The sequence below is a fragment of the Bifidobacterium pullorum DSM 20433 genome (genome assembly GCF_000771405.1).
GTDB classification, from domain to species: Bacteria; Actinomycetota; Actinomycetes; order Actinomycetales; family Bifidobacteriaceae; genus Bifidobacterium; species Bifidobacterium pullorum.
In genome coordinates, this window is record NZ_JDUI01000011.1 from 1 (window position 1) to 57,671 (window position 57,671).

Sequence of the window (57,671 nt, forward strand, 5' to 3'; positions counted from 1 at the left end):
ACCAACCCGGAACCACTTCGGAGTAACTTCGGACCTTTTCGGAGTAATTCGGACTCGCATCCAATACAAAGCATCCACTCCCTGCACTCCCGTTCGATTCACGAACATATGCCACGGAGCAGAGTGAGGACGCTGGTAACAGCTTGGTAACAGAATCCGAGAAAACACAAGAACAACGTGACTCAGCAGAGCGGCGCAACCAGGCAAAATCAACGTTTCCGCAACGCCGTGATTGAGTAAAACGACGTTCATAGAGTTCAAGTCCCCCCACTCGCACCAGCGAAAAGGGCTGGAACCCAAGGGTTCTGGCCCTTTTGCTTTCTCGGAACGCGGTGCCGACATGGCATATTCCGCACAACCGGCAGCGACCGCTGTTGCGCAGAATCATGAACCACGGGTACGGCAGCGACAACCCGCCCATGGTCTACAACCCCCGATGTTCGGACAGGTTGGGCAGGCGGTCGATGTCGTGCAGCCGGTCGGCGGTCACGCCGTCCTCGTGCATGGTGTCGCTGTATATGACCACCGGCCCCTCGGGCGGGTCCGCGACGAACCGGCGGACGCATGCCCACTGGCGGCGGCTGATCCCACGGAACGCGAGCGGGTTGACCAGCAGCATGGGGCCCGCGCCCTCGTGCCCGTGCAGCATCAACGCGTTCGCGACCGAAGCCTCCTCGTCGTCGACCCACACAATCGGACGAGGCCTCCCGTCCGCGTCCGCGACGCGCAGCTGGCGGATCACCTCGTCCACGACCGCGTGCAGCTTGCCACCCATACGACCCCTGCCGGTGAGCGGATCGTACCAGTGCGTGTTATGCACCACGTCCGGATCCCAGCCCAGCAGACCGTCCAGGATATGCACATACGGCTGCCACGTGCTCAGCCAGCGCAGGTCGATGACACCGGACTCGGCCAGCCCGTACAGGTTCGCGGCCAGCTCGCGAGACCAATGCAGATGCCAGGTGCCGCCCCTGCGGCCCAGCCGCACGGTCTCCACACCATCCAAACGGAACGCCCGCTCCGGACCGAACTCGTCGGTCATGCGCCCCCGGCACTCGACCACGGGCGCCACGCCCACGTCCTCATACCTGACGCCGATCGCATCCGGGAACGCGTTAAGCACCCCATCAAAATCCAACAACACAATCGGCGCCGACGAACCATCCACCATCGGATCCTCCTTCAACCATGCAATCGAACAACACACAAGTACCCCCGACGGGACTTGAACCCGTGACCAACGACTTATAAGATCGCCGCTCTAACCCACTGAGCTACAGGGGCGCGGAAAAAAGTTTTTCAAGAACGGAAACGAGCAACCAGCCCGCTTCGGCACGATGCGACGACGATTTCAGCTATCGTATTCGACCGTTCGGCCGCCACGCCCACGACAAAGGCGCATGGTGGACGGACACGACGGAAAACGGCATCCGGGCACGCGAGCGCACGGCGCTGACCGTCATCACGCGAACATAGAAAGGTCACCATGATTCTGCAGGATACGGAACATCGCGACACCGCTCTCGTCAGCGCCTTGGTCGCGGTGTGGGAGCGGTCGGTTCGCGCGACGCATACGTTTCTGACCGATGCTGAAATCAACCGCATCAAGCAATACGTGCCGCAAGCCATCGCCGAAGTACCGGAATTGGCCGTCATGCGCCCCGACAGCGACAGCTCGGAGCAGACGCCCCTTGCGTTCATGGGAGTCGCCGACGGACGGCTCGAAATGCTGTTCGTTGACCCCGATCATCGTGGACACGGCGTCGGCAAGCAGCTGCTCGAACACGGTATCGCCCATCACAACGTCAGCGAACTTACTGTGAATGAGCAGAACCCGCAGGCGATCGGGTTCTACCAGCACATGGGATTCGTCACCTACCAGCGCACCGAGCAGGATGAGGAGGGTGGCCCCTACCCGCTGCTGTACATGCGACTTCAGCGGTAAATTAGCTCCTCAGAAAATCGATTTCCGCGAATCCTTTCAAACATTCCCTGAGTACGCGATTCTGGCACGCGCCACGACCAGCAGCACCGTCCACAGTCACGTAGTATCGCTTCCCCAAAGCGGCCAGAATTCGACTTTGTGCGCAAAACAGGCTATCTAGAATACAACTTTGTGCAGAATTGAGCCGAATCAGAATTCGACTTTGTGCAGAAACAAGCTAAAATGAAATGTATCTTTTTGCAGCATGAAGGGTGGGACACATGAAACGAAAAGCATACGATGAGTTACTCGCCTGGAAATCAGGCAAGACGAGGCAGGCACTTCTTGTGACCGGAGCCCGTCAGGTAGGCAAGACGTATATTGTCCGCGAGTTCGGACGAACGGAATACGAACAGCTTATTGAATTCAATCTGGCGCTCGATGACGCGACGAGAGAATCGTTCCTATCCGCGCGGAACCCCGAAGACCTTCTGCTCCGCATCTCCATCGCCGCGCACGGTCCCCTGATTCCGGGGAAGACATTGATCTTCATTGACGAAATCCAGCACTGTCCGAACATCATCACCTTCATCAAAGCACTGGTGGACCAAGGCACGTATGACTATGTGCTTTCCGGCTCCCTGCTTGGTGTTGAATTGGAGAACATACGTTCATACCCGGTTGGCTACATGACCGAACTACTCATGTTCCCCATGGATTTCGAGGAGTTCTGTTGGAGTATGGGTCTCACGGAACAAGCGTTCGATGTACTGCGCGACTCCCTTCAGGAAGAGCAACCCGTCCCCGACTACTTGCACGAGCGCATGTCCGGGCTATTCCATAGATACCTACTCACCGGAGGCATGCCGGATGCGGTCAGCGCCTTCATCCGAGACAGGACCATCGACAATGTACGTCGCATACAATCCGACATCCGACGTTTTTACAATCGGGATATCACGCAGTACGCACCTAAAGATCGCAGACTCGTCATTCAGGAGATTTATCAACTGATTCCCAGCGAGCTCAACAACTCGACTAGACGATTCAAAATCGGAGATATTTCTGATGTAAAACGCTTCAGCCAGATCGAAGACGAATTCCTCTGGTTGTCACGGGCAAACGTTGCTCTGCCCGTATACAACGTCGAAGAGCCGCGAAGCCCGCTGCTTGCTTCCAAAAGACGCAAGCTGCTCAAATTGTTCTATTCCGACGTAGGTCTACTGACAAGTACATACGACAAACAGTCAACCCTCGGTATACTCGACGGTCTTGGCGCAGAAGGACGCATGAATTATGGCGGAGTCTATGAGAATGTAATCGCACAGGAGCTGACCGCCCATGGGTTCACGCCATACTATTTCACCAGCAAGTCTATGGGGGAGCTGGATTTCCTCATTGAAGACGCGGCAGGCAAAGTGCTGGTATTGGAAATCAAATCCGGCAGCAGGTTCCATTCTCATGCAGCCTTGGACAAGGCTCTCAATACTCCCGGATACGCCATCGACAGCGCATACGTTCTCGCGGAAACCAACGTGGAGCGTGATGGCAAGATCCTGTATCTGCCTGTGTATATGGCCAGTCTGCTGCAACGGCCACGGCTGGTATAAAGGGCGGGTTCGCACTACCTCGAAGTTCTGAATCCACTGCCTTGATTTCTGACCTTTCCGTTCCCGAACCCCGAAGTAGTGCGAACCGCCCGACAGCACCACACCCGAAAACCTACGCCGCAGGCTCACGCCAGCGCTTCAAAGTCGGCAGCACCGCGCCCAGCAGCGAGGCGCTCTCATCCACGCTCCACCCCATGTACTCGGCCATGCGCGGGGCGCAATCCTCGATCATCTCATCCATTGTGGTTTCGTAGGTGTACGCGCCATCGTCATAGCACCAACGGCAGTATTCCGCCGTCTCGGCACCATCGGCCTCGTGTCCGCGCTGGTCCGGCCCGGTGAACATCATGCCGCAGCTCTGACAATATTGTTCGGGCATCTCCAGCAGTTCCACGATCGGCACATCCAGCTCACGGGCAATCAGCTTGGTCATATCGATGCCCGGACTCGTCTCGCCGCGCTCCCAACGACTCACCGCCTGACGGGTGATGTACAGGCGCTTGGCCAGCTCCTCCTGGGTCAGCCCACGCTCCCGACGCAGGCGTGGCAGCACATCCTTGATGGCCATGACCGGTTCCTTTCCTCACAAGCTTCGTTTCAGTTCCATCGTAAGGAAAACGCATCATCCCACACGCCACTGGCAACAGACTGTTGCACCGAAGCATTGCTGCGATTAGTCAACATCCGTCTTCACCAAATCTATCGATATTCGGTAGTTATCTATCGAATATCGATATATACTGAGGGCAGACGGACATCACCACCATCTTCGAAAGGAACAGCCATGACATCGACGCCCCAGACGCACCCGACCGCCATCCGGACGCTCAAAGCGCTGATGGCGCTGCTGCTGGCCATCGCAGCGGCCATCCAGATCTGGCTTCTGCCCGCCATATCGGCGGACTTTGCGGCGAATGCACCGGAATTCGCCTATCTGCGGATACCGTATCTCATCGTCTGCGAGCTGCTGATGATCGGATTCGACATCGCCCTCATCGCGATCTGGCGACTGTTGTCGCTGGCGGCGTCATCTTCGGTGTTTTCCGATGCGGCGTTCCGCTGGGTCGGACTCATCATCGGATGCATCGGCTTCGACACCGCGCTGGCCATCGGTCTGCTGGTTCATAATCTCATCGCCTCCCTCAGCCCACCCATCCTGGTGATCGCGTTGACCATACTCGCCATCGTCGGCATGGCGCTGACCCTGCTGATGATCGTGATGCGCGGACTGCTCGCCGCCGCCACGGCGCAACGCGAGGAACTGGAGGCGGTGATCTGATGGCAATCCGCGTGAACATCGATCTTCTACTCGCCCAGCGGAAAATGAGTGTCGGCGACTTCGCCCAAGCCGTCGGCATCACGCCGGCCAACGTGGCCGTGCTCAAGAACGGCCGCGCCAAAGCCATCCGTTTCTCCACCCTCGATGCGATCTGCCGCACGCTCGACTGCCAGCCCGGCGACATCCTCGAATGGGTGGATGATTGATGCCCCAAAACAGGGTTCGCACCACCTCGGGGATTCGCATTCGCAGGCCCGGTTTTCCAACCCTCCCGATTACGTAACGCGAGGTAGTGCGAACCGCCCTTTATGCCATCGACCGATAGAACGCGTCCAGCTGACGCTGGTTGCGGATGATCACGGTCCTGTCCGGCCACCGGTCGCGAATGGCCCGCAGCGCCTCACGGTGGGAGCGGCTCCGCCCCTCATGCAGCACCCACCAGATGAATTCAAGGTCGATCTTCTCATCGCACCCCTCGGCCATCGATTCGCGAGCCCGGCCATGATATCGGAGATACCGCGCCAGCACACGGCGCAGACACGTCCAGCGTCCGAACGCCAGAATCACGATCCGATCGCTCTCCTCCAGCCGTCGCTCCTGCAGCAACGCCGCATAGTTGCCGTCAATCACCCAACCGCCATCACCATGGCCGTCCAGGAACCGCTGCACATCCGCAACCTTCGCGTCCAACGGCCGTTCCACCCATCCGGGCGCGAACTGCACCCGGTCCAGGTGCAGCACCGGCACCCCGTATCGCCGCCTCAACGCACCGGCCAGCGTGGATTTGCCACTGCCGCTGAATCCCAGCACGCTGATCTTCATTCCTCTCCCATCCATCGCCGAACACCGGACATAACGTCGCCTTCATCAATCCTACGGAATCATACCCGCATGGCCGCGCCGCCGTGTGACCTCGCTCACAACCGGTTTTACGCACAGCGAACAACCCCGCCCTGCCCGCCGGGGATTCCCAGCATTCCCAATACTTCGCGACGCCGTTCGGTCATCGGCGCCCCAGCCCCAGCCGTCGCGGCGATTCATGTTTACTTGACGGAGGTATGACAGATCGTGGAGGTGATGCCGATGGACACCCGAACCGCACCGCGGGGTACGGCGATGCCCACGCCCCGACGCACCCTCATCGGCATGCTCGGCCCGGCGTTCGTGGCGGCCGTCGCGTATGTGGATCCGGGCAACGTGGCGGCGAACATCACGGCGGGAGCCCGGTACGGTTATCTGCTGGTGTGGGTGCTGGCGCTGGCGAACATGATGTCGGTCCTCATCCAATACCAGTCCGCCAAACTCGGCATCGTCACCGGCAAATCGCTGCCGCAGCTGCTCGGCGAGCGGATGGGCGACGCGGGGCGGTTCCTGTTCTTCGCCCAGGCCGAGGTCATCGCCATCGCCACAGATCTGGCCGAGCTGATCGGCGGGGCGATCGCGCTGCATCTGCTGTTCGGACTGCCGCTGTTCATCGGAGGTTGCATCATCGGCGCGGTCTCCACGCTGCTGTTGCGATTCCAGGGCGGGCGCACGCATCGGCTGTTCGAACGGATCGTCATCGGCCTGCTGCTGGTTATCACGCTCGGTTTCGTGGCCGGCCTGCTAGTCGACCCGCCGAATCCGACCGCGGTCGCGCAGGGACTGGTGCCACGGTTCACAACCACCGATTCGGTGCTCACTGCCACGTCGATGTTGGGCGCGACGGTGATGCCGCACGCGATCTATCTGCACTCGACGCTGGTCAACGACCATTACGCCGACGGACGTATCAGACCCGATACACGCACGCTGCTGCACGGTTCGAAGATCGACGTGCTGTGGGCGCTGCTGTTGGCCGACACCGTGAATCTCAGCCTGCTGGTGCTGGCCGCGCATTCGTTGCACGGCATGGCCGGAACCGATTCGATCGAAGGCGCGCAACAAGCGATCACGGCCGCGCTCGGCCCGGCGGTCGGCATGATCTTCTCGATCGGACTCCTGGCATCCTCGTTGAGCTCCACGTCGGTGGGCACCTACGCCGGGGCCGAGATCATGCGCGGACTGCTGCATCTCACCCCGCCGATGTGGGCGTGCCGGATCGTCACCCTGGTGCCGGGCCTGGCCGTGCTGTGGTTCGCACCGAATCCCACGCAGGCGCTGGTGGTCGGTCAGGTGATTCTGTCGATCGGCATCCCGTTCGCGATCATCCCGCTGCTGCGTTACACCCACGATCGCACGCTGATGGGCGAATACGCCGATGGTCCGGTCAAGCACGCGGCATTCATCGCCGTCACGGGACTGATCATCGCGCTGAACGCGGCGCTGATCTTCCTCACGCTGTAGGACGGCTCACACGTTCAGACATCACCGCTGGGTGAGCCGCCGGCACCGCGCTAGGCGAACCAACTCACCGAGGCAAACCCGGGCCGATTCCTCCGGCTACCAAGTCCGACCCAGGCTACCGCACCAGGAGCACCATGGCCAGAATCATCGCGAAACCGACCAGATCGACCGGAGTGAACACGGCGCCGGTCAACGCCACGGCGGAGATGGTGGCCAGCACGGGCTCGCTAGTGCCGAGCATCGTGGCGCGCATCGCACCGATTCGCATCACGCCGGACATATACAGCCAGTAGGCGCCGAAGGTGCCGCCGACCACGGTGAACACCATCAGCGCAATGCCCAGCGCATCCAGCTGCGGCGCATGCGCCCACGGCCGCACGACCGCGCACAGGATCACCCCCGAGATCAGGAACATCAAGCCGTTGACGGTGAAGTTGCCGTACCGGCCCATCACCTTGACCGGCAGAATCGACATCGTGGCCGTGGCCAGCGCATCGCCCAGACCCCACATCAGGCCGGCGAGCGGCAGGGTCAGCGTGGTCAGGTCGCCGCCGGTGGCGATCAGCACGGTGCCCATGAAAGCGAGCGCCACGCCCAACGTCTCACGTTTGCCGGGCAGCCGCCGCCCGCGCAGGCACACCCAGGCGAGCACGAACAGCAGATTCAGGGTCTGCAATACGGTGGCGGTGCCGGAATTGGTCCATTTGATGGCGTTCAGGTAGGTGACCTGCGTGGCCATCACGCAGATGAGCGCGCCGAGCAGATAGACGGGGTAGGAGCTCACGTCGCGCACGGCTCCGGTCAACAGCTTCGGCTTGGTCGCGCCCGCCGCGGCCAGGAACAGCACGCCGGCGCAAAGCTGGCGGATGCTGGCGATCCACAGCGGGTCGGCGCCGTAGTCGGACATGAGGATTTTGGATACGGTGGCGTTGACGCCCCACAGCGCGCCGCCCAGCAGGGTTACGCCGATGCCGATGAGCAGCGATTTCGGGGTTCGTTCGAACGTCGCACGACGCATCGCAGGTTTCCTTCTTCTCACAGTCCGTAAAACTCCGCGTGCGATTCTACCGCCGTCCGCGTCACGCCGCGCCCAACGGCGTTATGCGATACGGGAACGTCCGTCGTCGCGGTTCCGTTGCGATCCGGTACCACGGCGACGGTATGGCAACCGACTGTCAGTCCTCCGGCTTCTGCGCGAGCGTGGCCCAGAAGCTGGGGATGCCGAGCTCGTGCAGGCGGCCGTAACCGTTCGTGTCCTCATACAGGTCGACGATGCGCAGCCCCGCCTGGATCTGGCCGCGGATCTGCTCGTCGAGTGTGTGCGAGAACTGGACGCCGTCGTCGGCCTCGGCCAGCTGGTCGCGCTGGTCGGCGTTCTTCAGCGGGTTGAACGGCAGATGGTTGACGATGCGTTCCTCGTCGTCATCGGTGATGAAGTTGACGCCGTTGTCGAGTCCGGCCATCAGCAGGCCGCCGGGGCGCAGGATGCGTGCGCATTCGCGCCATACCGGCAGCACCTCCTCGATGTAGCAGTTGGACACCGGGTGCACGATCAGGTCGAATGAGGCGTCGGCGAACGGCAGCGGTTTGGACATGTCGGCGCGGACGAGGTCGATGTCATAGCCTTCGCGTTCGGCGACCGTCCGGTCGGCGTCGAGCTGGGCCGGCGTGTAGTCGAGCACCGTGCAGCGCGCGCCGCGGGCGGTGAGGATCGGCATCTGCTGGCCACCGCCGGAAGCCAGGCCGAGCACGCGCAGGCCGCGCAGGTCTTCCGGGAACCATTCGTGCGGCACCGGGCGGGTTGGCGTCAGCACCAAATCCCACTCGCCGGCGAGCGCCTTGGCGTAGGTCTCGTGGTCGATCGGCCTGCCCCATTCCCAGCCGTCCTCGATCCACCGGGTGATGGTCGCCGCGTTGATGTCCTGATAATCCACTGTCTCTCCTTTGCCGAGCGCGTGTTGCCGTATTACCGCTCGTTATCGCAATCCCCCATCGTACGGTACCAGTGGCACGTTCCAGACCGGACCGGCGCGACCGAGTCCGCTTGACCGAAGCCACCCACGTAATCCAAGTCCCCGTAACCAAACCGACCCGATGCGTCCAAGGTCAGGTGGGATTATCCGATCTCACCGCCCACATACGCGTGATGCGCACCCGGAATCCCGGATGCGCATCACATAAACGCTACGTATGGAACGGTCAGGTTCAGGCCTGGGCGCCGTTCGTGCGCTTGAGTTCGTCGCGGATCTCCTGCAGCACCGCCAGCGTCTGCTCCTCGGTGGTCGGGCCGGCGGCGGCCTCCTCCTCGGCCTCCTCCTCGGCCAGGGCGGCGGCCGACAGGTCACGCAGCTTGTTGATCGGCAGGATCACACAGAAGTACACGGCCACGCCGATGAGCAGGAAGTTGATGATGGCGTTGAGAATAGCGCCGAAGGAGATGGTGGAGTTGTTGAAGGTGATGGTCAGCACGCCGGACATATCCGGCACGCCGCCGATCATGCCGATCAGCGGGCTGATCAGGTTGTCCACGATGGAGTTGACCACGGTGGTGACGGCGGAGCCCATGACCACACCGACGGCCATGTCGATCATCGAGCCGCGGGAGATGAACTTCTTGAAGCCGCCGAGCGGGCCCTTGTCGGTCAGGGCCACGACGTTCTTGGCCATACCACCGGTTACATTGAGCGCGGCCTTGGCCGCATCATTCACGCTGGGCATGAACGCCCTCCTTACAATCTTCTGGTTTCGTACAAAACGCCGTCATCCATTATCACGGTTCTTCGCCGACAACCCGCAGCGCCCCACCCCCGAATACCCCATAGGGGCAAGATGTGCGGAAGTCGGCATGGCGCAAGAGGGACATCGATACAATGACTGCGTCCGAACGCCCCGCACCCACCCGAAGAAGGGTTTCAGCATGACCGCAGCTGCGCCGAACTACGACCGCACCGTCGTCGCCTGCTTCAACGGCTACATCACGCAGGCCGTGATCAACAACTTCATGCCGCTGCTGTTCGTCACGTTCTCGGCCTCCTTCGGCATCGACATGGCGCAGCTGTCCACGCTGATCTCGGTGAACTTCGTCACCCAGCTCGTCGTCGACGTGCTGGCCGGCAGGTATGTGGACCGCATCGGCTACCGACCCTGCATCATCGCCGCGCATGTGGCCGCCGCGGCGGGGCTGCTCACGCTCGGGCTGCTGCCCACGCGCGTGGCCGACCCGTATCCGGCGCTGATGGCCGCCATCGTGCTGTACGCGATCGGCGGCGGCCTGATCGAGGTCATGGTCTCCCCGATTGTGAACGCCTGCCCGTCCGAGCATAAGGACAAGGCGATGAGTCTGCTGCATTCGTTCTACTGCTGGGGGCAGGTGGGCACCGTGGCGGTCTCCACGCTGTTCTTCGCGCTGGCCGGACGCGACGCGTGGCCGGTGATGGCCTGCCTGTGGGCCATCGTGCCGATTGCGGGCATTGCGCTGTTCGCCACGTCGCCGATGCCCGACATCCTGCCCGAAGGCACCTCGTCGATGAAGCTCGGGGAGCTGGTGCGCAATCCGCTGTTCGCGGTGTTCTTTGTCATGATGCTGTGCGCGGGGGCGTCCGAGCTGGGTATGAGCCAGTGGGCCAGCACGTTCGCCGAAACCGGACTGGGCGTCTCGAAGACGATCGGCGATCTGGGATGCACGGCCGGGCCCGCCATCGTCGGCACGGTGGCGGCGGCCAACGGCGACAGTCTGCAGGCCGGCCTGCTGGTCGGCGCATTGTTCCCCGTCATTCTGCTCGTTGGCGTCATCGCGCTGCGTCAGATCCTGTACACCACGCGCCGCGCCGGCTAGGCGACCGCGCCCTCATCGCCGCCCAGAACATCCATGGACCCGTCGAGGAACGCGAAGATGCGGCCGTAATAGTCCTCGAGCACGGCGTTCGGCATCGAGAAGATCTCGTGGACCGAGTCGGGGAACCGTTCGAACCGCACCTGCCCGCCGCCATCGCGCACACGGCGCACGAACAGGTTCTCCGGTTCGTTGAGCACCCACACGTCACGCCCGGCCTGGAACAGCTGGATCGGCGTCTCGATGCGGGCGCAGGCCTGCGGGTCCAGGATGGCCTTGGACAGGCGCAACGCCTCGCGCACCCACTGGTAGCTGGCCGCGTTCGTCCGGTATTCCGGGGTTTCGCAGCGCTGTCTGTGGTACCAGCGCACGCGGGCCTCGCTGGCGCCCCGATACGCGGTCATATCCAACTGGTCGGAGAAACGCTTCTGACCGACCACCCGGCTTCTCCCGAATCCCATGCCGCAGACCGCCTCGGCCGCGGCCGCGGCCACCGTGTTGGGGATGCCGGCGGTCACCGGGGCGATCATCGGGCAGGAGAGCACCGCCTTGTCGAACAACGTCGGATGGTTCTCCAGCAGGGCCGCGCCGATGCCGCCGCCCATCGAATGCCCGTACAGCACCATCGGTCGCTCACCCGCGTACTGGGAGGCCACGGTTTCGGCGAACTTGGCCAGGTCGGCCACGTACCGCCGCCAGTCGTCGATCCACACCACGCTGGGATCGTCCACGTCGCGCGCGGAGAACCCGTGCCCGCGGTGCTCGAGCACGCAGACCGAGTATCCGTCGAGCAGGAGGTACCAGATGAGCTCCGAGTATTTGCGCGCGTTCTCGGTGAACCCGTAGGAGATGACGGCGACCCCGCGGAATGTGGCGGTGGCGCCGTCCTCGCGCAGGTCGTCGAACCTGGCGGCGTCATAGCACAGGTAGTGCAGCCGTCCGGGAACGTCGAGATCGGGCAGTCCGGCCGCCTTGGCCGGCGTCATCCACCCCTCCTCGCAGCAGGCCGCGAGCGCGGGCAGCACAGTCGCGCGCATCTGCTCGTCGTATCGGGTTTCGTCGATCAGCCTCATGGTTATGACTGTAGCGGCCTGCCCGCCTGTGCGCGGCCCGCCCGCAAGACACGCCGAGGGTGGTGGCAAAGCACCCCGGAAAGTTTGCCGGGTTCCCCGGAATATCAAGGAACTCGGCAAACTTCGGGTATAGGTTTGCCACCACCCTCGGCGTGTTGCGTTGCGTGCCGGCCGAGGCCGGACGTATGCGGGCCGGCCGGGGCCGGACCGTCGACTCAGCGCATGCCCAGCGCGTCGTAGAGGAAGTCGCGCTGCAGGATGAGCAGGTTCTCGGCCACCGTTTCGTCGTTGGTCATGTGGGTGATGCCCGTCAACGGCAGGAAGGTGTGCGGGCGGCCCGCCGCCATCAGCGCCTGGCTCAACCGCAGCGAGTGGGCGATGGTGACGTTGTCGTCGGCGAAGCCGTGGATGAGCATGAGCGGACGGTTCAGCTTGGGGGCGTCCTCCACGATGCCGTTGCGGCGGTAGACCTCCGGGTCGAGGCCCAGGTAGCGCTCGGTGTAGTGGGTGTCGTAGAGCGTCCAGTCGGTCGGGGGCGCGCCGGCGCAGGCGGCGTGGATGACGTCCGGGGCGTCGAGCACCGCGAGCGCGGACAGGAAGCCGCCGTACGACCAGCCGATCATCGCGACCTTGTCGAGGTCGGGACGCGGGCAGTCGAGCGGGCCGTCATGCCGGGCGATGTCGAGCGTCGCCGACGGGTCGCCGTCCCGCGGCGTCCAGCGCACCGACGGCACGGCGCCGTCCGCCGCCCACAGCGCGGGCAGTGCGCGCACGGCTTCGACCTGATCGGCCAGGGTCACGTCTTTCATGGTTTCGTAGATGGCGCGATCCCACTTGGGGCCGCGGCCGGGGGTGCCGCGTCCGTCGACGGTGACGACCAGGAAGCCCTGGTCGGCCCACCACTGGGATTCCCAGTAGTAGGCCTGGCTGAACAGCACCTGCTGGGCGCCCGGACCGCCGTACGGTTTGAGCAGGACCGGCAGGGTTTCGGCCTGCGCGTAGGGGCTGGTCTCGCTCGGCGCGGTGATGGCGGCGAGCAGCCGGTGTTCGGACGGCAGGGTGACGAACATGGTGTTCGGCGTGAAGCCGGGTTCGGCCGCGTGGTTGTCGAGCACGGCGATCGCCGAGGCTTCCGGATCCGCAGTTTCCGGCAGCCGCAGGCTGTGGGTCATCACCGCGTGCGGCGAGCGCATGTCGCGTCCGGAGACGACCATGCCGCTGCCGCTGCGGGATGCGGTCCACACGCCGGGATGCGGGGTCAGCGGGGTTGCGGCGCCCTGATAGTCGAAGCTGACGATGTCGAGGCTGCGGGCGTCGTGCAGGTCGAGGTCGTCGCCCCACGTTCCGGTATCGGTGTCGGAGGCCAGCCCCGGGGTGCGGGAGACGACGGCGAGCACGTCGGTGTCGGTCACGTCGAGCACCTCGCGCACCTGCCAGCCGGCCGGGGTGAACGGCGCGCCGTCCACGGTCAGACGGTTCGTGTCGTGCTCCATATCATTGCATGCGCAGATCAGGCGGCCGTCCGGCGTGAAGGCGGGGGTGCCGTGGATCAGGTCGAGCCACTGGGGGTTCTCGTGCTCCTCGAGCACGCGGGTGGCCACCGGTTCGCCGATGACGGCCTCGGTGTCCACACCGGCGTGGAATCCGGCGGCCTTGAGCTGCACCTCAAGCACCTGGTCGTGGTGCTGCAGACGGTCCTGCACGAGGATGAGCGGTTCGTGGCCCTTGCTCCAGTTCACGGCGGCCAGGTATTCGTAGGTTTCGTGGTCCCAGTCGATGTCGGCCACGTTGCACACCTGCACGCGCGGTTCGACGTACTCGTCGCATTCGCCGGCGTCGGCGGGCATCGGCGCCGGGGCGTCGGCGTCGCGGACGGTGAAGTCCACGTAGGCCAGGGAGACGATCGCGTTGTTCGTCAGGGCGCGGGCGTAGCGGCGTGCGACGGCCGGCTTGGACGGGTCGGCGGGGTCGCTGATGTACCACATCGGTTCCGGTTCCTCGTCGGTCGACTGCACGAGCAGCGCGCGCGAATCCGGCGACCACCAGAAGCCCTCGTACCGGTCCATCTCCTCGCCGGCCACGAATTCGGCCAGGCCCACGGACTGGTCCGGATACGTGCATTCGTCCTCGTCGATGCCGATGACGGCCCAATCCTCGTCCTGGGAGGCGTCGGCGCCGAGCGCGATCACGCGGACCTCGCTGCCGGTGGTGTAGGCGATCAGCTGGCCGTCCGGGGAGATGCGCGGCATGATGACCGACAGTTGCGGGTCGGCGAGCGCCACTTCGCGTGTCACGCCGCCGGTGGCGTCCCCGTTGATCTCGGTCAAGAACAGCTGGCCGTTGATGGTGAAGACCACGCGGCGGCCGGCGGCGTCGACCGAGTAGGAGACGATGCCCTGGCCGCCTTCGCGGGCGCGTTCGCGGCGGGCCTTCTCCTCTTCGGAGACCTCCTCGTTATCGGCGTCGGCCAGCAGCTGGCGCGGATCGGCGAGGAGCACCTCGCGTCGGTCGCCGTCCGGCGACAGGACGCTCAGCCACAGCGCCGTGACCAGGTCTTCGGGACCGTCCGAGCGCAGGAACAGCGCCCGGGTGCCGTCGCCGATCGCTTGCGCGGAGCGCGGGGCGCCGGAGGTGAAACGCAGGGAACGGGCCTTGCGGCGGGGGAATTCGGCAATCGCCTGTGATGCAGTCAATTCGTTCATACGCCCCAACCTACCCGCCGCCCCGCCCATCCGGTGTCCGGCCCGCCCCATGGGCGAATTTTGCAAGTATTGACGCCGATATATAGGGACGTTCGCGCCTTTGCGTAGGATAGGGGAGGAATAGAAAGGTGTGACTATGAGCGTTCTCGACCGTTTTGAGAAAAGCGTGGAAAGCGCGGTCAACGGAGTGTTCTCCAAGTTCGGGTCCAAGGACCTGCAGCCCGTCGACCTCTCCAGCGCCCTTGAGCGCGAGATCGACGCCGAGGCCATGCCGGTCGGCCGCGACCGCACCGTGGCGCCGAACGAGTACCGGTTCAAGCTGAGCACCCCGGACTTCGACCGCATCGAACAGTGGGGCTCCGAGGCCCTGGCCAACGAGCTGGCCGACAACCTCACGCAGTATGCCAAGAGCCAGCACTACGCCTTCGTCGGGCCTGTGGTGGTGATCTTCGAGGAGGATCTCGAACTCAACAAGGGCAGCTTCAACCTGAGCTCCGAGTCCGTGCGGGGCAACGCCGTGCCCGTGACCACCGACACCCAGACCGAGGACAGCCCCGTGCTCGAGGTCAACGGCAACCAGTATCTGCTGACCAAGCCGCAGACCGTCATCGGCCGTGGCTCGGGCTGCGACATCGTCATCGACGATCCGGGCATCTCGCGCAAGCATCTGGAGATCGACATCACCGACAACGGTGTGATCGCCCGTGACCTGGGATCGACCAACGGCACGTACGTGGAAGGCCATCAGGTGCCGGCGGCCACGCTGCTGGACGGCAACACCATCACCATCGGCCGCACCCGCATCCTGTATTGGGCCTCCTCTCAGGAAACGGAGTAGGCCGCCGCCCAGGAGCCACAATCTGCCTATGCTCACCGAACTGACATTCGCGATCCTCAAGTACGGGTTCCTCGTCCTGCTTTGGGTGTTCGTCTGGTTGACGGTGCGCTCGCTGCATAAGGACATCGAGACGCTCAGTCCGCGCAAGTCGCGCGCGCATCGCCGTAAGACACGTCTGGCCCGCAAGGCGGCGGAGTCGCCCACGCCCGTTTCGGTCGTGCCCGCGCCTGCGACCAACGAGATGCCCGCCGCGGCCGATACGCCGACGCTGCTGGTCATCATCGACGGCCCGTTGGCCGGCACCTCGGTGCCGTTGAGCAACGGCGCCATCACGTTGGGCCGTGCCGCGTCGAATTCCGTGGTGCTCGACGATGAATTCGTGTCCTCCCACCATGCCCGCGTCTATTTCGACGCCATGTCCGGGCAGTGGGCGATCGAGGATCTCGGCAGCACGAACGGCACCGTGGTCAACCAGCAGCGCATCGCCTCGCCGACAGCCCTCGCGCCGCGCGTTCCCGTGCGCATCGGCGCCACCACCTTCGAATTGAGGTGACCACTGTGCCTTCCGACACCCCGCAGTCGCTGTTCCTGTATTCCACGACGGTTTCCGACGTCGGCACCGTCCGCAGCAACAACCAGGATTCGTCGTTCGCCGGCGAGCATCTCGCCGCGATCTGCGACGGCATGGGCGGCCATGCCGGCGGCGACACGGCTTCCACGATTGCGATCCGGTCCCTGGCCCACATCGAGCGCGACGACGCCTCGCTCGGCGTGCAGGAATGCGCCACGATGATGGAGACCTCGGTGCTGGCCGCGCATGACGCCATCGTCGGCAAGGCCAAGCGCGAGCGCAAGCTCGCCGGCATGGGTACGACCGTCACCGCCATCGCCCTGGTCGAAGGCTATTGGGTGCTCGCGCATATCGGAGATTCCCGCGCCTATCTGCTACGTGACGGGCATCTGGTTCGGATGACGCAGGACCACAGCTACGTGCAGCACCTCATCGACACCGGCCGCATCACCGAGGCGGAGGCGCGCAACCATCCGCAGCGCAATGTGGTGATGCGCGTGCTGGGTGATTTCGACATCGACCCCAGGCCGGACATCGCGGTGCGGCAGGCCCACGCGGCCGACCGCTGGCTGCTGTGTTCGGACGGCCTGTGCGGCGTGCTGGAGGATTCCACGATCGAGGAGACGCTCGCGACGGTCTCCGATCAGGGCGAGTGCGCCCAGCAGCTGGTGTCGATGGCGTTGCGCGCGGGCAGCACCGACAACGTCACCGCCGTGATCGCCGACGCCACGCTCGCCTTGGATGTGGACGCGTTCGACCTGCCGCACCAGACACCGTTGGTCGGAGGCGCGGCCAGCGCCAGCCTCGAACCGATCGCCGACATCATCAACGAGCCGGTGTCCACCGCGCCGGCGTTGCGCAGCGGCAAGGCGTCGCCGGCGCAGCGTGCCGCGGCGCTGGCTCAGGAGACCCGTACCGATCCGGTGTCGTACACCGCGCAGCCGTCCACGGTGCGCGAGGAGACCGGCGACCTGCAGGAGCCGGACACCGGCGAGATCCCCGTGGTGCAGAAGCGCGACGGGCGGCTTACCGCTGATCCCAACGACCCCGACGTGGCCAAGGCGATCCACCACGAGCACGACAAGCAGGAGCAGCTGTCGCACGCCAAGGTGATCCGTTCGCGGATCCTGATCGTCGTGGGCGTCGTCGCGTTGTTGGCGGCGCTGGCGGGGACCGCGGCCGTCGGCTACCTGTGGAGCCAGACCCGTTACTATCTGGGTATCGACGACGGCCAGGTGGCCATCTATCAGGGCGTGCCCACGAATCTGTTCGGTTTCGAGCTGTCGCATCCGGTCGAGGACACCGGCATCAGCGTCGCCGACCTGCCGCAGAACTGGCACACCCAGCTTGACCAGGGCATCATGGTCGATGACATCGACGCGGCCAGGGACCACGCCGATCTGATCGAACGGGAGAGCCGGCATCTCGAGCAGCAGCGCAACGACCGCGCCGACGGCGAGAAGACCGACGCCGCGGACGACAACGACTCCTCCGACAACAACGACTCCTCCGACAATGCCGACACCTCCAACGATGCCGACGCGGATCAGGAAGGACGGTGAGCGGTGGTCGCCATTCGATTCCGTCAGATCTCCCTGCTGCTGATGGCCATGCTGGTCAGTTTTTTGGCGTTCTTCCAGATGTTCGAGCGTACCGTGGGCAGCCTTCCCGGCGACCTGATGCTCCGCTTGGGCGTCGGCGCGGTGCTGTTCCTGGTGCTGTGGGGGCTGATGCTCAGATTCCAGCCGTACGCCAGCCAGACGGTCATGCCCTGTGTGCTGCTGCTCACCGCCATCGGCACGATGATGATAGCCCGCATCGATCAGCAGATAAAGGACTCCGACGTGGCCCAGCGCCAGCTGCTGTGGATGTGTCTGGCGCTCGTGCTGTGCGGCCTGCTGGTGGTTTTCATGCAGGACTATCGTATTCTGAGGCGGTTCTCCTACGTCAGCATGGTGATCGGCCTGGTGCTGCTGCTGTCCCCGATGATTCCGGGACTGGGCGTGGAGATCCAGGGAGCCCGGATCTGGATTAACATCTTCGGGTTGGGCACCATCCAGCCGGGCGAGTTCGCCAAGCTGTTCCTGGCGTTCTTCTTCGCCGCCTACCTGTTCGACCACCGCGACCAGCTCGCTGTGGGCGGCAGGAAACTGTTCGGTCTGCAGCTGCCGCGCATCAAGGACATGGGCCCGATCATCATCGTGTGGGTGGTGTCGATGGGCGTGCTGGTGCTGCAGCATGACCTGGGCACGTCGCTGCTGTTCTTCGCGATGTTCGTCTCGATGCTGTATGTGGCCACCGGGCGCAAGAGCTGGATCGTCATCGGCCTGCTGGCGTTCGCGGCCGGCGCCGTGCTCGCCGCGCACATCTTCGCCCACGTGGGCTACCGTGTGGACGCGTGGCTGCGTCCGTTCGACCAGGAGATTTACGAGCGGTATCCCGGTGGTTCCGCCCAGATCGTCAGCGGCCTGTTCGGCCTGGCGTCGGGAGGCCTGACCGGCACCGGCCTGGGTCAGGGGCATCCGGAGCTCACGCCGCTGGCGAACTCCGACTTCATCTACGCCTCGGTCGGCGAGGAGCTGGGGCTGACCGGCCTGCTCGCCGTGCTCATGCTCTACCTGCTGATCATCGCCTCCGGCCTGATCACCGCCATGCGCATCAAGGACGGCTTCGGCAAGCTGCTGGCCTCCGGACTGGTGTTCACGATGGCCTTCCAGGTGTTCACCGTGGTCGGCGGCATCACGCTGGTCATCCCCCTGACCGGCCTGACCATGCCCTATATGGCGGCCGGCGGTTCGTCGCTGATCGCCAACTACCTGCTGGCGGCGCTGCTCATCATCATCTCCAACGCGGCGAACAAGCCCGAACCGGAGCTGAGCTCCGACACCTTCCAGTATGAGGCGCTGGCCGTGCTGCGCGAACACGAGCTGAAGGAGCGCGAGGCCCAGACTCAGGCCATCCCCCGCCCCCGCACGGCGATGGGAGGTGAGGCATGAACAAGTCCCTGCGTCAGCTGTTCACCGCCGTGGTGGCGCTGTTCGTCGTCCTCGGCCTGTCCTCCACCATCATCACCGCCATCAAGGTCCCCGAGCTGAACGGCGACGCGCGCAACACCCGCGCGCTCTACCGCACGCTGGGTGCGCCGCGCGGTGCCATCCTGGCATCGGACGGCACCGTCATGGCCCAGTCCGATCCCGTGAACGATTCGTTCTCCTACCAGCGCGTCTACAGCAACGGACCACTCTACGCGCCGGTCACCGGCTTCTTCTCCATCACGCATACGGCCGACCGCGGCATCGAATCGTCGCGCAACGAGCAGCTCAACGGCCAGGCCAGCTCCCTGTTCTGGCAGCAGGTCAAGTCGATCTTCTCCGGCTCGGAATCGCAGGGCGCCTCCATCGAGACGTCGATCGACCCCACGCTCCAATCCCTGGCATACCAGCTGCTGGACGGCAAGGAGGGGGCCATCATCGCCAGCGACCCCAAGACCGGCCGCATCCTGGCGATGGTGAGCACGCCCAGCTATGATCCGAACGCGTTAGCCTCGCATGACGGCGAGCAGGCCAACGCCGCCTACAGCGACCTGGTGTCCCAGCAGTCGAACCCGATGCTCAACCGGGCCACGTCGCAGCTGTTCCCGCCCGGATCCACGTTCAAGGTCATCGTCGCGGCGGCGGCGCTCGAATCCGGCGACTATGACACCGATTCCGAGATTCCCGCGGGTGCCAGCTACACCCTGCCGGGCACCGAGACCCAGCTGACGAACGCCACATCCGCCGGAAACGGTTCGGACGGCAAGATCACCCTGAAGGATGCGCTGGCGCAGTCGTCGAACACCGCGTTCGCCCAGCTCGGGGTCGAGCTGGGGGCCGATGCGATCCGCGAACAGGCCGAGAAACTCGGTTACGACGAACAGATCCATCTGGACGGCACCACCTCCACCGGCTCACCCTCATACGCGGCCGCGTCGAAATTCCCCGAGGACCCGACCGACGACCGGCTGGCGCTGGCCAGCATCGGACAGGGGGACACGCTGTCCACGCCGCTGCAGAACCTGCTGGTCGCGATGGCCGTGGCCAACGACGGCACGGTGATGGAGCCGACGATCGTGGACCGTGTCCGCGCCAGCGACCTGTCGGTCATCTCGCAGACCTACCCGCGCGTGCGCTCGAAGGCGTTCAGCGCCGATACCGCGAACAAGCTCACCGAGATGATGGAGCAGGTCATCCCCGCGGAGAACCCCGCCCTGGCGATCAACGGCATCAGCATCGCCGCCAAGACCGGCACCGCGCAGATCGGCGAGAGCAACCACGCCAACGACGCGTGGATCATCGGTTTCGCCCCCGCCGACGACCCACAGATCGCCGTCTCCGTGGTCGTGCACAACGTCGACGACTACGGCGCGTACGCCGCGGGCCCGCTGATGCGCGAGATGATTCAGGAGGCACTGCAGTGATGAAACTGATCGAAGGACAGCTCATCCACCGCCGGTACCGGCTCGACAGCCGACTGGCCCAGGGAGGCATGGGCGAGGTCTGGAAGGGCTACGACATCCAGCTCGGCCGTCCGGTGGCCATCAAGGCGCTGCGGCGCGACACCTCCGACACGGAGGCCAAACTGCGCCGCCTGCGTGCGGAGGCGCACAACTCCGCCAACCTGGCGCATCCAAACATCGCGGCGCTGTTCGAATACTACGAGCATGACGGCATCGGCTTCCTCATCATGGAGTACGTGCCCAGCAAATCGCTGGCGGACCTCTACCACGAGAAGGGCGCCATGGATCCGATCGAGCTGCTGCCGATCCTGGCGCAGACCGCGCGCGGACTGTTCATCGCGCACTCCCACGGCGTCATCCACCGCGACGTCAAACCGGCGAACATCATGGTCTCCGACACCGGCGAGGTCAAGATCACCGATTTCGGCGTCTCCTATTCCACCAACCAGGAGCAGATCACCCAGGACGGCATGGTGGTCGGCACCGCGCAGTACATCTCCCCGGAGCAGGCGCAGGGCAGGCAGGCCACCCCGCAGTCGGACATCTACTCGCTGGGCGTGGTGGCCTACGAGGGGCTGTGCGGGCACAGGCCGTTCACCGGCGCGACCCCGGTCGACATCGCCGCCGCGCATGTGAACAACCCGGTGCCGCCGCTGCCCGACTCCATAGACCTGCAACTGCGGCAGTTCGTCATGTCGATGCTGGAGAAGGACCCGCTCGACCGTCCCGAGAACGCGCTGGTGGTCTCGCGCACGCTCTCCCGCATCGAACGTCGCCTGTTGGACCAGCAGACTGCCGCTGCGGAGACCGTGACGCTGCCGCCGAGCAGCCGTGCGCCGCGCAGGGTGTTCAGCGCGCCGCACGCCGCCGAAACGATATTCCGCATGTCTTCTCCCGCCGCGGGGACCTCGCCCGCGGCATCCATCATCAACCACTGGACCGCAGGCGGCGATGATTCCGCCGAGGCCGCACATCGAAGGGAACACGCATGAGCAGCATGATGCCTGACTCGTTGGCCCAAGGGCGTTATCAGCTGGGCCAGGCCATCGGCCACGGGGGCATGGCCGAGGTCTATATGGCGCTTGACACCCGTCTCGGGCGCACCGTGGCGGTCAAGGTCATGCGCGCCGACTTCGCGAACGACCAGATCTTCCTGTCACGCTTCCGCCGTGAGGCGCACGCCGTGGCGCAGATGAACAACCCGAACATCGTGAGCATCTACGATTCCGGCGAGGAGGATATCCCGACCGCCAACGGCGGCATGGAGCGTGTGCCGTATCTGGTGATGGAGTACGTCAAGGGCCAGACCCTGCGCGACATCATCAAGGCCAACGGCGCGCTGAGCCAGCGCGACGCCGAGCAGGTGATGCTCGGGGTGCTGAGCGCGCTCGACTATTCGCACCGCATGGGCGTGATCCACCGCGATATCAAGCCCGGCAACATCATGATCTCCGAGCAGGGCGTGGTCAAGGTCATGGACTTCGGCATCGCCCGCGCGCTCGATGATTCGGCGGCCACGATGACCAAGTCGCAGGGCGTGGTCGGCACCGCGCAGTATCTGTCGCCGGAGCAGGCGCGCGGCGAGACCGTGGACATGCGCTCCGACCTGTATTCGGCCGGCTGCGTGCTCTACGAGATGCTGACGGGACGTCCGCCGTTCACCGGGGACTCCGCCGTGGCGATCGCCTACCAGCATGTGTCCGAGGTGGCCACGCCGCCGAGCGCCGTGGTGCCGGGCCTGCCGAAGATGTGGGATTCGATCTGCGCCAAGGCGATGGCCAAGGACCGGCAGAACCGGTACGCCACGGCCGCCGACTTCAAGAACGATCTGCTGACGTTCATGAACGGCGGGGTTCCGGTGGCCGCCGCATTCAATCCGCTGACCGATCTGACGAATATGAAGGCCCGCCGCCAGGCCGAGCAGGACGCCGCCACGGTGGCGCTCAACCCGACCGCGGAGGGACAGTCCACCCAGGCGTTCAACCCGGTCACCGGCCAGTTCGAGCAGGTGGTGCCGCAGGCGGGCACGGGCAAGACCCGCGCCGAACAGCGCGCCGAGGCGGCCAAGACCAAGCGTAAGCGCGCCCTGACCATCGGCGGCGTCGTGGCGGCCGTGGCGGCCGTGATCGTGGCGTTCTGCGTCTGGTGGTTCGCGTTGCGCACGCCGCCGGTCGAGATGGTCACGGTGCCAGAGCTGAGCTCCTCGCTCAACCAGACCGGCATCTGCCAGGCCATCGAGGAGGCCGGGCTGGTGTGCAAGACGGAGACCGACACGGAGTCGAACGAGCGTGAAGGCACGTTCACCTACTCCGATCCCAAGAGCGGCGCCTCGGTGCCGAAGGGTTCGACGGTGACCGCCTACTTCTCCGACGGCCCCGACTCCCTCACCGTGCCCGATGTCTCCAACCACACGCAGGATGAGGCGCGTTCCATGCTGGAGAAGGCCGGTTTCGAGGTCAACACCAGCACCCGCACCGAGGACAGCCCCCGCGTGGAACGCGACCGCGTGACCCGCACCGAGCCGGCGGCCGGCGAAACCGCCGATTCGGGGTCGTCGATCACGTTGTGGATCTCCTCGGGCATGACCGAGGTGCCGAACGATCTGGTCGGGCAGACCGAGGACGCCGTGCGCTCCACGCTGACCGGCACCTACGCGTTCAACATCACCATCGAACATGAGTATTCCGACACTGTGCCCGCCGGATCGGTCACGCGCGTCAGCCCCGGCTCCGGTTCCCCCGTCGACCAGCGCGCCAACATCAGCGTGTGGGTGTCGCTGGGCAAGGAACAGGTGGCGGTGCCCACGTTCGCGCTGGGCACGGATACGCTGGGCACGGTGCGCCAGCAGCTCGAGGCGCTGGGCCTGACGGTCAGCGTCACCGACCCGGAGGCGGACGACTCCGCCATCGTCACCGAGGTGTCCTCGATGGGCCAGCAGGTCGACAAGGGGTCGACGATCACCGTCACCACCAAGGCGGCGGAAGATGAGACCACCACCCCGGACGACGAGGCCGACGGTACGGAGGGGAACGGCAACGGGCACGGCGGTCCCGAATCCTGACGCCGCGCACTGAACGATGATGGCCTCCCGCATATGAGTGCGGGAGGCCATCGCGTTATATCGGCCCGTGCGGGCGGGTTCCGCGCGTGTCCGCACGCGTCTCGTTCCGTGCGGACGCGTGCGCCACGCATCGCGCGTGCGCCGTAATCGCGCCCGCGTCTATCGTCCACGGGGGAGACCGTCAGACGGCCACGTAGTTCGACATGTCGCGCAGATACGGGATGTTCGCCGCCAGCCATGGGTATCCCCATTCGAGCAAGGCTGCGGCCGCGGCCACGATCAGCAGCAGCAACAGCAGCCATCGGATCGGGGCGACGCCGGGCTGGTGCCGCAGCACCCAGCCGTAGATGCTGACCTCCGGTCGGGGACGGCGGCCCTCTCTGATCTCGCGCAGCACCGGCCAGCGCCACGCCACGGCCGCGGCGAGGAAGATCACGACGTAGGCGATCAGCGCCGCGATCACGATCGGGCGCATCGAGCCCAGCCGTTCGATGGCGGAGGGCTGGCGGGTGTTGATGAATCGGACGGTGCCGGATGCGTCGGTCGTCGTCAGCTCCGCGGGCACGCCGTCCGAGATCTTGGCCCAGTAATCGAACTCGCCGTAGCTGATCCACCGGTGGGTGGCCGCGGTGTATTTCGGTTCGCAGGTGGTCAGCGTGATCATCCGCTTGACGGGTTCGGCGCCGGGATCCTCGGGGTTGGCCGCCACCACGTCCGTACGGTCCGGCGTGACGATCTCGTAGCTGGTGTAGTGGTACACATACCAGTAGTTCTGTGTGCGGATGACGATGGCGTCGCCCTCCTGCAGCTTGTCCACATCGCCCAACGGCTGTCCGTAGCCGTTGCGGTGGCCCGCGACGGCGAAGTTGCCGACCTGCCCGGGCATCTGGCTGGTGGTGTAGTGGCCCATGCCGTGCCGGTTCAGCTGTTCCAGCGTGGTGCCCTCGACGATGTTGCGCTCCCACTGGTCGCCGAATCGGGGAATGTAGATCTGGGCGATGAGGTCCCCCTCCGCGGGGTTCTCCGGCTGCACCGGCGGCTCGCCCTCCTGTTTGGGCGCGATCGCCGTCTGGTCGTCGTCCGCCACCGGCGACTGCCAGGAGACGGACTGCCGGGCCTCCACCTGCTCGTGCTCGGCCTGCACTCCCGTCCACCACATCTGCCAGACGATGTACAGCGCGCACACCGCCGCCAGCGTGAACAGCAGCTCCATCAGGATGCCGAGCACCCCCCACAGCGCCCCATGCCGGCGGCCGTCCTGCCCGGCGCCCGCCGTGGTCCGGTATCCCCGCTGTACCCCGTGTCTCATTGCTGCGTCCCTTCGGTCTCCTGGATCACGGTGGCGTACCGCAGGGGTTGCAGCGACGCCGCCGACTCCTTGAACTGCAGATCGGTCTTGGTCTCCACCTTCCATCCGAGACCGAACGTACTGACGTATTCCCGATAGATGCTCACGGCCTCCGAACGTTCCAGGGAGGCCATCATCTCATCCACCGGCCCGATCGCCGAGATGGTGTATGGCGGCGAATACTGTTTGCCCTGCAGCAGCAGTACGTTGCCGGAGCAGATCACCGCCGAATTGAACAGGACGCGCTGGTCCTGGATCATCATCGATTCGGCGCCCCCGGCCCACAGCGCGTTGACCACCGCCTCGATATCCTGCTGGTGCACCACGTAGTCGTTGATGTTCGTGGCGGAACCGGACCCGTCGACGGCGGACTCCCACAACGGGGAGTCGTCCAGCGTCACCGTCACGCCCGGACCGTGCACCGCGGGCAGCGTGGTGCTGGTGCCCGCCTCCTCGGAATCAGTGGACGACGATCCGATCAGATCGTTCAACGCGGACAGCCGCGAGCTCAGGTCGTCGACCTCCTTGCGCAGGCTGTTGACCTGTTCGACGCGCCGCTCCACCAGATCCGCGGTATCGGAGGTCACGACGGTGGTGCGGTTCACGCGCAGATTCGTCACCAGCAGGAAGCCGGTCAGCGCGATGACCAGGAACACGGCAAGCCCGCCGGCCCATGTCCGCCGTATTCCGTGTCTGCCGCCATGACGCGCCATATGTCCTCCAAACCAACGTTTTCGGATGCCTGTTGGCCGCTTTCGAGTCTACCCACTATTATGACTTTTAGCCTATTGAATGGAGACTATGCTGATGGCTGACGAAGAGCTGCACGAAACCGACGCGCAGGACCAGAAGGACTGGCAGAACGAGGTCGATTCCACGGCCGCCGACGCCGAACCCGCCGACGTGGACGAAACCGCCGCTGTGGACGGTGACGACGAGGACTACGGCATCCCGATGGACAAGGTCGAGGCCGTGCTCAACGCGACCGCCGACAAGGCCTCGCTCACCCCGCAGATGCAGCGGATGATGCAGCGCCAGGCCGAGAACACCCGCCGCGTGGAGGAGTCCATCAAGGGCACCAAGTCCAATCCGCGCTGGTTCGTGCCCCTGTTCTGCGCGTTCATGATCATCGGCCTGATCTGGGCCGTGGTCTACTACCTGTCCGGCAACTACCCGATTCCGGGCATCGGCGCCTGGAACCTGGGCATCGCGCTGGGCATCATCCTCATCGGCTTCCTGATGACGATGTGGTGGCGCTGAGGCCGCACACCGCGCACACGAATCATCGTTTCACTCCCGACAACGCGTCCGGGGCGTCCGCCGACGCCGTCCGGACGCGTTGTCGTACCCATCCGCCGCAACCGTTGCGCGACGGGCACCATCCGTAACGGCAATCAACGGTCCCGGAACCGGCGGCCGCCCGGTCGCGACGCTGGACCGACGGCGGTGCTGAACCAGTGCCGCAGCCGGCTTCGCAACCGGTCCTACTCCCGGTCCAGCCGCGTCGCGCGGATCAGGATATGCCGGCGGGCGCGGTCGGTGGTGGCGAACAGGTAGGTGTCGCCGCCGTCCTTGAGTTTGAGTTTCCGCCGCAACTGGTCGACCGTCATCGGGAAGTTGCGGGTGGTGATGTTGGCTTGGGTCAGGCCCGCCACCACCCGTTTCAGGTCCTTCTTCGCAAGCGTCGCCATGGCGTCGATACGGAATCCACGTCCCGGGAATCCGGGGACGGGCCGGTCCGTGACGTACAGGTGGCTGTTCGCGGTCAGCGGGGTCAGGCCGTAGCGTGCGCCGAGCTCGGCGAAACATCCCGCCTTCATGATCGCCGCGTTCGGCTCGTACAGGTAGCGGTGCGCGGCGGCCGTGGCGGCACCCGCACTGTCATCCCCGCCGTCCCCGCCGGTTTCGGCGGCGATATCCCCACGTACGTCGTCGTACACGTCGCCGCGCATATCCCCCGACTCCGGCGTGTACGCGAACCGCTCCTCCCCCTGCGGGGTGAGATTGACGCACTGCACCAGCGGTACGGGAGCGGCGTTCCGTCGCAGCACGAGCAACAGTTCCTTGCACTCGTTGGAGACCGCCACGATATGCACCTCATCCACGACGCCGCCCAGATCATCGACGGCCTTATGCCAGTCGAGCATGGGCGACAGCTTCACGATGACGACCCTCGCCTTGCGCAGCAGCCCATCCCGCAGCACCAGCACGTCGGGCGTGCAGTCGGCGATGGCATAGGTGCGGGCACCGTGGGTGTCACGGCGGGCGGGGTCCAGATAGATCACGTCGACCGGGTCCATGGCGTCCAGATGGGATTCGGCCTGCGCGTTGACGATCCGCACGCCGTCCAGCCCCAGCGCCGCCACGTTGTGGCGGACGATCTCGCAGAGCTGGGACTGGCGCTCCACGTAGACCGCATGCGCGAACCGGCGGGCCATATAGGAGAAATCGACGCCGAACCCGCCGGTCAGGTCGGTCAGCGTGCCTTCGGAAGCGGGACGGGACTCGGACGTGTGCGACTGTGCGGCCCGTTCCGCTGCCGGGGGTTCCGGGACGGCGTCCGCCGTCGTCGTTTCCACCGGGCCGGCGCCGGCCAGCAGGCGTGCGGCCAGACGGGCCTTGTATCGGGCGGTGGGTTCGGACGAGCACTGTTCCATGGCGAGATGCGGCGGGTAGATGATGTCGTCGACGTCCGCCCATTGGGGCAGTTTGCGGCGTGCGGTCTGCCATCCGGCGATCTGGTCGAGCGCCCAGGTCAGGTCGAGCCCTTCGACACGTTTGGCGTGCAGGGCGAGGTCCCGGACGTCGTCGGTCCGGTGCCCACGGACGAAGGCCCGGGTCTGTTCGCTGATATCCACGCCCATATTGTAAGCGGTATGCCGTCGGCGCGGTTATCCACAGTGCGAACGGCATGGAACCGTGGATAATGTGGATAAACTCATCCACAATCGTCCACACCGGCAAAACCGTTGAAAGACAAGGGTTCTCGCGGCCTTTTGTGGATAACTGCGCGCGTTTTCCACCGGTTATCCCCGACTTGTCCCCAAGTTATCCACATCCTTTTCCACAATTGTGGAAAACTACACCTGTGTGGTTTGGATCGGGAAGGCGGGAGGGCCTTACACCAGCAACGCCAGCCATCCCGCCGGATTCGCCAGGTTGCACAGCAGGATCACGGCCACCACCAGAACAAACACCGCGCCGCCGTACACGGCGGAACGGTACGCCAGACTCTTGCCACGCAGCGCATGGGGCCCGGAGACCAGCAGCCAGGTGAACAACGCGCCGACCAGGAATCCCCCCAGATGCGCCTGCCAGGCCACATTGCTGACGACCACCGGCATCAGGAAGTTGATGACCATCCACACCATCATGGACGTGATGTCGGCGCCCACCCGGCGATACACGATCAGCACCGCCGCGAACAGGCCGAACAGCGCCCCGGAGGCACCGTAGGCGGCGGTGAACCAGCCCACGCCGTTCGGGGCCAGGGCGCCCCACAGCATCATGCCCATGCCGCCGCCGACGCCCGAAAGCATGTACAGCGCGAGGAACGGCCAGTGGCCCATCAGCCGCTCCAGCATCGGCCCGACCGACCACAACGTCAGCATGTTGAACAGGATATGCAGGATCGACGTCGGCTGATGCAGGAACATCGACGTGATGAACGTCCACGGCCGTCCGACGGCCAGCATCGGCTGGATCGCGCCGAAACCCACCACCGCGTTCAACGCGGCGGGCGAGACGAACGACAGCACCAGCTCGACCAGCCAGACCGCCACGCAGATGATCGCGATGGCGGCGGTGAACACGGGGCCGTTGTCGCGCCAGTGGTACCGGATCGCGCGTTTGGAGAACAGATCGCGCAGGGTCGGGGACTCGGGGAACAGGTTGAAACCACGGTATGCCATGGCTCCACTCTACCGGGGGCGCGCAACGAATCCCCCGGTCTTTTGCATTGCGGAAATCCACCACATCGTTACAAACATCGCCGTATCATGGATAGCAGAGTTGGCTTGGATGAGCAGGCCACATGTACGGAAAGGAGGCCGCTATGGAGCGTAAGTCGTCCAGCGGTTGGAAGTTCTTCGCGTTGCTGTTCGGTGCACTGCTTGCCGCAGTCGTCGGTCTGTACATCTACAAGCAGCAGAACCCGGATTATGATCCGTGGGAGGAACCGTGGGAGAACAGCTCCTCGCCCGTCGACCTGGGCCTGGCCAAGGAGGTCGCCGCCGAGGCGCCGGCCGCCGAGGTTGAGGAAGCCGAAGCCGCGGAAGCTCCGGAAGAGGCCTGATCGGGTTTCATCCGTTTTCACCCGCATTTGGACTTGAGGTCCGTCCCTGCACAGGGGCGGACCTTTTCGTATGCATACACAACGCATTGAGGCTCACACCATCGGGTGTGAGCCTCAATGTCAATGCTCACCGAGCGGACGCTCCGTCAACCCCACAAAGGCGAGCGGAGCGAACCGAGTGACGCGTGCGGCCGCAAGACGCGGGAGACGAAGGCGTACAGAGGTACGTCGAGTCCCCCGCAACGCGGCGGACGCTCCGTCAGTCGGCGAGCGGGCCGGTCATCCAGATGCGCTCGAGGTAATCCTCGATCGAGCGGTCCGAGCTGAAGTAGCCGGAGTTCGCCACGTTGAGGAGGGCCTTGCGGTGCCACTCGAGCGGGGTGCGGTACAGGGCCTCGATGTCGGCCTGGATGGCGGTGTAGGAGTCGAAGTCGGCCAGGGTCATGAAGTAGTCCTTGGTCAACCAGTCGGCAACGAGCGGCGCGAAGGTGTTGCGGTCGCCGTTGGAGAAGGTGCCGTTGGAGATCATGTCGATGGCCTGCTTCAGGCGCGGGTTGGCCTCATAGTAGGCGGCCGGGCCGTAGCCCTTCTCGTAGAGCGCCTCGACCTCGTCGACGGTCATGCCGAAGAGGAAGAAGTTCTCGGCGCCGACGCGTTCGCGGATCTCCACGTTCGCGCCGTCGAGCGTGCCGACGGTCAGCGCGCCGTTGAGAGCGAACTTCATGTTGCCGGTGCCCGAGGCCTCCTTGCCGGCCTGCGAGATCTGCTCGTCCAGGTCGGTGGCGGGGATCAGGTGCTGGGCCAGGCGCACGTTGTAGTTCCACGGGAAGAACACGTTGAGCTTGCCCTTGACGTCCGGATCGTTGTTGACCACGCGGGCCACGTTGTTGATCAGCTGGATCGTCAGCTTGGCCATGTAGTAGCCCGGAGCGGACTTGGCGCCGAAGATCACGGTGCGCGGCATGACCTCGTCGGCGGACATGTTGCCGTTCTTGATATCCGCGTAGCGGGCGATCAGGGCCAGGATCTTCAGGCTCTGACGCTTGTACTCGTGCAGACGCTTGATCATCGAGTTGAACATGGTGTCCGGGTTCATGTCGAAGCCGTACTGGCGCTTGGCGTAGTTGGCGAAGCTCACCTTGTTGGCGTGCTTGACCTCTGCGAACTTCTTGACGAACTCGTCATCCTGGGCCAGCGGCTCGAGGCCCTTGAGCAGCTCGAGGTCGCTCAGCCACTTGTCGGTACCCAGACCCTCGGTGATCAGGTCGGACAGGCGCGGGTTGGCCAGCTTGATGAAGCGGCGCGGGGTCACGCCGTTGGTCACGTTCGTGAACTTCTCGCCGTACAGGTCGGAGAAGTCCTTGAGCGTGATGTCCTTGAGCAGCTGCGAGTGCAGCTCGGCCACGCCGTTGACGTGCGAACCGCCGGCCACGGCCAGGTAGGCCATGCGCACCTGCGGGTCGTCGCCCTCGGTGACGATGCGCATGCGCTCGATCTTGGCCTTGTCACGGGTCTTGCCGGAGATCTCGGCCATGAAGTGGTCGTTGATCTGGTAGATGATCTCCAGGTGGCGCGGCAGCAGCTCGCCGATCAGGTGGGCCGGCCACACCTCGAGCGCCTCCGGCAGCAGCGTATGGCAGGTGTAGTTGAAGGTGCGGGTGGTGATGTTCCACGCGGTATCCCAGTCGTAGCCGTACTCGTCGATCAGCACGCGCATGAGCTCGGGGATGCCGATGACCGGGTGCGTGTCGTTGAGCTGGAACGTGATCTTGTCCGGGAAGGTGGTCAGGTCCGGATGCTCCTGGCCCGGGTAGAACACGCGGATCGCGTCGTGGATGGACGCGGCCACGAAGAAGTACTGCTGCTGCAGACGCAGACGCTTGCCCTGCGGGGTGGAGTCCTCCGGGTACAGGATCTTGGAGATGTTCTCGGCGTCGACCTGCGGGCGGACGGCGTTGAGGTAATCGGAACGGTTGAAGGTGAGCAGGTCGAACTCATCGTAGCTCTTGGCGGTCCACAGGCGCAGCGTGTTCACGCGGCCCGAGGCGTAGCCCGGCACCATGTAGTCGACCGGCACGGCGCGCACGCAGGTGGCCGGATGCCACACGCGCTTGCCGTCCTCGTCGGCCACGTAGCCGCCGAAGTCCACGCGCTGCGAGCGGTTGTAGTCGACGTGGCCCCACGGCTCCTCGTTGGCGAGCCAGTATTCCGGGTTCTCGATCTGCTGGCCCTGCTCGTTGAAGGACTGCTTGAAGATGCCGTACTTGTACTGGATGCCGTAGCCGAACGCCGGCACGCCCAGCGAGGCCAGCGAGTCGATGAAGCAGGCGGCGAGGCGGCCCAGGCCGCCGTTGCCCAGCGCGGGCTCGTACTCAGAATCGATGACGTCCTGGTAGTCGAAGCCGAGCTGCTCGACGGCCTCGTCGAACTGCTCGGTCAGGCCGGCGTTGAGCAGCGCGTTGCGCAGCTGCTTGCCCATCAGGAACTCGGCGCTCAGGTAGCCGACGGCCTTGGTGTTGCCGTTGACCATGTCCTGCTGCGTCTTCATCCAGGAATCCATGAGATGACGACGCACGGCGGTGGAGGCGGCGACGTACACGTCGGCCGGCGTGGCCTGTTCGACGGTCACGCCCTGCATGTACTTGAGCTGCTCGCGGATCTCATCCGCGAACTCCGCAGTCGTGATGGGGGACTTCGGTGCGGTAATTTCAGTCATTATCTGACTCCCTCTGACGGATAATACTCCGAGAAACATTATGCCTTGAATCAGCCCGCTCCGGCCATCTGCGACATGAACGGCGCATGACATCTTGCATACGTTTTCATCCCTGAGCCTAGCACGACCCCTACAGAAATCAGCCAAGTCCGGAGTCCACGGTTTCGCCGCTCCTGCGTCCACGTCGGAGGAATCATGTGTGTGAGCGCGCACACTCCGCCCGATACGGCAAAGTTCCCAGATCCGGATAAACCCGAAGGCCCGACATTCCACCGGGCACCAACGGTCATCAGCCCGAGAGACAATGCGCAGTGCCGGCCACAATGCCGGTCGCGAGGAACCGACGGTCATCAGCCCGAGGGACAATGGCTCGCATGGCAGTGATACGGGAACAGGATCTGGATAAGGGGCGGTCGGCGTTCGCCCAGTGGCGCGACGCGGCGAAGGACATGCTCAACGGCACCGGAACGCAGGCATCGACAGCGGCGTTCCGACTCTCGCTGAAACCGAGCCTGCCGCGGCCCGTCTGGGCGATGGCGGTGCGCTACTCGCTGCATCTGCTGGAACGCAAGGCGCCCGGCCCCGGCGTGGAGGTGCGTGTGGCACCGTGGGGCGCGATCAAGATCCTCGAGGGACCGGCCTCCGACCCACACAACCTGACCCCGCCGGACGTCATCGAGCTCGACCCGGAGGTGTGGCTGCGCCTGGCCGCGGGCATCACCACATGGTCCGAGGAGAAGGAGGCCGGCCGCATCACCGCCGTCGGCGAGCGCGACGACCTGAGCGACCTCCTACCGCTGTTGTGAGCGCCCGCACGCTCTGTCCCATCGCGATCCATCGTGACCCATCGTGACCGTGACACAACCGTCCCAACACGCCCGGCCTCTACGGACTCTGATCCATCGTGACCGTAATCTATTCCCCAAAACGGCGGAATAGCGCCATTCCGGAACATAGATCACGGTCACAAAGTGTCAGAGTCCGTACAGGCCGGGCGTGTTTGTTAAGACCTTGAGCGGTGGAGGGAAACGCTTACTTGCCGGCGGCGGGCTTGGGCTTGAGGGCGCTCGGCATCGGCATGGGGATCGGACGCGGCTTGGGCGCGGCCTTCACCGCGGGCATCTCGCCGCTGGTCGCCTTCGCGGCGGCTTCGGCGGCCCACTTGGCGTACTCGTCCAAATCATCATCCACCGGGTCTGCGGTGTCCTCGGCGTACGCGTCCTCATACCCGTCATCGGCCGCATCGTCCGCATCGTGGACGTACTGGACCTCTTCATGCGAGAACGGATCGACCGAACCGGTGCCCGGCTCCTGCGCGCTGAGCTCCTTGGCGAGCTCGTCGTAATCGGTGTCGGTGGTCAGATACTTGAGCTTCCGGGCTATTTTCTGCTGTTTTGCCTTCTGTCGTCCGCGGCCCATCTGACCCCCTGAGGATTACTATGCGTTCAATTCATCACATAAGAGCGTACCACTAGTACGCCCCCGTTCGTTGTCGGCTCAGCCTTTTACGATGAAAACCAGCCGAAAACCGAACTATTGCAAGGGATGCGAAGATGACGAACGAGACAGTGGAACCCGATATCACCGCGGCGGGCAATGAGGTGAGCGCCAGCTTCCTCGCCGCCAAGAAGCGTTCGGATGAGACGCTGGCCGCGCTGGAGGCGAATCCCGGCAAGTTCACGATGCTGACCGGCGACCGCCCGACCGGCCGCCTGCATCTGGGCCATTACTTCGGCACGATTCTGGAGCGCGTCCGCATGCAGGACAAGGGCGTGCACACCAACATCATCATCGCCGACTACCAGGTCATCACCGACCGCGACACCACCGAGCACATCGAGGACAACGTGCTCAACCTGGTGATCGAGTATCTGGCGGCGGGCATCGACCCGAACAAGACCATGATCTTCACACATTCCGCGGTGCCGGCCGAGAACCAGCTCATGCTGCCGTTCCTCTCGCTGGTCACCGAGTCCGAGCTGCACCGCAACCCGACGGTCAAGGCCGAGATGGAGGCCTCGGGCCACGCGCTGACCGGCCTGCTGCTGACCTATCCGATCCATCAGGCGTGCGACATCCTGTTCTGCAAGGGCAACGTCGTGCCGGTGGGCAAGGACCAGCTCCCGCACATCGAAATCACGCGCACGATCGCGCGCCGGTTCAACGAGCGTTACGCCAAGAAGCATCCGGTATTCCCGGAGCCGGCCGCCATCCTGTCCGAGGCGCCGGAGATCCCGGGTCTGGACGGCCGCAAGATGAGCAAGTCGTACGGCAATGCGATCTCGCTGGGCGCCACCGCCGAGGAGACGGCCAAGCTCATCAAGAAGAGCCCGACCGATTCTGAGCGCATGATCACGTTCGACCCGGTCAACCGCCCGCAGGTCTCCGCGCTGCTGACCACCGCCGGTCTGGCGACCGGTCGCGACCCGAAGGAAATCGCCGAGGAGATCGGCAATGCCGGCGCCGGCGCGCTCAAGCAGTATGTGACCGAGTCGGTCAACGCGTTCCTGGCCCCGCACCGCGAGCGCCGCGCCGAGCTGGCCAAGGATATGGACACGATCCGCGACATCCTGCACGAGGGCAACAAGCGCGCGAATGCGATCGCCGAGGAGACACTCGACGAGGTGCGCGCCGCCATGGGCATGAAGTACTGACGTCGCGGCGGCGATAGCCGGCAATGACGAAAGCGCAACGGTGGATGCCGTTGCGCTTTTCATGTATGAGGCACGATGCCGCAGCGTTCAGTAAATCCGCCGGGGCTGGTAGCCGGCTTCGCGCAGGGCCGCGAGGATACGGTCGATGTGGTCGGGGCCGTTGGTCTCCACGGTGACGCCGAGCGCGACGGCGTTCGTGTAGACGCCGCTGGCCTTGAACTGGTCGTGGTCCAGGGCGATGACGTTCGCGCGTTCCTGCGCCAGGATGGTGGCCACCTTGACGAGCTGGCCCGGGGTATCCGGCAGTTCGACCTCGAAGTTCATGATGCGCCCGCGGGCGATCATGCCCTTCTGGATGACCGCGCCGATGGTGACGGTATCGATGTTGCCGCCGGAGACGATCGGCACCACCACATGCGGTCCCGGCGCGGAGGCGAACTTGCGCGAGCGCAGGTTCAGATGCTCCAAGGCCGCCAGGGACACCGCGCCCGCGGCCTCCACCACCAGCTTGTGCTTCTCCAGCATGAGCAGGATCATCTCGTTGATGTCGCGTTCGCTGACGGTGACCAGATCGTCCAGGAACTCGTTGAGCAGGGCGAAGGTCAGGTCGCCCGGACGTTTGACGGCCACGCCCTCGGCCGACGTGACCACCTGGTCGGCGGCCACCACGCGACCGGCGGCCAACGAGTTCTTGAACGCGGGAGAACCCTCCGGGATCGCGCCGATCACGCGGACCTCGGGTTTGAAGGTCTTGACGGCGAGCGCCACGCCCGCGCCAAGTCCGCCGCCGCCCAGGGGCACGACGATATCGGTCACGTCGGGCACGTCCTCGAGGATCTCCAGGCCGATGGTGCCCTGGCCGCACAGCACCTCGTAGTCGTCGAACGGCGGCACATAGATCATGCCCTGCTTCTCGCTCAGCTCGGCGGCGTAGGCGGCGGCCTCGTCGAACACGTCGCCGTGCAGCACCACGTCGGCGCCGTACGCCTTGGTGGCGTCGACCTTCAGGGGCGGGGTGATCTGCGGCATCAGGATGGTGGCCTTCGCACCGCGTTCCCGGGCGGCGTAGGCCACGCCCTGCGCATGGTTGCCGGCTGAGGCGGTGACGATGCCGCGCGCGAGCTCCTCCTCGCTCAGGGAGGCGATCTTGTTGTAGGCGCCGCGGATCTTGAACGATCCGGTGACCTGCAGGTTCTCGGGCTTGAGCAGAATCGTGTGGCCGGTCATCTCCGACAGGACCGGCGAGGGGATGATTTCCGTGTGTTTCGCGGTGCCGTCAAGACGCTCGGCGGCGAGCTTCAGTTCGGCGGCATGGTCACGCTGCAATGCTTTGAGGACGTCGTTCTGTTCCATATACGGCATTGTAGGCGGCTGCGGCGAACCGCGGCCGCCGGCGTCCATTTTCACCGAAACACGTATTCCCGCGGGCGGACACGCAAGCCCGAGCATACGACCCCGAACGCAAGTGCCCACGGCTGCGGCATACGCCCGAAGACAGCCAAGCGGCGCATAGTCCCGCGGATGGGAGTATGCGCCGCTTAGCATGCGTTGACCGAGGTACGGCCGATCCGATCAGATCCGGACGACGACGCCCTCCCACGGGGCCAGCGTGCCGGCCTGGAGGGACGCGACCGCGTGGGCGACGTCGTAGCCGCCCTCGGCGGGCACGTCATACGTGTCGATCACCACAGCGTCGGCCGCGATCTCACCGGGCAGCAGCGCGGCGGATTCGGCGGGCACGGCCGCGTCGGCGGCGCTCATGTTGACCATAACCAGCAGTCGTTCGCCGTCGAGCGTGCGGGTGAAGGCGTAGACCCGCTCGTCGTCGGCGTCGACCAGTTCCCACGCGCCGGCGGCCACGACCGGGTTCTCGTGGCGCAGCGCGATGAGACGCTGGTAGAACGCGTACACGGAATCGGGGTCGTTGACCTCGGCGGCGGCGTTGATGGCGTCATGGTTCGGGTTGACCGAGATCCACGGCCCGACGGCGGCGTCCGCATCCATGAAGCCGGCATAGGCGGAATCGTCCCATTGCATCGGCGTGCGCGCATTGTCGCGGCTGCGCTTGGCGAACGCGTCCATGATCGATTCGGCGGTCTGCACCTGGGCCTCCTCCACACGCTGGCGGTAGGCGTTCAGGGTCTCCAGGTCGCGGTACTGGTCGAGGCGGGTGAAGTGGGCGTTGGTCATGCCCAGCTCCTCGCCCTGATAGATGTACGGGGTACCGCGGTGCATGTGCAGCATCAGGCCGACGGCCTTCGCGGAGCGCGGGGATTCGTCGCCCCAGCGGGAGGCGGGGCGCGGCTGGTCGTGGTTGCTGTCGAACAGGCTCGTCCAGCCGGCCTCATGCACGGCGCGCTGCTGGTCGCCCAGCGTCTGCTTGAGCGCGGTGAGTTTGAACGGCACGGGGTTCCACTTGGTGCCGTCGCAGTCGAAGTCCATGTGGGTGAACACGAAGAGCATGTCGAGCTCGCCGTTGGCCGGGTTGGTGATGACGCTGTTGCGCGCCGCGTCGATGCCCGGGGCCTCGCCCACGGTGATGAACCCGTCGCGGCCGGCGAACACCTCGCGGCGCATCTCCTGCAGGTACTCGTCCACACGCGGACCGTCGGAGCACCAGGGGAACGGCGACGAATAGCCCTCCTCGCCCACCGGGTAGTCCTCGATCAGGGAACCGTCCTCGCCGGGCAGCTTGCCGTTGGCGTCGTAGGTCTTGGAGATCTGGGTGATCACGTCCATGCGGAAGCCGTCGATGCCGCGGTCCATCCACCAGTTCATCATGGCGTACACCGCATGGCGCACGTCCGGGTTCTCCCAGTTAAGGTCCGGCTGCTTCTTGGAGTACTGGTGCAGGAAGTATTCGCCGCGCCGCTCGTCATACTGCCAGGCGGAGCCGCCGAAGTAGGAGCCCCAGCGGTTCGGTTCGGCGCCGGGCGTGCCGGGCTCGTGGCCCTCACGCGCGGGACGCCAGATGTACCAGTCGGCGTGCGGGTCGTTCTTGTCGCGCGAAGCCTGGAACCAGGCGTGCTCGTCGGAGGTGTGGTTGACCACCAGATCCATGATGACCTTCAGGCCGCGCTTGTGGGCCTCGGACAGCATCTCGTCCACGTCGGCGAGCGTGCCGAACATCGGGTCGATGTCCTGATAGTCGGCGATGTCATAGCCGTTGTCATCCTGCGGGGACTTGAACACCGGGGACAGCCACAGCACGTCCACGCCCAGACCGGCCAGATAGTCCAGGCGCGAGGTGATGCCCTTGATGTCGCCCATGCCGTCGTTGTTGGAATCCTGGAAGCTGCGCGGATAGATCTGGTAGACGACCGCGTTCGCCCACCAGGGGTTCGGGGTCGCGCCGTTCGTACGCACCGAGTCGGGCAGTGCGGTACGCTGCGGAGTGGTCATAGGGTCCTTCCTTTCCTGCCAGCGGTTCCGCCACGAGCCCGCTGTGCCTGCCGATCTTGCGGCCGCCGCCGTGGATGGCGACGAACCGTTACGTCATCGATTGATTCCTGCTGCATTGCCCCGGGCGACCGTCGTGTTGCATACGCTTACATTCCAGACGTCCGGTATCGCACTCCCAGTATCCACCATCTTCAACAGGCCGTCAATCCCGCGTTTCCATACCATTTTCCGCAGAACAACGCCGTTTCGGCACGCATTGGAATCATGTAATCTCTGGTCATCGCACAGCCATTTTGAATACGCATACACTCCCTCCCGGCCGGCACCGGCCAGCAGGCCTGCACCAGCGACAGTTCAGTGCCGCGCCGGCCGGCATCACGCCCACCGACCAGCGCAACGCCCTCCGGCCAGCGCAACGCCTACCGACAACCCGACAACCGGTGCCACGGCTGCTGACCGGCATCGTCGGCCCACAGTCGGCATCCCGGTCATGCCTTCCAGCGGATATCCACCCTGGTATCGTCGCAATCCGCCATGCACAACGCCCCGTTCCGATGTACGGGCACCGTCTCCCCGTTGCAACGCACGTCCACGCACCGCGCATCGGGATCCAGGAGCGCAAATCGCCCCGGTTCCGCCAACCTCACCGCCATCGCCTCCGAATCGGACACCTGGTCGTCGCCGGCACCAACGGCGACCGTGGCAGGGGCCACGATCTTGTCGATCAACCCGAGCGGCATCACCGCCGCATCCCGCGACCCGTCCCACACGTAGTACAACCGGGACTCGCCATACGCCAGCAGCGGCCCGGCACTCCCCTCATCGGCACCCGGGCGGAGCCGCTCCGCTGTCATCGCCTCCCGGTCCACAACCCAGCGTTCGCCACCGTCCGCGCATGCCGGCAGCCCCCGCAACGCCTCATGCAACCGGATCCGCTGCGGCCGGTCGGGGTTCATCCCGACGAATGCCAGCAGCCGCCAGTCACCACACGTTGCGGTCACGCACCAGGCCGACTCCGCGCACGTCGGGTCGGCCAACAACGCCGACGGCACCGGCACCGCGGCCGTATCCGGTCTGGGCACACGACCATCGTTCAACAGCAACGGGCCGAACACGGCCGGATCGGTCCGCCCGGCGGCATCCGAACAGTAGACCGGCCCCGCACTCAGCGCGCGCATCAGCGCATGGGTTCGCGCATGCGGATGACTGGTCCAGAACATGTCCCAATCGCAGCGGTACAACTCCCCCATCAACAGCGAGCAGTACGCGTTCTGCAACAGATGCTCGGCCAAGGACGCCGGGTCGTGCGGCAGGAAGTCGTCGCTGGTGCGGGTCACCGCGGAGACCGGCCTATGCCAATAGCTCTCCGGCGCCATGCCCATGCAGTTGATTATCGCGCCGCCCATTTCGGTTTCGACCAGTCGATCGAGCGCGGCATGGCGTTCGATGGTCGCTTCGCCGTAGCTTTCCACGCCGCGGGTCATCGTGGACATGGAACTCTGCGAATCGATCTTGACGCAGTCGATGCCCATGTCCCTCAGCAGTGACAGCCATGTCGCCCAGAACATCGTCGCCTGCCGGCGGCCGGGGCCGGGGATCAGGCAGCCGTTCGACGTCGCAGTCAGATGCTCGGCGCCAATCAGCGCCACCGCCTGCCCGCTCGGCTCCAGACCGCTCCAGTAGCCCTGGAACGCGGCCCAGACGCCGACGTGGCGCACGCCGTACCGTTCCCGCAGCAGATCGACGGTGTGCGCCAGACCGTGCGGGAACCGTTCGGGGTCCGCGTCAAGCCCGATCAATGTTTCGGCCTCGCGGTCGGTGCGCGACCAGCCGTCATCGATCATGACCCAGGACACGGGGACGCCCTTGGCATGGAACTCCTCCATCTTCTCCACGATGGCGGCCTCGCTGACGTCACGGCCGAGCGAGTCCCACGTACACCAGCCGAACCCGGACAGGGCTTCCGGCAGCGGCCGTCGGTCAACCGTGGCGATGCCGTTGCGACGCGCGCCGGCCGCGACACAGACGCGGATGACGGCGTACGGATCGGCGCCCTGCGCCACGTAGGCGACGGTGTCGGCGAGCGCGGTGCGTCCCGCGCGGTTGGAGGCGACGTTGAGCCGGAAACGGCCGCTAATAGTGGATGGGTCGATGATGCCGGCAACGGACGAGCCGACGACGTTGCCGCCGGATGGCAAGTTGCCGCCGGAGGTACCACCGTCGACGGACTTCTGTCCGTCGGATTCCGGTCCTATATCGCCATGCAGGTCGGCGCGGACATCATCGCCGCTGAATGCCATGACGGCGGTCCATGTTGCGGCGGAAGCAGGCTCATCGGTGTCCTGCTGCGGTTTGCCGCCCGCCAAGACGCCGCCCGTCGGCACGTCGGTCTTAGCCGCTGCGGGGAGGTCGCCACGTTCGTCGCTGCGCCACAGCACCAGCTGCGTGCGGGGCGGGATATCGGCGGGATTAGTGCACCATGCCGGGCGCATCCACCATTCCTTGTGCTGATACAGGCACAGCATCGGGCCATGCGGCGCAGGCCGGACGTCGAAGGTCACCTCAAGCGCGCAATCGGGGTTGAACGTGTCCTGCTCCTGGAATCGTTTGTCATAACCGTCCGGCTGCGGAACCGCGGCGTGCACGTCGATGCGCCATGTCGGGCAATCCGCGTCGGGTTCGGCGGCGATCCGGACCACACTGTCCGGCAGGAGTACGGCATGGCCTATGGTGCCGCCGTAGCCGCGGGTTCCATTGATTATCTGCGCGGCCACCTGGCGAACAGCCACCGGGCAGTCCGCCGCCGTGTGGAGGTCGGCGGGGCTGGGCGGGGAGTCCGGAACAACGGTGTCGGGCATGGCGGTCTTCTTCGTTGGCTGACGGCGGCGCATAACGCCAGATTATCAACAGTTGAAGATGCGGGCGGGGAACGGGCCTTCTGCACACACAAGTCAACGGTTGAAAAGACGGCGGCAACAGAGCTTCTTTGGCGGACTGTCTTGCCATTTCTGCGCGATAGGACTTGACTTCTCCGGCAAGAACTTTTTTGACAAAGGAATAAAATTGATGCTGGATTGTTACTGGATCAGATACTTGCTTTTTCATAATGGCTTACTTTCCTTTCGCGCATTATCCCTTTGACGACAGAAGAAAATTTGGAAAACAGAGAAAACTTTTTTAGAAGAAATTGCAAAAACCCCGACAGGCTGAGAAACCAAAAACCTGCCGTGGATTTCTTAGGAAAAAGGCCGCAGAAAACCGTTGCCAGAGCATAAGGGAATGAACGGTATCTGTAGTTTTGGATGGGAATTTTGCCACACACAAAATCTGTCGAAATTCGACATTGAGAAATAGAAAACACGGTCAACACCTCCTAGTGCCGCCGTGTACTTTGTCGGGGAATAGTCGTCATTTTCTTTTAAGTTTATCCTTGAAAAGAAACGGCGGCTAAATTTATCATTCGTTCAAATGGACTGCAAAGCTGCCGTTCAATCAGAACGGATTCCTCCTTATGGAATCTAAGAAAATTATATCGTTGTCAAATCATGGGGAAGTTTGTCTGCGATAGGAACACGGTCAGAATAATCGTCAAATCTCGACAGAATAAGTCGAGGGTGAAAAGAAAAAGGAACCCGACAGCCGGTAGGCTATCGGATTCCCGTTTTTTAACGTTTAGAGTTTTTAGCAAATTAGGATTTGCAATACTAGATAATATATTTATCCAGTCGATCAATCCACTCATTTGAATGCAGTAATGCGTCCTCACAATGTCCCTTTCCTTTTGAACAAATAGTTATGGAATTTTTATAATTTTTCTTGATATATTTAGCTACGTTTCTAAAAACAAATTCATTTATCTTTCCACCATAAAAATAAATAATCTGTGTATTGGGCGTATCAATATCTGAAGGAAGTTTAAATTGTCCAACTGCATATAAATATTTTTTTATGGTTTCATCTGATATATTATCTAACAGCTCTAAAAACACATCCAACATATCTTCTGTTACCATTGTATTTATTGCGTTTCGTACCACTTTTTGATTTCGTTCTCTTGCTTTTTTTGTTATAGACAAGTACTGTTTTATAAGCATTTGAGTCATATATTTTCCAAATGGTAAAAGTGGTGAACTTTCTAAAATAACCTTTTCAAAGGTAAGCCTTTTGTTTTTCCATAAATACGATGTTAAAACTCCACCCATGCTCATTCCATAAATTGCGTATATATGGTTAATAGATTTTGATATACAATAATTTTCTATCTCTTTTGCAGTATCATCAAAGGAATTGAACTCGGACTTCTCCTGCACATCATGCCCCGGCAAAATTGGCACAAGAATATGATAGTTCTCTTTATAATGCTCTATATAATCAATCCATATTTGATATGGACTTTCAAAACCATGAACAAGCATTATTGTTGGATTATTTGTATTGCCATATTCCAAAATACGCATTTTAAGCCCCCTCTTTACTTACACAAATTGGAATTTATCTTTGTTCTATTATTTCTAATAGTCTTCTTACATAATCACCTGCATGGTTTATTGAAAACTCTCCATGGTACATATTAGGAAGAACTTGTATAGAACTATTCTGTAGTTTTTTATGAATTAGTTCTGCCGACTTTTTCATTGAGTGATTTTCTTTTTCTCCGACAAAAATATGAACTATTGCTTCGCTCTCTTCAATCCCATCTTTTAAGGAATATAATGAGTTTTCCTGTAAAAAAGCAATCATATCGCTCTTTGTTATTGCACAAGTATCTTTGTAATAATTATCAAACAAATGCTGCTTTATTCGTAATGATTTGAATTGTAATTTTGAAAACCATTTATACTTTATCAAACCATAACAACTCCCAAACGCAGGCTTAATCATAAAATATGTGAATTTTGAAGGTATTACAAGTGCGCTTTCCACTATTGCATACTTACATATATCCTTACGTTGAGATAAAATTTCAAGTAAAATCTGTCCTCCAAGTGATAGTCCTCCAATCAATAAAACGGAACCATCCAGTTTATCATTTATAAATTCTATAATCTCTAAAGCATTATTTTCTATCGTTGTAAATCGTTTATCACTTCCTGCATGACCGTCTAATACAGGTATAATTATATGATAATTCGTTTGTAGCATTTCAGCAATTTCTTTGTAATTCCACCATGACAAACCACCTCCATGTAAGAGGATAATTACATTACTATTTCCTTTCCCATATTCAACATAGTTCAACCTTTTCACCTCGCTGTAAAATTCAAATTTGTCTTTTCCTCATTATACCTTTTCTGTCAGCCATTGAGAAGATATTTTCATTATTCCTGATAAAAATATCTGCAGCTACTAAATAAGAAAGCGTAACCCGGCAGCCGGTGAAGGCCAGCGGGTTCCTGTCCTTTATTCCTTTGGTATGACGAACTTATATCCGGTATGGATCACGGTCTGGATATAAACCGGCTGCGCCGGATCAGGCTCTATCTTCTTGCGGAGCTGGTGGATGATACTGACAACAGAACAGGCCCATTTGCGCGGGATTATGCACAGCACACAGTAGTCAACGGTTGAAAAACCGGTGCCAACGGGCCGGTTCGCGCACCCAAGTCAACAGCTGCAGTATATGGGATGGGGCGCTGACGGCCGCACGATCGGTCGTCAGCGCCCCGTCACCAGGTCAGGCCAACCAGACGGCGGTTTCCGGAGGCAACACCTCCGCACCCACCCTTCATCCGACGAGACCAGCACGGTGGCATCCTCGGGCAGCGGCACACTGCGCTCGCCCGAGAAGTTCACCATCACGGTCATGCCGGAAGGCAGCCGCCAGGCCAGCAGGTCGGGTTCCTCGGCGGACAGGCCGTCCAGCCAGGTCATTGCGGTGTCCGCCCCGCGGGCCACCCAGGTCCGGCGCAACGCCACGGCCTCACGGTACAGCTCCAGCGTGGAGCCGTCGACCCCGTCCTGGGTGTCGGCCGCATAGTCGGCGAACCAGGCGGGCTGGGGCAGCCATGCGGCACCGGTGCCGTTGAACCCGAACGACGGGCCCTCCGCCGACCACGGCAGCGGCACGCGGCAGCCGTCCCGCCCCTTGAACCGGTGTCCGCTGCGTTCCCAGTTCGGGTCCTGCAGCTGGTCGGGCGTCAGCTCCAGATCCTCGGGCAGGCCGAGCTCCTCGCCTTGGTAGATGAACGCGGTGCCGGGCAGACCGAGCATGATCAGCGCGGCCGCACGGGCGCGACGCCATGCCGAGGCGGCGTCGATGACCGGATCAGTCCCGTTCGACGTCACCCACGCCTCCACGTCCGCACCGGCCGGCACCCCGAGCCGGGAGGCGACGCGCGGCACATCGTGGTTGCCGAGCACCCAGGTGGGCGCGGTGGCCGCCTGGCGGGCGCAATCGACGGTGCGTTCGATGATCGACCGGTAATCGTCGCGGTCCCAGACCGCCTTCTCCAACGAGAAATCGAAGACGGCACCCAGCTCGTCCTGCCGCGCGTACTGGAAGATGCGCGGGGTGAACGGCTGCCAGGACTCGCCGATCGCGTACTTGGCAGGCACATACTCGTTGAACAGTTCGCGCCAGGCACGGTAGATCGTGTGCACCTCGTCGCGGTCCCAGATCGGGTCGGAGCCGTCGGCGGCCTGCGGGCCCATGACGTTCGGGTCCGGGCGGTCGCGCAACGGGTCGCGCAGGTCCTTGGCCAGGCCGTGCGAAACGTCGATGCGGAACCCGTCCACGCCCTTGTCGCACCAGAACCGCAGCACGCGCAGGAACTCCTCGCGGACCTCCGGGTTATCCCAGTTCAGGTCCGGCTGTTCCTTGGCGAACAGGTGCAGGTAGTACCAGCCGTCGCCGCAGGGCTCCCACGCGGAGCCGCCGAAGTTGCTCAGCCAGTTGGTCGGCGGCAGTTCGCCGTGGTCGCCGCGGCCGCGCCGGAACACGTACCGGTCGCGTTCCGGGGAGCCGGGGGCGGCGGCGATCGCCTCCTGGAACCACCGGTGCCGCTCCGACGTGTGGTTCGGGACGATGTCCACGATGACGCGGATGCCGCGGGCGTGCGCCTCGGCGACGAGCCGGTCGAAGTCGTCCATCGTGCCGAATCGGGGGTCGACGGCGCAGTAGTCGGCCACGTCGTACCCGCCGTCGGCCTGCGGCGAGGGGTAGAACGGGGAGAGCCAGACGGCGTCCACGCCGAGGGCGTTCAGATAATCGAGACGGGCGATGACGCCGTTCAGATCGCCGTCGCCGTCGCCGTCGCAGTCGGCGAAGGACCGCGGGTAGATCTGGTAGATGACGGCGTCGCGCCACCAGTCTCGTTGTTCGTCGATGGTCATAGTCATGCCTCACAATTCACGTTGCGTTGCGGCCATCGAACGGGGATGCCGACGGCCGCAACACTTGGGCGGGATGCGGTCAGCCCTTGACGGAGCCTGCCAGCATCGCGCGGATGAAGTACCGCTGCAGGATGATGAACAGGATCATCGTCGGCGCCATGATAAGCAGCGCGCCCGCATTGAGCAGCACCACGTCGGTCTGGTACTGGCCCACGAAGGACTGCAGCGCGCCGGCCATCGTGCGCTTGTTCGGATCGTTGATGAGCACAACCGCCAGCAGGAACTGGTTCCAGGTGGACAGGAACGTCAGGATGCCGAGCGAGGAGAGCGCGGGCAGCGCCAACGGCAGCTGGATCGACACGAAGGTGCGCCAGTGGCCGGCGCCATCGATGGAGGCGGCCTCCATCAGGTCGCGCGGCATCTGCTCGAAGTGCGAACGCATCCACATGATGCCGAACGGCATGTTCAGGCCGATCATCGGCAGGATGAGCGCCCAACGGGTGTTGAGGATGCCCATCGCGTCCACCTCGTAGTACAGCGGGGTGACGAGCGTTTCGAACGGGATCGTCAGACCGATCATGAACAGCAGCATGATCAGGCCGCGGCCCGGCACCTTGAGCTGGGCCATGGCGTAACCGCCGAGCGCGGAGAACAGGATCACGGCCGGCACCACGCCGATCACCAGAATCAGGCTGGACTTGAGCAGCGGGGTGATGTTCGCGATGTTCCACGCGTCGATGAAGTTCTCCCAATGCGGGGCGGTGGTGAACTGGATGCCGGTGGGCATCGAGCCCTGCGGCTGGAGGGCCGCGGAGAGCATCGAGATGAACGGGATGATCGAGAAGATGATCGTCAGGGCGAGCACGAGGTTGCCGATCGTACGCACGGACATGGACTGCTTCATCTCACTCCCCCTTACCCTGGACGAGCCGCTGCAGCGGGCCGACGACCAGCAGCACCAGCACCATCAGCACGATGGCGAGCGCCGAGGCCAGGCCGACGCGGCTCTGCGTGAACGCGAGCTGGTAGACCTGCACGCCGGGGACCATGGTCGAGTAGCCGGGGCCGCCCTGCGTGGACATGAACACCACGTCGAAGCTGGCGAGCGCGGCCACGACGGTCATGGTCAGGCAGACGCTGAGCTGGCCGCGCAGACCGGGGATGGTGATGGCGAACAGCTGCCGCCACCAGCCGGCGCCGTCGAGGCTGGCCGCCTCGTACAGCGAGACGTCGATCGCGCCGATGCCGCTCAGCAGCAGCACGACGCAGAAGCCGAGCTGGAGCCAGAAGCCGATGATGCCGACCGCGGACAGGGCCGTGGCCTGATCGCCGAGCCAGGTGTGGGTGGCGCCGTCGAGGCCGAGTCCGCGCAGGATCTGGTTGACGGTGCCGTCGTCGGCGAGCATCCAGGTCCAGGCCACGCCGGCCGCGGCGCCGGGGATGACGCGGGGCAGGAACAGGCAGACCTGGGCGAAGGTGCTGGTGGCCTTGTGCTTGATGTCCTTGATCAGCGCGGCGGTGATCAGGCCGAGGACGATCGGCAGGATCGAGAAGAAGATGATGAGGAAGAACGCGTGGCCGATGCTGCCGATGAGCTTGGGATCGGTGAACACCTTGATGTAGTTGTCGATGCCGACGAAGGTGCTGGCGTCGATGCCGTTCCAGTCGTAGAACGAGTACCAGGCGGTCTGGATGATCGGCCACAGTTCGAACACCGCGTAGAAGATCAGCGCGGGTGCGAGGAAGAGGTATCCGGCGATCACCGTCGAGGGGCGGCGGCGATCGGCCCTTCCGGCCCGCGCCCTTACGCGGGCCGGAAGGGGTGTTGGTGGGCTTGGACTTGGCCATGGCGAACTACTTTCCGAGTTCCTCTTCGTACGCGGACTGCACGATACCGGGGAATTCCGCGGCGTCGAGGGAGCCGTCGAGCAGCAGCTGGAAGTTCGGGATCAGGGTGCTGGACTGGATGCCGGCGGTCGCGTTGTTGATGAAGTCGGTGGTGGCGCCATCGCTCATCAGGTCGCCGTAGACGGTGAGCATCTCGGTGACCAGCGCGTCGCCGCTGGTGGGCAGTTCGCCGTCGCCGGCCGGGGCGTAGCCGCTGTTGTCGATGACGATCTGGCGGGCCTCCTCGGTGGTCAGGTAGTCGAGGAAGGCCGCGGCGGCGTTCTTGTTCTTGGCGTTGGCCGGGATGCCGAAGGCGGAGCCGGCGTTCAGGGCGGCGGTGGCCGGGTCGGATTCGGTCGTGCCCGGGTAGGAGGTGAAGCCGGCGGCGTCACCCATGGCCTCGGAGACGGAGGCGACGTTCCAGTTGCCGCTGGGGAAGAACAGGCCTTCGCCGGCGGTGAAGCGGCCGAGCGCGGTGGAGGCGTCGACGGCGTTCACGTCGCTGGGCAGGTAGCCGGCCTCGGCCCACGACTGCAGCGTTTCGGCCGCGGTCTTGGCCGCGTCGGTGTCGAAGGACGCGCCGTCGTTCTGGACAATCCAGCTCTGGACGGCGTCGGCACCGCCGGCGTTGACCATCAGCGCCTGGTAGATGAAGGAGGCGCCGCCGTCCTTGCCGGGGAGCATCATCGGCAGGATGCCGGCGTCCTTGGCCTTGGCCATGGCGTCCTCCAGCTCCTCCATGGACTTGGGGGCCTCGGTCAGGCCGATCTTGGCGCCCAGGTCCTTGTTCCAGAACAGGCCGGTCATCGACAGGCTGCTCGGCACGGCGTACAGGTCGCCGTCGGCGCCAATCTGGCCCTCATCATCCACGCGGTAGATGGTGGTCTGCGCGTCCGGCAGCTCCCAGCCATAGGCGTCGGCGTATTCCTCAAGATTGGTCAGATGGTTGCCGCGCACGGCTGAGCCGATGTCGGTGACGCGGGCGATGTCCGGGGTGTCGGACGAGGAGATGATGCGCGGACCGTTCTGCGAGCTGACGCTGTGGGACGGCGCCGGCCTGAAGACCCTGGACGACGCGCTGATCGCCGGATTCGCGCTCAACGAGGACGAGAAGCGGGCGCTGATGGGCATGGCCATGCCCATCGTCTCCGTCAACGCCTCCGACCTGACCTACTGCCAGATGTCCATCGCCATCGACGACGAGAGCTCCGAGGCCCAGATCGTGCGATATCTGGCCGCCCTCGGACATCGCAGGTTCTGCTACATCGGCCGCGCGGACCCGATCTCCGGTGACGATTGGGGCTTCGATGCCCGCCCCCGCGGCTATCAGGATGAAATCGCCGAACTGGGGCTTCAGGATTGCGGGATGATCTTCATCGACGTCAACGACCGGAACGCCATCCGGCAGGCTGTGGCCTCGCTGGTCTCCATGCCCGACCGTCCGACCGCCATCTGCACCTGGGCGGATCAGCTGGCGCTGCCGGTCATCCACGACCTGGAGGCGATGGGGCTGCGCGTGCCCGGGGACATCTCCGTATTCGGATTCGACGGTTCGGATATGGCCGCCGCGGTCAACCTGAGCACGATGGCGCAGCCTGCAAGGGAGATCGGACGGATGGCGGCCCGGCATGCGTTGAACCTGGTTGACGGCGGCACGCCGGACGAGGCGACCATCGTCGTGCCGACCACGCTGGAACCCGGCGGCACCGCCGGCCCGGCACGCATGCCGGACAATAACTGAAAAGGGTGTTGGCGGGTTAACCGCCAACACCCTATAAGCACAGGGCTGTCCTTTACTTGACCGCGCCCCTCATTACGCCACTGATCACCCACCTCTGGGCGAAGACGTACACGATGAGCACCGGGGCCATCGCCATCAGGTAGGAGGCGAACGCCATCGGATAGTTCGACGTGAACTGGCTCTGGAACACGTACTGCGCCAGCGGGATCGTCTGGTTGCCCTGATCGGTCAGCGTGATCAACGGCAGCAGGAAGTCGTTCCACGCCCACAGCACGGTCAGGATGGCGATCGTGGAGTTGATCGGGCCCATCAGCGGGAAGATGATGGTCCAGAAGATGCGCCAGGTGCTGGCGCCATCCACGCGGGCGGCCTCCTCCAGCGACACCGGAATCGAGCGGATGAAGCCGATGGCGATGAACAGGTTGGAGCCCAGGCCCAGGATGGTGTACAACAGCATCAGACCGAGCTGGTTGTCCAGGTGCAGCGAACCCATCTGGTGCGCGATCGGCAGCATGATGACGGTGAACGGCACGAACATCATGGCCAGGAAGAAGTAGTACAGGAAGCGGAAGAACCGCTTGTCCATGTTCCTGGCCACCGCGTACGCCACGAACGTATTCGTCAGCAGCGTCAGGCAGACGGCCACCACGGTGATGATCGCCGAGTTGAGCGCCGCCTTCGGGTAGTCGATGTAGTTCCACGCGTCGGCGAAGTTATGCCATTCCCAGGTGGTCGGCAGGCTGAACGTGCCGGCCTCGGCCGGCGTCTTCAGCGCGGTGACGATCGTGAAGTACAGCGGGATGAGGATGGTCAGCGAGAACACGGCCACCACCGCGGTCAGCCACCAGTTGATCTTGTGGTCCTTGCGGAAGCCCTCCCGCTTGGTGTATGCCCTCTTGGGCGACTTCGTTGTGCTGGTCATCAGATCTGCTCCTTGCCGCTGAAGAACTTCAACTGGATGAATGCGAGGATGGCCAGGACGATGAAGAACGTCACGGCGTTGGCCATCTGGTACGAGTACTCGCCGTTACCCAGACCGTTCGAGAAGATGAGGTACGAAACCGTTTCGGTCTTGGAATCCGGGCCGCCACCGGTCAGGGCCACGACCTGGTCGAACATGCTCAGCGAGTTCTTCAGGCTGAGCACCATGTTGATCGTGAAGAACGGGCCGATCAGCGGGAACGTGATCTGCCAGAACCTCTGCCAGGCGTTCACGCCGTCGATGTCGGCCGCCTCATAGACCTCGGTGTCGATGGTCTGCAGGCCGGCCAGGTACAGCAGCGTGGAGTAGGCCACGCCCTGCCAGATCGACAGGAACGCGATCGGGAACCACGCCAGGTCCGGGTTGGTCAGCAGCGACGTGGACAGCCAGTCGATGCCGAGCGCCTGACCGATCTCGGGGATCGGGACCATGAAGATGTACTTGAACACGTAGCCGATGACCAGCACGGCCAGCATGTACGGTACGAAGAAGAGCGCGCGGAACCCGTTCTTGAACGCGATCTTCGAGTTGAGCAGCACCGCCAGGAACAATCCGAGGAAGTTCTGCCCGACGGTGATCACCACCGCCATCACGATGGTGAAGATGTACGCGTTGCCCACGCGGCTGTCGGAGAACATCGCGATGAAGTTCTTCAGACCGATGAAGTCCCAGGTGCCGTATCCCTGCGAGTTGGTGAGCGAGTAGAACGCACCCTGCAGGAACGGCCAGTACAGGAAGATCGCGACCAGGATCGCCGCGGGCACGGTCATCCAGTAGAACGCCGGATCGACCTTGCGGGTGGAGTACCGGCTGACCTTGTTCTTTGTTGCCTTTGCCATTGTTGTCTCCTACCTGAAGTTACGGGCCTGGACCTTGTCGTACTCGGTCTGCATCGAGTTGAGGAACTGGTCGACGTTGCCGGTGTTCACCAGCGTCTGCAGGAAGCCGGCGATGTTGATCGACGAGGACATGTAGTGGTCGCAGAAGTCGGTGATCCGGTTCTCCTCGAAGAACGGCAGCACGGTCTCCAGCGCCGGTTCGCCCACGTAGGTCTCCTTGAGCGGGCCGAATGCGGACTGCGCATCGCAGTAGTCCTCGAGCGTCTTCTCCTCCATCAGGAAGTCCACGAACTCGCGGGCCTCGTCGTAGTGGTCGGTGTGCGCGCCGATGGTCAGCATCACGTCGTCGCCGGCGGTCAGCTTCTGCTCGGCGGGGTCGTCGGTGGCCGGCATCTGCGCGAAGACCAGCTCCATATCCGGGTTGATCAGCCGCACCTGCGGGATGGCGTAGGTGCCCAGCGGCAGGGTGGCCGCCTTGCCGTTGGCGAAGTCCTGCGTGGCCTGCTGGTAGGTGACCGACGGATTGGTCTGCGTGTAGTTCTGGAAGATCTCGACGAGCTTCTCGCTCACCGGCCGCCACAGGTCACCGAAGGTCTTCGTGCCGTCCTTGATGTTCTGGTATTCGCTCTCCGGCACCAGTGTGGAGTTCAGCGACGACAGCGGCGCCTGCAGGGTCCATGCCTCGGCCATCGACGCCTCCACCGGGGTGATGCCGGCGTCCTTGAACGTCTGGAGCGCGTCCAGATACTCCGACCAGGTGGTGGGGGGGTTGTACGGGTCCAGACCGACCGACTCCCACAGCTCCACGTTGATGATGTATCCGGAGGCGTTGCCCGCGTACGGGATCGCGTACAGGCGCTTGCCGTCCGGGTCGTCGGTCTGCACGAGGTTCTTGGCGATCTCGACCATGCCCTCGTTCAGCTCGTCGACGATCGGATCGTCGGTGAAATCATGGAACACGCCGGCCTCGGCCAACAGACCGTAGTTGATGTCGCCGTTGATGGTGATCACGTCCGGCTCGCGGTCCTTGACCAGACGGGTGCGCAGATCGGTGACCGCGTTCGGGGAGTTGTTCACCGTGATCTTGATATTCGGATGCGTCTCCTCGAATTCCCGCGCCTTCTGCGTGAACCAGTCGCTGGCTTCGGTCTTGTACTGGAAGAAATCAATCGTCACCGTGCCAGCATCAGCCGCACCACATCCCGCAAGGGATGCACCCAACGCGACCGCAACGGCGGCTCCGGCGAGGCGACGCGGCCAGCGCGATGCCGGGTGTTGCCGTCCCGGCTCCGCGGCGGACCACCGCATCGTACGGAAAACAGGTTGCATTATCGACTCCTTTATCCTCATGTCCACGGCCAGGGCATCGTTACCCTGTCCCGTGTTCAACGGTGCCACCCCGGCTTTTTCATTCCCAGTCTTGGCGTGCCCACCACCAATCCGCAACAAAATGGACCGTCATTTCTTTCAGACGGAAAGAAAATACCTATACTGGTAATCAGCACACACGTCAGGGAGATCTATGGACACCAACCTCAGCCGCACAGACCGAACCGACCTCCACGTCATGGAGTTCCCCCACTGGTTCCACCGGTCGGACCACACCCACCGCGTCGCCGCCGCCATCCTCAAGCACGGGCCGATCGCCCGGACCACGCTGGCCCAGGACCTGGGGCTGTCCCAAGGCGCACTGTCGCGCATCACCAGCGACCTGATCTACGACGGCGTCGTCGAGGAGTCCTCCACGGAACCCGACGGAGCCGCCGAGCCACGCGAGCGGCGCGGCAGACCGCAGACCGCGCTGCGCATCCGTCAGAACGCGCGCACCTTCGTCGGCGTCAAGATCAACGCGCACCTGGCCACCGCGGTTGCCATCGACGCGCGCAGCATCATCGTCTCACGCCCGCACAGCCACGCGATCGCAGAACAGACGCCTGACGTCCTGGCTCATACCGTCGCCGAACTGGTGACCGCATGCACGGCCGATCTGGCGGATGCGCACCTGCCAACGCCGACGGCCATCGGCATCGCCGTCGGCGGCCATATCGTAGACGACACCATCGTGACCTTCGCGCCGTTCCTGCACTGGGAGGGGCGGATACCGTTCGCCGCACTCGTCGAGCAGTCGACCGGACTGCCCACGCGCCTGTACAACGACATCGACTCGCTGCTCGTCGACGCCTGCTGGTTCGGCGGCGGCGTGGGGTATGACAACTTCGCGATCCTCACCATCGGGACCGGCATCGGCTATTCGCTGGCCTTCCACGGCACGCCGATCAACTACCCCGACAAGACATACGGTCTGGCCGGACATATCCTGATCGACCCGGACGGGCCCCGCTGCGTGTCGGGGCACCGCGGCTGCGCACAATGCCTGACCAGCGACTCCATTGCGGAGGAATACTCGCAGATGATCGGCAAGGCCGTCACCTTCGACGACTTCGGACGCGATGCCCGGGCGGGACGGGCACTGGCCACCAGACTGGTGAACCGCACCTGTTTCCGGCTGGGCACGCTGATCGCCGCCATCGCCAATCTGGCCATGCCGGACAAGGTGATGATCGCCGGCGAGTCCGCGTTCATCGCCCGCTTGGGCACCGACGCCATCCGCGACGGCATCAACAACTACCGGCACAACCAGAGCGCCCCGGTGGTCTTCGAGATCATCGACCACGATTGGGCGCTCTGGGCCAAGGCGGCGGCCAGCCGCGTCCTCATCCGCTACATCGAACGCTGACGCGGTCGCCGCGTCACTGCTTCACGGCAGTGAACAACACGGCCTGCGCGGGATGCAGGGACGGCGGACGGATGCCGTAGGTCTGCAGCGCGCGGCCGGTCAGGCACACACCGTCGGCGTTCCACCAGCCGAGCGGCGACTGGCCATTGGTGATGTCGAGGCTCTGCCCGTCGGTGACGTTGAGCTTCAACTCGCGGTTCATGTCCAGCGGCATCACCCGATACACCGCATCCGGATCCAAGCCGGGCAGACGCACCGGAGCGGCCGGATAGGTCTGCGATGTGGTCAGCTGGGTGAACCGGTACACGGCGCGGGCCTTGTCGGCGCTGACCACGCCGTCCAGACGGACCGCGGGATCGCCTTCGTCGCCATGCACCACCGTGCCGGTGGCGAAATCGGCGCGATGGCGCTTGTACTCGGCCACCCATACGCCCAGCTTGTCCAGGTCGCCCTGCGGCTCCTTCAGCAGGTTCCACTCAATGCCCATATGCCCGAAGAACGCCATGGCCATGCGCATCTCCTGGCTCGTGCTGCGATGCGTGGAATGCGCGGGGCTGGCACCCACATGCTCGCCGATCATCTCAGGCGGCACCAGCAGCGACGTGTAGCGCTGGATGTCGGCACGCTCCACCGGGTCCACGCAGTCGGAGGCCCAGATGCGGTCCGCCACCTCCAGGATGCCCAGATCCACGCGACCGCCGCCCGACGAGCAGCTCTCAATCTCCAAGCCGGGGTGAGCGGCCTTCAGATCGCGGAAGATGCGGTAGACGGCCAGCGTCTGCTCATGCACGGCGGGACGCGCGTTCTCCGGCGAGAACGCCTCGGTGACCAGCTTGTTGTGATCCCACTTGATATAGTCGATGCCCAATTCTTCGACCAGCTTGTCCATGCAGTCGTACACGTAGGCGTAGGCCTCCGGGTTGGTCAGATCGACGACCTGCTGGCAACGGCCCTGCATCGGCAGGCGGTTGGCCGTGGGCTTGAGCACCCAATCCGGATGGTTGCGGAACATCTCGGAATCCGGATTCACCATCTCCGGCTCGAACCACAGGCCGAACTGCATGCCCTTGCCATGCACGTAATCGGCGAGCGCCTTGAGGCTCTTCGGGCCTTCGGGCCATACCGACTGGGCGATCTGCCAGTCGCCCAGGCCGGAGGTGTCGTCGCGACGGGAGCCGAACCAGCCGTCGTCCACCACGAAACGCTCCACGCCGCTGTCGGCGGCCTTGTCGGCGAGCGCGACCAGCGTGTCATAGTTCTGGTCGAAGTACACGGCCTCCCAGGTGTTGAGGATCACCGGACGCGGCTTGATGGCCATCTCGGGATGGCAGGAGCGCACATACCGGTGGAAGCGGGAGGCGACCTCGTTCAGGCCGTCGCCGTACGCGCCATACACCCACGGCGTCTCGTATGCGGCGTTGTGGGGCAACGTCACTTCGCCGCCGAACAGGATCTCCCCGCCGCCGATCACGGGCTGCGTATAGGGCAGACGTTCGGCGGACAGCAGGCTGTTGCCGCTCCATGCCACATGTGTGGAGTACACCTCACCGTGTTCGAATCCGAATCCGGGGGCGCCCACTGTCAGCAGCAGCGAGGCGTCGAAGTCGGGGCGGCCGGCCACATAGGTACGCTGGAACCGGCCGATGGTCAGCGGCTGGCGCTGCGGGGAGCGCTCGCGCAGGTGGTGGCCGGTGGTGGTCAGGATCTCGGTGGCCCAGCCGGGGACGGCGAAGCCGAGTTCGACCTTGCCGATTTCCAGTTCGCCGTAGGCCAGGTTGCGGATGGCGGCACGCTGGCGGAGCAGACCGGAGGGGTCGAGCTCCATCGTCCAGGTCAAGGCCACCTGCTGTTCGGCGTCCTCGGCGGTCACGGTGACGGCGGGGCGATCGCCTTCGGTCAATGTGGTGTCGGTCACGGTGAACCGGCAGAACACCTCCACGCCGTCGCGGCGCAGCGCCAGGCGCGGTTCGCCGATCCAAGCCTCCGCCTGAGTCGGCAGCACGCTCGGCCACGGCGTGTAATCGAGCGCGCCGGACACGCGCTGGGGGCGCAGGGCGTCGGCGGCGTCCACGACCGTTTCAGGGTGAGTCATGGGGCGACCCCAGTACACAAGCCGCGGCAGTTCCCCTTCGGGGAACGCCAACGCAAACGCCACGCCGGCTTCGGGCTGCTCCGCATACACCGCAACCACGGCATCGGATTCATTGGACAATGCAACAATGCGCGCCATTGCACCACTCCTTCATGGGTCGGATCGGTTGGTTGATGGTTCCGATGGTAGAGCGAACGGCTTTATTTGACCGGCAACGGAGTGTTTTGAGTTTTGGAAAAAAATAAGGGTTCGCACTACCTCGAATTGAAACCACCGCAGTGGCGGAATTTCAACCCTCGCCACCTGATACCGCGAGGTAGTGCGAACCCGCCTCAGCGACGCGTCGCAAAAAACTCCCCCAGGAGGGCCGCACACTCCTTTTCCCGGATGCCGCCGATGACCTCGGGGCTGTGGCCGATGTGCGGATCGCGCGGGATGTCCCACACCGAGCCGCAGGCGCCCAGCTTGGCGTCCCACGCGCCGAACACGATGCGCCCGATATGCGTCTGCAGACAGGCACCCGCGCACATCGGGCACGGCTCCAACGTCACGACCAGCGTGCAATCGGCCAGATTCCATGCCCGATGGGCATCGGCTGCGGCCTGTTGCATCGCCAGCACTTCGGCGTGGGCCAGCGGATCGCCGTTGTCCTCGCGCCGGTTCCGTCCCTCGCCGATCACGCGTCCCTCGGCGTCGAGCACCACGGCGCCCACCGGCACATCGCCCTCGGCCGCAGCCTGTTGCGCGAGCGCCAATGCGCGCCCCATCGCCTCGTCGTTCGTCATGCCGTCCAGTCTAGCGACCGTCAGGCATCCCGCCCGCGACGAGGAGCTCCGTTCGGGTGAACACCTGTCAGACCCGACGTACCCATATATATGGGAGAGCCACGCCGAACATGGCCAGGACGCCGGCACCATCCACGGCCAAGCCCATCCGCACGGGCACCGTCCGTGCAATCGGCGGGTTTTCCTACCATGAGTAATGAGCGGCGTTCATGCCCGGCCATCACCATTGGCCACCGCCGTGCAGAGAGGAGCACCATGGATGTATTCACGTTGATTCTCTGCGTGCTGGCGGCGGTGGTGCTTTCCTCGTTTCTCAGCCGGTTCCTGCCGAAGATCTCGACGCCGCTCGTGCAGATCGCGCTCGGCGTGCTGGCCACCTATCTGCCGTTTTTCCCCGAAACGGATCTGGACCCTGAGCTGTTCATGGTGTTGTTCATCGCGCCGCTGCTGTACCTGGAGGCGCATGAGATCGACAAGTCGGCGCTGTTCAAATCGCTGAAGATCTCGCTGTCGTTGGCCATCGGCCTGGCGATCGCCACGATGCTGGCCGTGGGGTTCACCGTGCACTCGTTCTGGCCCGCAATCCCGTTGGCCGCGGCGTTCGCGCTCGGCGCCGCGCTGGGACCGACCGACGCGGTGGCGGTCAGTTCGCTGGGCAAGGAGGCGGCGCTGACCCAACGCCAGCTCAGCGTGCTCAAGGGCGAATCGCTGTTCAACGACGCCTCCGGCATTGTGGGCTTCCAGTTCTCGATCCTGGCGGCGGTGACCGGCGCCTTCTCGCTGGGTGAGGCCGCCGGGGAGTTCGCGGTCTCGTTCATCGGCGGCACGTTGTTCGGTCTGGCGGTCGGCATCGTGGTCAACTGGCTGTTCGAGACGATCCGCTCGCTGGGTTGGGAGACCACGACCACACGCATCCTGATGGAACTGTTCCTGCCGTTCCTGCTGTATCTGGCCGCGGAGGACATTGCGCACGTCTCCGGCATCCTGGCGGTGGTGGCCTGCGGTCTGCTGGTGCGGTTCGACCACACGGGCATCGGGCCGAACGTGGCGCGCACCAACATCGTGTCCTCCAGCGTGTGGGCGGTGCTGTCGTTCAGTCTCAACGGCGCGGTGTTCATCCTGCTGGGCATGCTGCTGCCGGACGCGATGAGC

At 63.8% G+C, this 57,671-nt stretch carries 49 protein-coding genes and 1 tRNA gene (1 of these 50 running past the window's edge); 20 read left to right on the forward strand and 30 right to left on the reverse strand.

All coding sequences use genetic code 11. The features are described from left to right. Window positions 1–424: 424 nt before the first annotated feature. Window positions 425–1,171: a hypothetical protein gene (locus OU11_RS06475; protein WP_052122748.1), complete on the reverse strand. Its 747-nt coding sequence runs from the start codon at window positions 1,169–1,171 to the stop codon at window positions 425–427. Window positions 1,172–1,210: 39 nt separating this feature from the next. Further along, window positions 1,211–1,284: transfer RNA gene (locus OU11_RS06480), tRNA-Ile, on the reverse strand. Window positions 1,285–1,486: 202 nt separating this feature from the next. Here OU11_RS06480 and OU11_RS06485 point away from each other — a divergent pair. Next, the gene (locus OU11_RS06485; protein ID WP_033515437.1) at window positions 1,487–1,945 is read left to right on the forward strand and encodes a GNAT family N-acetyltransferase; all 459 of its coding nucleotides are present in this window, start codon (window positions 1,487–1,489) and stop codon (window positions 1,943–1,945) included. A 260-nt stretch (window positions 1,946–2,205) separates the two neighbouring features. Beyond that, a complete protein-coding gene (locus tag OU11_RS06490) occupies window positions 2,206–3,534 on the forward strand; it encodes an ATP-binding protein (RefSeq protein WP_033515439.1) in 1,329 nt (442 codons plus the stop codon). Between the two features lie 112 nt (window positions 3,535–3,646). On the opposite strand, the gene OU11_RS06495 is transcribed toward OU11_RS06490, so the two are convergent. Further along, window positions 3,647–4,102: a zinc ribbon domain-containing protein gene (locus OU11_RS06495; RefSeq protein WP_033515441.1), complete on the reverse strand. Its 456-nt coding sequence runs from the start codon at window positions 4,100–4,102 to the stop codon at window positions 3,647–3,649. A gap of 216 nt (window positions 4,103–4,318) precedes the next feature. Here OU11_RS06495 and OU11_RS06500 point away from each other — a divergent pair, with 216 nt between their 5' ends. Next, the gene (locus OU11_RS06500; RefSeq protein ID WP_033515443.1) at window positions 4,319–4,813 is read left to right on the forward strand and encodes a DUF2975 domain-containing protein; all 495 of its coding nucleotides are present in this window, start codon (window positions 4,319–4,321) and stop codon (window positions 4,811–4,813) included. Continuing rightward, window positions 4,813–5,019, forward strand: a complete 207-nt coding sequence (locus OU11_RS06505; protein WP_033506906.1) for a helix-turn-helix domain-containing protein — start codon at window positions 4,813–4,815, stop codon at window positions 5,017–5,019. Before OU11_RS06500 ends, OU11_RS06505 begins: the two co-directional genes overlap by 1 nt. Before the next feature lie 100 nt (window positions 5,020–5,119). On the opposite strand, the gene OU11_RS06510 is transcribed toward OU11_RS06505, so the two are convergent. Beyond that, the gene (locus OU11_RS06510) at window positions 5,120–5,635 is read right to left on the reverse strand and encodes a P-loop NTPase family protein (RefSeq protein WP_033515445.1); all 516 of its coding nucleotides are present in this window, start codon (window positions 5,633–5,635) and stop codon (window positions 5,120–5,122) included. A 261-nt stretch (window positions 5,636–5,896) separates the two neighbouring features. Between OU11_RS06510 and OU11_RS06515 the strand changes: the two genes are divergently transcribed. Further along, window positions 5,897–7,138, forward strand: a complete 1,242-nt coding sequence (locus tag OU11_RS06515; protein WP_373869298.1) for an Nramp family divalent metal transporter — start codon at window positions 5,897–5,899, stop codon at window positions 7,136–7,138. Window positions 7,139–7,253: 115 nt separating this feature from the next. Here the strand turns inward: OU11_RS06515 and OU11_RS06520 are convergent, their stop codons facing one another. The 3 genes from OU11_RS06520 to mscL all read right to left on the reverse strand — a co-directional run bounded on the left by OU11_RS06520 (window position 7,254) and on the right by mscL (window position 9,856). Continuing rightward, the gene (locus OU11_RS06520) at window positions 7,254–8,156 is read right to left on the reverse strand and encodes a DMT family transporter (protein ID WP_033515447.1); all 903 of its coding nucleotides are present in this window, start codon (window positions 8,154–8,156) and stop codon (window positions 7,254–7,256) included. Between the two features lie 157 nt (window positions 8,157–8,313). Continuing rightward, a complete protein-coding gene (locus tag OU11_RS06525) occupies window positions 8,314–9,072 on the reverse strand; it encodes a class I SAM-dependent methyltransferase (RefSeq protein ID WP_033515448.1) in 759 nt (252 codons plus the stop codon). 271 nt (window positions 9,073–9,343) lie between these two features. Further along, complete coding sequence (mscL, locus tag OU11_RS06530; protein WP_081963499.1) at window positions 9,344–9,856, reverse strand: large conductance mechanosensitive channel protein MscL; 513 nt, start codon at window positions 9,854–9,856, stop codon at window positions 9,344–9,346. 199 nt (window positions 9,857–10,055) lie between these two features. On the opposite strand from mscL, the gene OU11_RS06535 reads away from it, so the two are divergent. Continuing rightward, window positions 10,056–10,973 carry an MFS transporter gene (locus OU11_RS06535; protein WP_033515449.1) on the forward strand — a complete coding sequence of 306 codons (918 nt, stop codon included), beginning with the start codon at window positions 10,056–10,058 and terminating at the stop codon, window positions 10,971–10,973. Here the strand turns inward: OU11_RS06535 and OU11_RS06540 are convergent. Both OU11_RS06540 and OU11_RS06545 read right to left on the reverse strand, forming a co-directional pair. After that, window positions 10,970–12,049, reverse strand: a complete 1,080-nt coding sequence (locus OU11_RS06540; protein WP_052122759.1) for an alpha/beta fold hydrolase — start codon at window positions 12,047–12,049, stop codon at window positions 10,970–10,972. The genes OU11_RS06535 and OU11_RS06540 overlap by 4 nt on opposite strands. 209 nt (window positions 12,050–12,258) lie before the next feature. After that, window positions 12,259–14,745 (reverse strand): prolyl oligopeptidase family serine peptidase, encoded by a 2,487-nt coding sequence (locus OU11_RS06545; RefSeq protein WP_033515450.1) that lies wholly within the window; start codon window positions 14,743–14,745, stop codon window positions 12,259–12,261. 136 nt (window positions 14,746–14,881) lie between these two features. On the opposite strand from OU11_RS06545, the gene OU11_RS06550 reads away from it, so the two are divergent. From OU11_RS06550 to pknB, 7 genes are read left to right on the forward strand one after another with little or no spacing between them, the layout of a single operon-like run. Continuing rightward, on the forward strand, window positions 14,882–15,583 hold the full coding sequence (locus OU11_RS06550) for an FhaA domain-containing protein (protein WP_033515452.1): 702 nt from the start codon (window positions 14,882–14,884) through the stop codon (window positions 15,581–15,583). 28 nt (window positions 15,584–15,611) lie between these two features. Further along, a complete protein-coding gene (locus OU11_RS06555; RefSeq protein ID WP_033515454.1) occupies window positions 15,612–16,136 on the forward strand; it encodes an FHA domain-containing protein FhaB/FipA in 525 nt (174 codons plus the stop codon). A 5-nt stretch (window positions 16,137–16,141) separates the two neighbouring features. Continuing rightward, window positions 16,142–17,716, forward strand: coding sequence for a PP2C family protein-serine/threonine phosphatase (locus tag OU11_RS06560; protein WP_033515456.1), 1,575 nt, complete (start codon window positions 16,142–16,144; stop codon window positions 17,714–17,716). A 3-nt stretch (window positions 17,717–17,719) separates the two neighbouring features. After that, window positions 17,720–19,150: an FtsW/RodA/SpoVE family cell cycle protein gene (locus OU11_RS06565; RefSeq protein ID WP_033515458.1), complete on the forward strand. Its 1,431-nt coding sequence runs from the start codon at window positions 17,720–17,722 to the stop codon at window positions 19,148–19,150. Continuing rightward, a complete protein-coding gene (locus tag OU11_RS06570) occupies window positions 19,147–20,610 on the forward strand; it encodes a peptidoglycan D,D-transpeptidase FtsI family protein (protein WP_033515460.1) in 1,464 nt (487 codons plus the stop codon). Before OU11_RS06565 ends, OU11_RS06570 begins: the two co-directional genes overlap by 4 nt. Beyond that, entirely contained in the window at window positions 20,610–21,641 is a 1,032-nt protein-coding gene (locus tag OU11_RS06575; RefSeq protein ID WP_081963500.1) for a serine/threonine-protein kinase, read from the forward strand. The genes OU11_RS06570 and OU11_RS06575 overlap by 1 nt, the downstream gene beginning before the upstream one ends. Beyond that, window positions 21,638–23,710 carry a Stk1 family PASTA domain-containing Ser/Thr kinase gene (gene pknB, locus OU11_RS06580; protein ID WP_033515462.1) on the forward strand — a complete coding sequence of 691 codons (2,073 nt, stop codon included), beginning with the start codon at window positions 21,638–21,640 and terminating at the stop codon, window positions 23,708–23,710. The genes OU11_RS06575 and pknB overlap by 4 nt, the downstream gene beginning before the upstream one ends. 181 nt (window positions 23,711–23,891) lie before the next feature. Here the strand turns inward: pknB and OU11_RS06585 are convergent, their stop codons facing one another. Both OU11_RS06585 and OU11_RS06590 read right to left on the reverse strand, forming a co-directional pair. After that, entirely contained in the window at window positions 23,892–25,019 is a 1,128-nt protein-coding gene (locus OU11_RS06585; RefSeq protein WP_052122749.1) for a class E sortase, read from the reverse strand. Next, window positions 25,016–25,771, reverse strand: coding sequence for a DUF881 domain-containing protein (locus OU11_RS06590; RefSeq protein ID WP_033515464.1), 756 nt, complete (start codon window positions 25,769–25,771; stop codon window positions 25,016–25,018). Before OU11_RS06590 ends, OU11_RS06585 begins: the two co-directional genes overlap by 4 nt. A gap of 94 nt (window positions 25,772–25,865) precedes the next feature. Between OU11_RS06590 and crgA the strand changes: the two genes are divergently transcribed. Beyond that, window positions 25,866–26,318: a cell division protein CrgA gene (gene crgA / locus OU11_RS06595; protein WP_033515574.1), complete on the forward strand. Its 453-nt coding sequence runs from the start codon at window positions 25,866–25,868 to the stop codon at window positions 26,316–26,318. Window positions 26,319–26,542: 224 nt separating this feature from the next. On the opposite strand, the gene OU11_RS06600 is transcribed toward crgA, so the two are convergent. Continuing rightward, window positions 26,543–27,916, reverse strand: a complete 1,374-nt coding sequence (locus tag OU11_RS06600; protein WP_188599654.1) for a THUMP-like domain-containing protein — start codon at window positions 27,914–27,916, stop codon at window positions 26,543–26,545. A 261-nt stretch (window positions 27,917–28,177) separates the two neighbouring features. Continuing rightward, window positions 28,178–28,969: a rhomboid family intramembrane serine protease gene (locus OU11_RS06605; RefSeq protein WP_033515468.1), complete on the reverse strand. Its 792-nt coding sequence runs from the start codon at window positions 28,967–28,969 to the stop codon at window positions 28,178–28,180. A gap of 143 nt (window positions 28,970–29,112) precedes the next feature. On the opposite strand from OU11_RS06605, the gene OU11_RS06610 reads away from it, so the two are divergent. Further along, window positions 29,113–29,352, forward strand: a complete 240-nt coding sequence (locus OU11_RS06610; protein ID WP_033515470.1) for a hypothetical protein — start codon at window positions 29,113–29,115, stop codon at window positions 29,350–29,352. A gap of 259 nt (window positions 29,353–29,611) precedes the next feature. Here OU11_RS06610 and OU11_RS06615 read toward each other — a convergent pair whose 3' ends face one another. After that, the gene (locus tag OU11_RS06615) at window positions 29,612–32,068 is read right to left on the reverse strand and encodes a glycogen/starch/alpha-glucan phosphorylase (RefSeq protein WP_033515472.1); all 2,457 of its coding nucleotides are present in this window, start codon (window positions 32,066–32,068) and stop codon (window positions 29,612–29,614) included. A 374-nt stretch (window positions 32,069–32,442) separates the two neighbouring features. Here OU11_RS06615 and OU11_RS06620 point away from each other — a divergent pair, with 374 nt between their 5' ends. Further along, a complete protein-coding gene (locus tag OU11_RS06620; protein WP_033515474.1) occupies window positions 32,443–32,874 on the forward strand; it encodes a sterol carrier family protein in 432 nt (143 codons plus the stop codon). A gap of 226 nt (window positions 32,875–33,100) precedes the next feature. Here the strand turns inward: OU11_RS06620 and OU11_RS06625 are convergent, their stop codons facing one another. Then, window positions 33,101–33,487, reverse strand: a complete 387-nt coding sequence (locus tag OU11_RS06625) for a DUF3073 domain-containing protein (protein WP_033515476.1) — start codon at window positions 33,485–33,487, stop codon at window positions 33,101–33,103. 134 nt (window positions 33,488–33,621) lie between these two features. Here OU11_RS06625 and trpS point away from each other — a divergent pair, with 134 nt between their 5' ends. Further along, window positions 33,622–34,722 (forward strand): tryptophan--tRNA ligase, encoded by a 1,101-nt coding sequence (trpS, locus tag OU11_RS06630; RefSeq protein WP_033515478.1) that lies wholly within the window; start codon window positions 33,622–33,624, stop codon window positions 34,720–34,722. Window positions 34,723–34,809: 87 nt separating this feature from the next. Here trpS and ilvA read toward each other — a convergent pair whose 3' ends face one another. The 10 genes from ilvA to OU11_RS06665 form a co-directional block, all read right to left on the reverse strand. Beyond that, window positions 34,810–36,075, reverse strand: coding sequence for a threonine ammonia-lyase (ilvA, locus tag OU11_RS06635; RefSeq protein WP_033515576.1), 1,266 nt, complete (start codon window positions 36,073–36,075; stop codon window positions 34,810–34,812). Between the two features lie 219 nt (window positions 36,076–36,294). Then, a complete protein-coding gene (locus OU11_RS06640) occupies window positions 36,295–38,124 on the reverse strand; it encodes an alpha-glucosidase (protein ID WP_033515480.1) in 1,830 nt (609 codons plus the stop codon). A 488-nt stretch (window positions 38,125–38,612) separates the two neighbouring features. Then, on the reverse strand, window positions 38,613–40,982 hold the full coding sequence (locus OU11_RS08675) for a Sip1-related alpha-galactosidase (protein WP_052122750.1): 2,370 nt from the start codon (window positions 40,980–40,982) through the stop codon (window positions 38,613–38,615). Between the two features lie 846 nt (window positions 40,983–41,828). Continuing rightward, window positions 41,829–42,572, reverse strand: a complete 744-nt coding sequence (locus OU11_RS09245) for an alpha/beta fold hydrolase (RefSeq protein WP_152597108.1) — start codon at window positions 42,570–42,572, stop codon at window positions 41,829–41,831. Window positions 42,573–42,615: 43 nt separating this feature from the next. Beyond that, complete coding sequence (locus OU11_RS09020; protein ID WP_081963508.1) at window positions 42,616–43,362, reverse strand: alpha/beta fold hydrolase; 747 nt, start codon at window positions 43,360–43,362, stop codon at window positions 42,616–42,618. 162 nt (window positions 43,363–43,524) lie between these two features. After that, window positions 43,525–43,674: a winged helix-turn-helix domain-containing protein gene (locus OU11_RS09615; RefSeq protein ID WP_081963501.1), complete on the reverse strand. Its 150-nt coding sequence runs from the start codon at window positions 43,672–43,674 to the stop codon at window positions 43,525–43,527. Between the two features lie 105 nt (window positions 43,675–43,779). Continuing rightward, window positions 43,780–45,456: a glycoside hydrolase family 13 protein gene (locus OU11_RS06650; RefSeq protein WP_152597111.1), complete on the reverse strand. Its 1,677-nt coding sequence runs from the start codon at window positions 45,454–45,456 to the stop codon at window positions 43,780–43,782. A 79-nt stretch (window positions 45,457–45,535) separates the two neighbouring features. Further along, window positions 45,536–46,360: a carbohydrate ABC transporter permease gene (locus OU11_RS06655; protein ID WP_033515482.1), complete on the reverse strand. Its 825-nt coding sequence runs from the start codon at window positions 46,358–46,360 to the stop codon at window positions 45,536–45,538. A gap of 1 nt (window position 46,361) precedes the next feature. Then, window positions 46,362–47,219 carry a carbohydrate ABC transporter permease gene (locus OU11_RS06660; protein ID WP_033515484.1) on the reverse strand — a complete coding sequence of 286 codons (858 nt, stop codon included), beginning with the start codon at window positions 47,217–47,219 and terminating at the stop codon, window positions 46,362–46,364. Between the two features lie 91 nt (window positions 47,220–47,310). Next, entirely contained in the window at window positions 47,311–48,426 is a 1,116-nt protein-coding gene (locus tag OU11_RS06665; protein ID WP_223224103.1) for an ABC transporter substrate-binding protein, read from the reverse strand. Here OU11_RS06665 and OU11_RS06670 point away from each other — a divergent pair. Beyond that, window positions 48,311–49,084 (forward strand): substrate-binding domain-containing protein, encoded by a 774-nt coding sequence (locus OU11_RS06670; RefSeq protein ID WP_081963503.1) that lies wholly within the window; start codon window positions 48,311–48,313, stop codon window positions 49,082–49,084. The genes OU11_RS06665 and OU11_RS06670 overlap by 116 nt on opposite strands. A 52-nt stretch (window positions 49,085–49,136) precedes the next feature. On the opposite strand, the gene OU11_RS06675 is transcribed toward OU11_RS06670, so the two are convergent. From OU11_RS06675 to OU11_RS06685, 3 genes are read right to left on the reverse strand one after another with little or no spacing between them, the layout of a single operon-like run. Further along, window positions 49,137–50,006: a carbohydrate ABC transporter permease gene (locus tag OU11_RS06675; RefSeq protein WP_033515486.1), complete on the reverse strand. Its 870-nt coding sequence runs from the start codon at window positions 50,004–50,006 to the stop codon at window positions 49,137–49,139. Then, window positions 50,006–50,905: a carbohydrate ABC transporter permease gene (locus tag OU11_RS06680; protein WP_033515488.1), complete on the reverse strand. Its 900-nt coding sequence runs from the start codon at window positions 50,903–50,905 to the stop codon at window positions 50,006–50,008. Before OU11_RS06680 ends, OU11_RS06675 begins: the two co-directional genes overlap by 1 nt. A gap of 9 nt (window positions 50,906–50,914) precedes the next feature. After that, a complete protein-coding gene (locus OU11_RS06685) occupies window positions 50,915–52,213 on the reverse strand; it encodes an ABC transporter substrate-binding protein (RefSeq protein ID WP_052122753.1) in 1,299 nt (432 codons plus the stop codon). Between the two features lie 214 nt (window positions 52,214–52,427). On the opposite strand from OU11_RS06685, the gene OU11_RS06690 reads away from it, so the two are divergent. Continuing rightward, window positions 52,428–53,642: an ROK family transcriptional regulator gene (locus OU11_RS06690; RefSeq protein ID WP_052122754.1), complete on the forward strand. Its 1,215-nt coding sequence runs from the start codon at window positions 52,428–52,430 to the stop codon at window positions 53,640–53,642. A gap of 13 nt (window positions 53,643–53,655) precedes the next feature. Here OU11_RS06690 and OU11_RS06695 read toward each other — a convergent pair whose 3' ends face one another. Together OU11_RS06695 and OU11_RS06700 are read right to left on the reverse strand one after the other, a co-directional pair. Beyond that, window positions 53,656–55,872, reverse strand: coding sequence for an alpha-galactosidase (locus OU11_RS06695; RefSeq protein ID WP_033515490.1), 2,217 nt, complete (start codon window positions 55,870–55,872; stop codon window positions 53,656–53,658). A gap of 194 nt (window positions 55,873–56,066) precedes the next feature. Further along, complete coding sequence (locus OU11_RS06700) at window positions 56,067–56,519, reverse strand: nucleoside deaminase (RefSeq protein ID WP_033515492.1); 453 nt, start codon at window positions 56,517–56,519, stop codon at window positions 56,067–56,069. Window positions 56,520–56,774: 255 nt separating this feature from the next. Here OU11_RS06700 and OU11_RS06705 point away from each other — a divergent pair, with 255 nt between their 5' ends. Then, window positions 56,775–57,671, forward strand: the beginning of a protein-coding gene (locus OU11_RS06705; RefSeq protein ID WP_033515494.1) for a Na+/H+ antiporter. 1,179 nt of this gene lie beyond the right edge of the window; the window shows 897 of its 2,076 coding nt (coding positions 1–897); the start codon lies at window positions 56,775–56,777; its stop codon lies off the right edge, out of view.

Coding starts and splice junctions, on each gene's coding strand:
- OU11_RS06475 (WP_052122748.1), bottom strand. CDS start 1,171: ATGGTGGATGGTTCGTCGGCGCCGATTGTGTTGTTGGATTTTGATGGG.
- OU11_RS06485 (WP_033515437.1), top strand. CDS start 1,487: ATGATTCTGCAGGATACGGAACATCGCGACACCGCTCTCGTCAGCGCC.
- OU11_RS06490 (WP_033515439.1), top strand. CDS start 2,206: ATGAAACGAAAAGCATACGATGAGTTACTCGCCTGGAAATCAGGCAAG.
- OU11_RS06495 (WP_033515441.1), bottom strand. CDS start 4,102: ATGGCCATCAAGGATGTGCTGCCACGCCTGCGTCGGGAGCGTGGGCTG.
- OU11_RS06500 (WP_033515443.1), top strand. CDS start 4,319: ATGACATCGACGCCCCAGACGCACCCGACCGCCATCCGGACGCTCAAA.
- OU11_RS06505 (WP_033506906.1), top strand. CDS start 4,813: ATGGCAATCCGCGTGAACATCGATCTTCTACTCGCCCAGCGGAAAATG.
- OU11_RS06510 (WP_033515445.1), bottom strand. CDS start 5,635: ATGAAGATCAGCGTGCTGGGATTCAGCGGCAGTGGCAAATCCACGCTG.
- OU11_RS06515 (WP_373869298.1), top strand. CDS start 5,897: ATGGACACCCGAACCGCACCGCGGGGTACGGCGATGCCCACGCCCCGA.
- OU11_RS06520 (WP_033515447.1), bottom strand. CDS start 8,156: ATGCGTCGTGCGACGTTCGAACGAACCCCGAAATCGCTGCTCATCGGC.
- mscL (WP_081963499.1), bottom strand. CDS start 9,856: ATGCCCAGCGTGAATGATGCGGCCAAGGCCGCGCTCAATGTAACCGGT.
- OU11_RS06535 (WP_033515449.1), top strand. CDS start 10,056: ATGACCGCAGCTGCGCCGAACTACGACCGCACCGTCGTCGCCTGCTTC.
- OU11_RS06545 (WP_033515450.1), bottom strand. CDS start 14,745: ATGAACGAATTGACTGCATCACAGGCGATTGCCGAATTCCCCCGCCGC.
- OU11_RS06550 (WP_033515452.1), top strand. CDS start 14,882: ATGAGCGTTCTCGACCGTTTTGAGAAAAGCGTGGAAAGCGCGGTCAAC.
- OU11_RS06555 (WP_033515454.1), top strand. CDS start 15,612: ATGCTCACCGAACTGACATTCGCGATCCTCAAGTACGGGTTCCTCGTC.
- OU11_RS06570 (WP_033515460.1), top strand. CDS start 19,147: ATGAACAAGTCCCTGCGTCAGCTGTTCACCGCCGTGGTGGCGCTGTTC.
- OU11_RS06575 (WP_081963500.1), top strand. CDS start 20,610: ATGAAACTGATCGAAGGACAGCTCATCCACCGCCGGTACCGGCTCGAC.
- pknB (WP_033515462.1), top strand. CDS start 21,638: ATGAGCAGCATGATGCCTGACTCGTTGGCCCAAGGGCGTTATCAGCTG.
- OU11_RS06585 (WP_052122749.1), bottom strand. CDS start 25,019: ATGAGACACGGGGTACAGCGGGGATACCGGACCACGGCGGGCGCCGGG.
- OU11_RS06590 (WP_033515464.1), bottom strand. CDS start 25,771: ATGGCGCGTCATGGCGGCAGACACGGAATACGGCGGACATGGGCCGGC.
- crgA (WP_033515574.1), top strand. CDS start 25,866: ATGGCTGACGAAGAGCTGCACGAAACCGACGCGCAGGACCAGAAGGAC.
- OU11_RS06605 (WP_033515468.1), bottom strand. CDS start 28,969: ATGGCATACCGTGGTTTCAACCTGTTCCCCGAGTCCCCGACCCTGCGC.
- OU11_RS06610 (WP_033515470.1), top strand. CDS start 29,113: ATGGAGCGTAAGTCGTCCAGCGGTTGGAAGTTCTTCGCGTTGCTGTTC.
- OU11_RS06615 (WP_033515472.1), bottom strand. CDS start 32,068: ATGACTGAAATTACCGCACCGAAGTCCCCCATCACGACTGCGGAGTTC.
- OU11_RS06620 (WP_033515474.1), top strand. CDS start 32,443: ATGGCAGTGATACGGGAACAGGATCTGGATAAGGGGCGGTCGGCGTTC.
- OU11_RS06625 (WP_033515476.1), bottom strand. CDS start 33,487: ATGGGCCGCGGACGACAGAAGGCAAAACAGCAGAAAATAGCCCGGAAG.
- trpS (WP_033515478.1), top strand. CDS start 33,622: ATGACGAACGAGACAGTGGAACCCGATATCACCGCGGCGGGCAATGAG.
- ilvA (WP_033515576.1), bottom strand. CDS start 36,075: ATGGAACAGAACGACGTCCTCAAAGCATTGCAGCGTGACCATGCCGCC.
- OU11_RS06640 (WP_033515480.1), bottom strand. CDS start 38,124: ATGACCACTCCGCAGCGTACCGCACTGCCCGACTCGGTGCGTACGAAC.
- OU11_RS08675 (WP_052122750.1), bottom strand. CDS start 40,982: ATGCCCGACACCGTTGTTCCGGACTCCCCGCCCAGCCCCGCCGACCTC.
- OU11_RS06650 (WP_152597111.1), bottom strand. CDS start 45,456: ATGACCATCGACGAACAACGAGACTGGTGGCGCGACGCCGTCATCTAC.
- OU11_RS06655 (WP_033515482.1), bottom strand. CDS start 46,360: ATGAAGCAGTCCATGTCCGTGCGTACGATCGGCAACCTCGTGCTCGCC.
- OU11_RS06670 (WP_081963503.1), top strand. CDS start 48,311: ATGTCGGTGACGCGGGCGATGTCCGGGGTGTCGGACGAGGAGATGATG.
- OU11_RS06675 (WP_033515486.1), bottom strand. CDS start 50,006: ATGACCAGCACAACGAAGTCGCCCAAGAGGGCATACACCAAGCGGGAG.
- OU11_RS06680 (WP_033515488.1), bottom strand. CDS start 50,905: ATGGCAAAGGCAACAAAGAACAAGGTCAGCCGGTACTCCACCCGCAAG.
- OU11_RS06685 (WP_052122753.1), bottom strand. CDS start 52,213: ATGCGGTGGTCCGCCGCGGAGCCGGGACGGCAACACCCGGCATCGCGC.
- OU11_RS06690 (WP_052122754.1), top strand. CDS start 52,428: ATGGACACCAACCTCAGCCGCACAGACCGAACCGACCTCCACGTCATG.
- OU11_RS06695 (WP_033515490.1), bottom strand. CDS start 55,872: ATGGCGCGCATTGTTGCATTGTCCAATGAATCCGATGCCGTGGTTGCG.
- OU11_RS06700 (WP_033515492.1), bottom strand. CDS start 56,519: ATGACGAACGACGAGGCGATGGGGCGCGCATTGGCGCTCGCGCAACAG.